The sequence below is a fragment of the Flavobacterium ginsenosidimutans genome (assembly GCF_037478105.1).
GTDB lineage: Bacteria > Bacteroidota > Bacteroidia > Flavobacteriales > Flavobacteriaceae > Flavobacterium > Flavobacterium ginsenosidimutans.
This window is the reverse complement of sequence record NZ_CP147988.1, coordinates 2,595,215-2,652,885: the sequence shown is the minus strand read 5'-3', so window position 1 is coordinate 2,652,885 and position 57,671 is coordinate 2,595,215. Positions and strand designations below refer to the sequence as shown.

Genomic DNA, 57,671 nt, shown 5'->3' with positions numbered 1-57,671 from the left:
TATTCACCTTTTTTTGTTTATAACTGTTTTTCTTTTATTTTAAGAGGTTTTTGGCTAATCTCCTCATACTGATTACGCGAGCGAAAAATATCAATCGCAAGATATACTGCTTCTTTAAAAGAATTGTAATCTGCCATGTCTTTCCCAGCAATATCATAGGCTGTACCATGATCTGGAGAAGTTCTAACTCTGTTTAAACCTGCTGAATAATTAACTCCTTTTCCAAAAGACAATGTCTTGAACGGAATTAATCCTTGATCGTGATACATTGCTACAATAGCATCATATTTTTCATAATGACCGCTTCCAAAAAAACCATCTGCTGGAAATGGACCAAAAACCATTGTTCCAGAATCAAATATTTTCTTTAAAGTTGGCTTTAAAACCAAATCGTCTTCTTTTCCAATTACACCACCATCACCAGCGTGCGGATTTAATCCTAAAACTGCAATTTTCGGCTTTACAATACTAAAATCTTGAACTAGAGATTTTCTAATAGTTTCAATTTTTTTAGTAATTAATTCTTCTGTTAAATGAGAAGCGACTTCATTTAAAGGCACATGATCTGTAATTAAACCTACTCGAAGATTATCTTGAACCATCATCATAAGCGCATTGCCTTCTAATTCTTGATCTAGATAATCCGTATGTCCTGGAAATTTAAAATCTTCAGACTGTATATTGTATTTATTAATTGGTGCTGTAACCAGAACATCAATTTCACCCTCTTTCAAAGCTTTAGTTGCCGCTGTAAATGATTTTATTGCGTATTCACCTATCTTAGGATCGTTTACACCAAAGTTTATATCAACACCTTCTCTCCAAAGATTTAAAACATTTACTTTTCCTGGTATAACTTGATCTAATTTATCAACTCCGTGAAATTGAATCGTAGATGTAAAACTTTTTCTAACGAAAGAAAGAATTTTAGCATTTGCAAAAATAACCGGCGTACACAATTCCAACATACGAGAATCCTCGAATGTTTTCAGTATAACTTCGCTTCCAATACCGTTTAAATCTCCAACAGAAATTCCAACAATTATATTTTCTGCTTTTTTATTCATGAGCTCAGTTTATTTATTACTAATTTTGATGTGCAAATTTAGTAAAATAAAACCACAATGTTCACAGGAATTATAGAAACACTCGGCAGGATTCATGAAATTCAAAAAGACCAAAACAATCTTCACATAACAGTTGACTCATCCATAACTCACGAATTGAAAATAGACCAAAGTGTTTCGCACAACGGAATATGCCTTACTGTTGTTGCCATTAAAGATTCTCTTTATACGGTTACTGCAATTGATGAAACCATTTTAAAGACCAATATTGGCGACTGGAAAACAGGCGATATTGTAAATTTAGAAAGAGGAATGAAGCTTGGAGACCGTTTGGACGGACATATTGTTCAAGGTCACGTAGATCAAACTGGAACTTGCATCAAAATTGAAGAAGCCAACGGAAGCTGGAATTATACTTTTGAGTATGATAAAACCCTAAACAACATCACAATCGAAAAAGGTTCGATTACTGTAAACGGAGTAAGTCTTACGGTTGTAAACTCTAAAACAAATGAATTTAGCGTTTCAATTATTCCGTATACTTATGAGCATACTAACTTTAAAGATTTCAAAGTTGGAACAAAAATCAACCTTGAGTTTGATGTAGTAGGAAAATACATTTCTAGACTTTATTCGATCAACAAATAAAATCTAACACTTTTCCATAAAAAAAGCTTCAATTTATATTGAAGCTTTTTTTGTTTGATTTTTATATATCACGGTTGCACCTAATGCTAAACCGCCAATTACTAGAAAAACAATATTTTGGTCTATTGGAAACGTAGGATTACAACCAAAATCTTCACATTCATCGTCAAGTGTACCTGCGGTACCATTCGTAGTGGCCACTTTTGCTGTAGGAGCAGGTGGATTTGACGATCCGGCCAACATGAATGAGACATTTAATAATATTAAAGTAACTGCTAAAAAAGGGGCTTTTAGATTTTTCATAAATTCAAGCTGTTAAAAACAGCAAGTCTGTAATTATTAACAAATATTCTTTAATAGAAATTTCGCACAAGACATTTCTGCCTGCAAAATCTTGGACAAAAGTATAAGTTTTTTGCACAAAAGCAACTTTTAAAACGAAAAACATGGAAACAAATTTTAACAGTTTCCGTTTTTAAAGACCTAATACCTTTTCTGAAAACGTTATAGAACATAAAAACCTCATTTTCATCATCCTTTGCAAAATTCTCAAGCTTATAAGAATTTCCTGATTTTAACAAAAGTACATAAATGTCCGTTTTTCAAAAAATTTAATTTATCAGAATTTACGTAAAATTAAAACGATTGGTTTTTCACTTTTATTATTTACTGTTAAAACTTTTTTTCGAAATAAATATCTTTGCAAAATAATACCTTTAAAAAGGAGTCTTTTTCTATTTTTACTTTTAAAGAGACCCATTTCAAAAACTGAAACTTATTTTAATCCAAAACAAATGAAAAACAAATATACCGTAGGAAGTCTATATGCTGGTGTTGGCGGTATTTGTTTAGGTTTTGAAAATGCGGGATTCAAATTAGAATGGGCAAACGAATTTGACAAAAAAGCCTGTGTTACGTACAGAAACAATTTTGAACATACTCTCATCGAAGGTGATGTAATGCAAATTGACGTAAAAGAACTTAACAAAATAGATATTCTTACTGCTGGATTTCCGTGTCAACCTTTTTCTTTGGCTGGACATAGAAAAGGCTTTAAAGACAGTCGCGGAAATCATTTCTTTAAAATTTTAGATTTTATTGACGAAATGAGACCAAAAGTCGTATTTCTTGAAAATGTCAAAAACCTAAAAGGACACGACAAAGGAAATACGATGAAAGTTATTCAGCGTGAGATTAAAAAACGCAATTACACTTTTGACAGCGCAATTTTAAACACCAAAGATTTTGGAAATATTCCGCATAATCGAGAGCGAATTTTTATGATTGCTTTTGATAAAGACTTCGTTAAAAAAGGCTTCAAATTCAGTTTTCCTGAAAAAGAAGAATTAACAAAAAAGGTAACCGATTTAATTACCAAAGAACAAGTCGAAAAGAAATTCTATTATACTGAAGACAAATATATGTACAATATGCTAAAAGAGGCTGTTGTACGCGAAGACCGAATTTATCAGTTTAGAAGACAATATGTACGAGAAAACAAAAAAGAAGTTTGCCCGACTCTTACAGCAAACATGGGAACTGGCGGCCACAATGTTCCAATTATTACAACAGAATTTGGTTTTAGAAAATTAACTCCGAGAGAATGTTTTCGTTTTCAGGGATTTCCAGACAGTTATAAATTACCAAAAATTTCAAATTCTAATCTTTACAAACAAGCTGGAAATTCAGTAAGTATGCCGGTTATTGAAAGATTGGCTTCTGAAATTTTCAAATGCATTGAAAAAATCGAAACTAAAAAAGCAAAAGCAGAAAAAGTTTAAATACTCAAAAGCATTATTGTTCCTTCAATTCTGGCTAAACAAACTTCAAGATTTTTTTCAATTTCTTTACTCCAAAATCGCAGAACCGTCCAGTTTTCAGAAATTAAAAACGCATTTACTTCTTCGTCTCGCTGTATGTTTCTTTCAATTTTTGGAATCCAATATTCCCGATTCGATTTGATTCTAAGTTGTTGCGTTTCCCAATCTTTTCCATGAAAAAACTCGCTATCGACAAAAATGGCAATTTTATATTTGGCAAAAGTAAGATCAGGTCTTCCAAATATCTTTTTATTATTTTTTCGATATCTGTGACCCAATTTCCATAATGCTTTAGCAAGCCTTACTTCGCCTTTTGTTGCAGTACTTTTTATCGCCTGCATCGTTTTACTCCTCTGTTCGGGAGTTAATCTATCCATCTGAAGATTAAATTTGTTTCGGATGGATAAAGTTAAGGGATTTTAGGAAAAGAAACTTTTAATTTTTGTTTTGAAAAATTTCAATTTTCACATTTATAAAAACGTCTAAAACAAAAAAGCCTCTACATTTCTGTAAAGGCATTGTGAATAAGAAATATTCCTAAATTATTTATCGATTAGCTTTTCAAGCCTTTGCATCATTTCATCTTTCTCTTTCAGCATACGCTCGTACAAAGCAATTTTTTCTTCATGTATTTGTACAATTTTATCAATCGGATTAAAAGTACAATTGATATATCCAGAATTGTTAGCAACTGCTCCTTCATGAAATGTGTTAGCAATAATGTTCACAGCGTGCTCTTCATCAAAATTCTGAAAAGCTTCAACAGGAATTTTTAATACAGCAGAGATTTGTTTCAGCAAATTATCTTCGATTACATCTTTCTGCTCCAACATAGAAATCTTCTTTTGATTCCAGTCTTCTCCTAAATCATAAGCCAATGCCTCCTGCTTTATATTAAGCATTTCTCTGAAACGTTTTACGTTTCTTCCCTGATGTATTTTTTGTTCCATAATGAGTATTAATTTTTCTAAAGCCCTAAATATAAAGCCTCACGAATTAAAAATCTGATTTTCAAAGATAGAAAAATATCCTTTAAAACATTCTTTTGTCAGATATTATCGATGTTTTGAGAAGACCTTTCTTTTAAAGAATTGAGGTAGATGCACATAAATCTTTTGCCGTAAGAAAACAAAAAAGCCTCTACATTTCTGTAAAGGCTTTCCGTTTCTAAAGAAGTGGTCCCACCTGGGCTCGAACCAGGGACCACCTGATTATGAGTCAGGTGCTCTAACCAGCTGAGCTATAGGACCGGTTTAGAGGATGCAATATTACTACTATTTTTCATTCACTCCAAATATTTTAAGACATCATTTGAATTTAATTTTAAATCTTTCTTCGAATCTCAAAAACGAAATTGATTTTCAATACCTTATTCAAAAATAAAAATGATATTTTTTTATTTAATTTCCTGACAAAGCTCTACTAAAACGCCATTTGTGTTCTTTGGATGCAGGAAAACAACCAATTTATTGTCGGCTCCTTTCTTCGGAACTTCATTAATAAGAACAAAACCTTCATTTTTTAAACGGGCAATTTCAGCTTCGATATCATCAACGTCAAAAGCAATGTGATGAATTCCTTCTCCTTTTTTCTCCAAGAATTTAGCAATCGGACTTTCTGGATTTGTTGCCACCAAAAGTTCAATTTTATTATTTCCTGTTTGAAAAAATGAAGTTAAAACGCCTTCACTTTCTACCGCTTCCATTTTATAAGACGGAACGCCAAGCATTTTTTCGAACAAAACATTTGCGTCGTCCATATTTTTTACTGCAATTCCAATATGTTCTATTTTGTTTACCATAGTTTTAATTTTATTGGTTCACATAAGTACTAAAATAACCGCATTCTGCAATTACATCCTGATAATATTTCGTATCCGAATAATCTTTTCTTAAAGTCTTGAATGCGTTCCAAGCAATAAAATTAACTTTATCCTCGCGAATTTCCCAATAGTTATTTACGTCGCTGTATTTTTTATTGTAATAATCGTTTCGTTCGCATTTCGAAATCAAATACAAGCATTTTGCTTTTTGATCTTTAGTAGAAGCCGCTTCAAAAGCTTTTTGGTAATACATTTTCGAAACCGAATTGTCTGTAATCATATCTTTCATCGAATTTCTAAATGAATACGGACTTGAACCGTAACCTATAATGGTGATTTCATAGAAAGTTCTTCCGTTTCCAAAATGAGAAATATTATAAAATGCATTTCCTAACAAAAGACTATTCGTGTAAACATCTTCTTTTTGAGCCAATTTCTCTTGCATAGATTTTATCGTAGTCAAGAAATCCATATAAGTATATTTTCTTTTCTGATACGCCGCGTGTTCGCAATCATGACAATCTTTGATATTTCCGTTAAACGGATTTCCTAAGAATTTATAATATTGAACAGAATCCGTTTGTTGCATAAACGCAATTGCTTCTGGAATTTTGTTTTTGAAAGTCGCCTGAACTGCTTGGAAATTATTGATATCTTTCAGTTTCAAACTATAAATTCCTGCACCAATTTTCTCGATTTCTGACTTATTGGATTTTTCCAAAAAGCTTTTAATTGCCAACAAATCCTTTTCATTATCGTAATATGAATTTCCGTCGTTCCAATAACTGTAACGTGATTCGCCAAAAATCTCAGCCATAACTTGATTTCCTTTTTCTTTGTAAAGGTGAGACAAATAGCTTCTGCTCCATGAAGAAGCATTTTGATAACGAAACTCCTGCCCTTTATAAGTTTTAGGAAGTTCATAATACAGCCAATTCAAATCGGCTAGAATTGTTTTTTCGTTTTTATCGGTCAGTTTATCAATCTTATTTAAATTATTTACAAAACGCAATAAACGAAGCTGCATTCCAGCCAGTTCTGTTTTCGGAAGCGTTTTTTCAGCTTTGCTGTAATTTTTATCTGCATTAGCATAATCTCCTTTTAAAGTCTGAAGATATCCAATCGCAATATCCCACAAATAGGGTTTCTCGGTATTTCCAGCAGCAGAAATTTTCGAAATCAAATCAACTGCGCTGTTGTCTACTTTTGCTTTGTTTTCTGTTTTATTTTCTGCAACGGTTTGTTGTTTCGGTGGCTGATTTTCTCCTTGTCCAGTTAGTTGAAACGAGTTATTTATAGATTGTTCTAATCTATTTACCAATCGCGTTGCCAGATAATTCAAATGTTCGCTTTTCGGATTTAGCTCATAAATTTTCTCAATCGCCTGTTTTTCATCTTTATAATATCCGTGAATTGCCCAAAGTGCGGCTTTCTCATCATTATTTTTTGCCATCGCCAAAGCCTTTGTCCAATCTGATTCATTTTTTGGACGGAAACTATACGCCGTTACAACTCTTAATTCTGGACATTTATCAAAAACCTGCGCGTACAAATAATTGGAAACAGCATATTTTTTCTGTTTGAAATTGATTCCAGCAACATAAGCCAAGGCACGATAATACAAAGTATTTTTTGGAACAGAACTTTCTGTTTTATTAAAAAAGTCGATTGCTTTTTGTTTGTCATTACTATAAAAACGCGCTTTCATGGTCAAAAACCAATATCTGTTTTTCAAAAACGGATCTGATAAAGTATTGTAAACGTTCTCTATCGACTGAATCATTTTGGCATCATTAAAAGTCTTTGCCACAACTGGATCGTAACTCCAATAATCTTCGCCAATCGAAACGGTTTCTATTTTTTGAGCCAAATACAAAAATTCGACAAAGTTTTTGACTTTATCATCTTTTAAATTAAGCTTTTTGCCCCATTTCTGAGAACCTTTATTTTCCTTTTTTGTTTTATAAAAAACATGTAAGTCTTCTATTTCTTCTTTGTTTTTGATGGCGTTTTTTTCATCAGAATAGTATCTTGGCTTTTCATCTCCAATCAAAAAATAATTTACTGTTGTTGTATCTACTTTTCCTTTTAAATAAGTAGCCCAATCTGATTTGATATTAGAATTGAAACGAGAATTGTGCTGCGTATCAAAACCAATTCCGTAGAAAATTCCGCCAGACAAAAACAAAGGCGAATACGATTTGTCGGCAAAAGTTTCAGGAGTAAAATTTGAATTATAGCCAAAGAAATCCCAATCGTCTCCTCCGGCGCAGGCATATATAATTCCGTATGCAGAAAGCAAAACGGCACTAGAAACAAGAAATAATCTGCTCAAAAGTGTTTTTTTCATAATTGTTTAAATTGAATTCGTCTAAATCGTAAAATATAATTTCGTTTGGCTTTTCGATAAGATTACCCTGCAAATCTTCTGCCATTTCTTTTAAATCGTCTTTTGTAATTTCTTCTATTTTCAAAAGATCATTTTCTTCATAAAAAACCCCATTTTTATAATTGGATTGTTTCGCTCTGAAAAAAATCGGGCTTGTTTTTTCAAAATTTGAATCTTCTTCCAATTCTTTCCTATTCATTTTCGAACGAAGTCCGATTACTTTATTATTTCTAATATGAACTCCCCAAGAATAAATTGGAAATGCAAAATCCAGATGAAGCGGATATTTCTTTAAACTCTTAAGATATCGTTCGGCCACTTTCTGATCGTAAATCGAATTGAGAGAATCGGGCGCGATTGATCCCATGTTGTAATACATTAAAACTCCAGAATCGACGCTTGGAATTTTTGTTTTCTTGAAATATTTCACTTGATGCAATCGAATTGTTGCCGAAAGTTTTTTCCTCGAAAGCTTCTTAAAACTCTTTATAAACTTGAGATAATTTTCTTTGCTTTCTAAAGACCAATCGCAATCAATCTGAATTTCTTGAGAAACGATTTTATTTTTAGAATTGATCTGTTCGATAAAATCAAAAGTTTTTTGAGCCAAATCTTCAACATCAAGATTCTTTTGCAGCATTACTTTGTTCTGAATAAAAACAACTGGAACAATCGTATATCCGCTCGGATTTATTTCAAAACGAATTGGACTTATCGGAATTGGGAATTTAGATTCAGGATGAAGCCCTATATCAAAATATCGAACATAAAGCTTGCTGACGTTGTTTTCTTCTAAAACTTCTTTTTCAATTTTAGAAAATTTGAAGATCGTTTTCCAGTAATAAAAAGAGATAACTGGTTTTTCGTTTTTAGTGCATGAGAACATTAAAAAGAGAAACAAAACTGAAAAAATTCGCTTTAACAAAACTTAGAAAATTACATTTTTATCCAAAAGTAAGAAATTATGTCTTTTTAAAATATTCAAACAATAAAAAACTGAAGAATCGCAAAAGTTTGAAATCCTAATAAATGGCCAAAAAATTTCAATTAAAGCAAATATAATTGTTATTTTGTGCAATCAAATTGAAAAACCGTTATGTTGAAAGACACCTTAAAATACATTGCATTTATAATTCTAATCTCAATGATAAGCTGCGCGAAAAGAGGCAGCATTACCGGCGGTTTAAAAGATACGTTACCTCCTGTTTTAACATCTAGTTTTCCTAAAAATTTCAGCACTGATTTTAAAGGAAATACGATCACTTTAAATTTTGACGAATATGTCAAACTTAAAAACACAAACAAACAGCTGATTATTTCTCCTCCATTAAAGTACGAACCTTTAATTACGCCATCTACAGCCAGCAAATTTATAAAGATCGAAATTCGTGATACTTTACAGCCAAACACAACTTATAGTTTCAATTTTGGACAAGCTATTACGGACAATAATGAAGGAAATGCTTTAAACCAATTCAAATATATTTTTTCGACAGGACCTTATATTGATTCTTTAAAATTGAGTGGAAGAATTAAAGACGCACGCGAGAAATATGTAGATAATTTTGTTTCTGTAATGTTATACGAAGTGAATGACAAATTCAAAGATTCTACTATTTACAAAGAATTTCCTCGTTACATTACAAATACTTTAGATAGTATGAGAACTTTCCAGTTTGAAAATTTGAAAGCAGGAAAATATCTTTTGATTGCACTAAAAGACAAAGGTTCAAACAATAAATTCAATCCGAAAGACGATAAAATCGGATTTTTGAAAAACTACATTACAATTCCAACAGATACGGTTTACGAGTTAGAATTGTTTAAGGAAGTTTTGCCTTTAAAGACTTTCAAACCTATTCAAGCTTCTGGAAACAGATTATTGCTTCCGTATGAAGGAAAACAGAATTTCAAGAATTCGAAACCAAAAATTGCACTTAAAAATGGCAATGAAGTTCTAGAAACTATCATTACACAATTCCCGAAAAAAGATTCGCTTCAAGTTTGGTATAAACCCCTAAAAGTCGATTCTTTATCAATGGAAGTATCAAAAGGAGATTATAACAAAAAGTTTACTTTTAAGATTAAAGCCCTTAAAAAAGACACTTTAGCGATCAAACCCGTACAAAATGGGCAAATTAATTTTAGAGAACGTTTTACTTTAGAAACCGAAACTCCTTTGGTCAAATTTGATGAAACTAAAATCAAATTGATAAACAAAGATTCTGTTGCTGTTCCTTACACAACCGAATATGACGAATTTGACCAAAAACTATATATTGATTTTAAGAAAGAGCCTTTAGAAAAGTATCAAATGACATTTTTCCCTGGCGCTTTGACTGATTTTTACGAAAAAAGCAACGATACTTTATCGTATAAGCTCGCAACAAAAGAATTAGAAGATTACGGTAATCTGGTATTGAACTTAAAAAATGTAAAACGTTTTCCAATTATTGTAGAAATTACCAACAAAAAGGGAGATAATGTGCTCGCCAGCGAATATTCTGAAGGAGCAACCAAAATCTCATTTAATTTAATGGTTCCAGAGGAATTTACGATTCGAGTTATTTATGATGACAACAAAAATAAAGTTTACGATACTGGAAATTTCTTAAATAAAACCTATTCTGAGGAAGTATTTTATTATCAAAAAGGTGTCGATGTCCGCTCTAACTGGGACGTAGATGAAACAATCGATTTAAGCGTTCCTTTTAATCCTGAAGTCGAGAAAAAACAAGACGATAAAAAGAAAAAAGAAGCAGAAAAGAAACGGAAAGCGTTCTAGATTTTAATTTCGAAAGTATCCTGGTCACCTAGGAAATTTAGTTTTCTTCGGGTTTCCAACATTATATCTTTATCCAATTCAGCCACAAAAACACCTTCTGTTTCTTGTGGCTTTATTATATAATTTCCCCAATAATCAATTAATTGAGTATGTCCATTATGCTCAAAATTATTATCGTCAAAACCAATTCTGTTTACGCCGGCAACATAACTCAAGTTTTCTATCGCGCGAGCATTTAGTAAAGTATCCCAAGCGCTTGTTCGAACTTTTGGCCAATTGGCAACATACAAAAGAAGGTCGTAGTTTTCGACATTTCGCGCAAAAACAGGAAAACGTAAATCGTAACAAATCTGAAGGCAGATTTTCCAGCCTAAATATTCTACAATTACTTTTTGAGTTCCTGGAATATAAAATTCATTTTCTCCCGCAAGCGAAAACAAATGTCTCTTGTCATAATATTGAAAATCTCCTGACGGAAAAACAAACAGCATTCGGTTATAATATTCGCCGTTTTCAGTAATTACAAGACTTCCTGTAATTGCTGCATTTTTTTCTCTTGCTTTTAATTTCATCCATTCGATAGTTTCACCTTGCATCGTTTCTGCAACTTCAGAAGCATTCATGGTAAACCCAGTCGAAAACATTTCAGGAAGTACAATTAAGTTTATTTCTGAATCCAATTCATTTATCTGGTCATCAAATTTTTCTCGGTTTGCAGCAGCATTTTCCCAAATAAGATCGGTTTGAATTAAAGCAATTTTCATCTCGTTTATTTTTTATATAAAGGTAGAAAATAATGATTGATTAGATCACAACCAAACTTGGAACGGCACTTTTGTACTTCTGTAATTTTTCGTGATTCGGTTCTTCTTCGGTAATAACATAATTCACTTCAGACAAACTAGCAATTTTCATTTTAAGAACTGTATTTAGTTTCTCTGTAATAGTTAAAACCGCTGTTTTCTTAGAAGCCTGAATCATTGCTTTTTTTACCTGAACAGTTTCCCAATCAGAATCAGAATAACCGCCGTCTACGTCTAAAGCATTTGTTCCTAAAACCAAAAGATCTGCTTTTATATTGGCTAATTGATGAAAAGCTTCTCCGCTCACACACATTTGACTATAAGAAGAAATGCTTCCGCCAATCATAATCGTTTTGATATTTGGTTTATCCAAAAGCTGAACCGCTGTTAAAGCTGTAATTGTAAAAACAGTCAAATTAAGATCGTTTGGAATTAATCTGATGAACTCTCGAATGGTAGTTCCACCATCAACAATTAAAACCATACCGTCATGAAGAAGACCAACGGCTTTTTGCGCAATAACTTGTTTGGCTTCGACAGCATAAGTCTGGTTCGATGAAGAATAGTGATATCCTTTTGTCATGGCGCCACCTTTCACTTTAATTAAAAGTGCGTCAGCGTCAAGTTCATTAATATCCCGACGAACAGTATCTTCGGAAACACCAAGTTTAGCCGAAAGAGTTTCAAAACTCACACGCGTGTGCAGGTTGATCTCTTTTAGAATATGATTTTTACGTTCTTCTTTACTGTAATTTAAAACTTCATTTTCAGTGCTCATGCCGATCGATTTTTTGTAATTACAAAAATAAACATTTCATTAAATAATTCATCGAAACCAAAAGCCGTATTGGCAATAAAAATTTTCAATAAATTAGTTTTTAAAAGCATTTCGATATCTTTAAAACTGTTTTTAATAAAAATCTAAAGTTTTTCTCCCATGAAAAAATTCCTTTTTTTATTTTTTGTTCTTTCTTTTTTAAACGGAAAAGCACAAAACTCTCAACAAAACATTTCTATTATTCCCGCTCCAAATTTTTATAAATTGACTGGAGACAGTATTCGGATAAATGGAAAAGTTCAGGTTATTTTTAAAAACAAAAATTATAGCGAAAAGGAATTAAAATCGGCTAAAATTTTAGAATCAGCTTTTAATGCGAAAGCCAATTCGAAAAAATCTAATCTTAAAATTGAATTTGATTCAAGCAAAAATCTTTCATCAAAAGAAGAATATAAAATTGAAATTACTTCAAATAAAATTACAATTATTGCTCAAGAAGAAGGCCTTTTTTATGCAGTTCAATCTTTAATGCAACTTCTTCCGAACAAAATTTCTAGCGAAATAAAATTGCCGTGCGTAATTATCGAAGATTCACCTCGATATTCTTACCGAGGCTTGCATTTAGACGTCTGCCGTCATTTCTTCTCTGTTGCTGTTATAAAAGATTTTATTGCACAAATGGCCAGTTATAAATTAAATAATTTTCATTGGCATTTAACCGACGATCAAGGTTGGAGAATTGAGATTAAAAAATATCCAAAACTAACTGAAATTGGATCGAAAAGAAATCAGACTTTAGTTGGAAATAAATTCGAAAGAACTCCATTCTTTTTTGACGGAAATCCATACGGTGGATTTTATACTCAGGAAGAAATCAAAGAAGTTGTAAAATTTGCTGAAGAAAATTATGTGAATGTAATTCCAGAAATCGAAATGCCTGGACATGCTTCTGCGGCTGTAACAGCTTATCCAAATTTGGCTTGTTTTCCAGATCGAAATTATAAAGTGGTAGAATCTTGGGGAGTTTTTGAAGATGTTTTTTGTGCAGGAAAAGACGAAACTTTTACTTTTTTAGAAGATGTTTTAACAGAAGTTATGGCATTATTTCCAAGTAAAAACATTCATGTTGGCGGAGACGAATGTCCAAAAACAAGATGGAAAGTTTGTCCAAATTGTCAAAAACGAATCAAAGATCTAGGTTTGAAAGACGAACATGAATTGCAGAGTTATTTCATTAAAAGAATTGAAAAATTCTTGAATGCAAATGGAAGACAGATTTTTGGTTGGGATGAAATTTTAGAAGGCGGGATCGCACCAAACGCAGCCGTTATGTCTTGGCGCGGAGAATCGGGCGGAATTCACGCAGCAAAACTGAAACATCCAGTCGTAATGACGCCAGAAGGAACGGTTTATTTTGATTACAATCAAGGTTATTCACCAAATGAACCGCTTACGGTTGGTAGATTGAGCACTTTGGATAAAGTGTATCATTACAATCCAACTCCAGTTGACAGTTTATCAGTTGAAGAACAAAAATATATTATTGGAGTTCAAGCCAATCTTTGGTCGGAATATTTGACAAGTCATGCAAAATTAAATTATATGCTTTATCCACGTGTTTTTGCTTTAGCAGAAATCGCTTGGACAGAACCTCAAAACAAAAATTACGATCATTTTCTTCAAAATCAACTGCCTTATCATTTAGAAAAACTGGAACTGCAAAATCGATTGTATAAAGTTCCAACGCCTTTTGGTGCTGATGAAACGGCTTTAATTGCATCAAAATATATTTTAGATTTAAAACCAACCATCAAAAACGGGAAGATATTTTATACGATTGATGGTTACAATCCTGATGAAACAGCAAACCTTTATCAAAATCCTGTTACGATAAATATCCCAAAAGGAGAATATAGAATCATTAAAACAATTCAAATCAGCGAAAGCGGTAAAAGAAGCTCTATTAATAAAATCATTGTTCGAAATCCTGATTTAAAATCTGCTTTGGCAATTCAACCCAAAAAGAGTGGTTTGAAGTATGAATATTTTACTGGAAATTTTTCACAGGTTCAAGATTTAGAACTTTCAAAACCTGTTTCTTCAGGAATTTTAGAGGGCAAAATTAGTGCTGAAAAATGGAAAACGAAATTAGAGCGCTATATCGGTTTAAAATTCGACGGATATATCTTTATTCCAGAAACTGGAAATTATACTTTTTCGACACTTTCAGACGACGGATCGAAGCTTTTTATAGATAATGAACTCATTGTAAATAATGACAACATTCATTGGGCAAATGAAGCTGATGGCGCTGTTAAACTGGAGAAAGGTTTTCACAAACTCAACATCAGTTATTTTGACTTAACTGGCGGCACAATTTTAAACTGTTTTATAAAACAGGAAGGAAAAGAAAAACAAGAAATAAGCGCTTCGCAATTGTATTATGAATAAAAACAAAAAACGCATCAAACTAAATTGATGCGTTTTTTTATTATTTCAAAAACTATTTACTAATTGCTTTACTCAAATCTTTAAAGTCATTGTCTTTTAAATTATAAGCAAAACCTGCTCCGTAAAAATAGTAAACACCGTCTCCTGTTTTAGCATTTACAACTTGCAAATATTTGTTTCCGTTCATACTTACATATCGTAAATAGTAGATTTCTTCATTGTTAAGAATCTTTCTTTTAAGATCCTCATCTCTAATAAACTGATATTTGTATTTATAATCTTCTACAAGTTTTTTAAGATCTTTTTCGTCTCTTAATTTTTCAGTCCCTTTCCACGGGTTATATTCCATCAAGTAAGCTTCAGGAATATATAGTGTATTATCTTTAAGTTTTTTCACCTCAGGTTTTACAAAATCATCATAAAGTCCAATATGTTCTCCAGCATTGATCAACTGATTGATAAGCTGAAAATAGTTTTTTAGCATTCCAAGGTTTGTATTGGTAAAACTATTTTCTGTATACATTTTATCATAAAGAACTGAGATTTTCTCATCTGACGTAGCTGCCATTGCTTCTCCTAAGAATGCATTATTAACGCAAAGTGGAACCCTTGCAACATACTTCATATTCTCATTCAAAAGATTATTCAATTTTCTATTATATTTTTTATCATCTGGTTTAAGCTTAGCTAAACCCTTATCAAATTTTTCTTTATCCAAAACTCGTATTGCAAAATTGGTATGAATATAAACAGTTCCTTTGCTTGTTTCCACTCTATCTCCAATGAATTTTGCAATAGAATATGTTCCATCAATATAATCCAAGATATTAAAATCTTTATATTCTACTACTTTAAATGGAGTAACAGTCCATGTTTCTTTTAAAATTTTCTCATAATCTTCTTTAGAGTTTACTTGAGGAAGCACAAAAACTGTAGTCGTAGATTTAAATTTCTCTAATTCCCCTTTTTCAAATTCATCGTTTGCTCCACGATCAGAAGAGGTAATGGCAACCTGAGCAAAATTTTGAATGCTTAGGGCAAGCATTGCAAATAGTAAAATTCTTTTCATTAATTTAATTTGTTTTTGGTTATTATTTATGGAATAAAAGTAGTACAAAAAAAACGCATTCAAACTAATGAATGCGTTTTTTTAAATATACTAAATTGTATTCTTTATCCTTTCAAGCTTGCAGCTAAATACTCACGGTTCATACGTGCGATATTTTCAAGCGAAATTCCTTTTGGACATTCGATTTCGCAAGCTCCTGTATTTGTACAGTTACCAAAACCTTCTAAATCCATTTGGTGAACCATGTTCAATACACGGTCAGTTGCTTCAACTTTACCTTGTGGCAATAATGCATATTGAGAAACTTTTGCAGAAACGAATAACATTGCTGAAGAGTTTTTACAAGTTGCAACACAAGCTCCACAACCAATACAAGCAGCAGCATCAAATGATTTGTCTGCATCGTCTTTTGGAACTGGAATAGTATTCGCATCAATTGTGTTTCCTGAAGTATTAACAGAAATAAATCCTCCAGCGTGTTGAATTCTGTCAAAAGAACTTCTGTCAACAACTAAGTCTTTAATTACTGGGAAAGCTTTTGCTCTAAATGGCTCGATAAAAATTGTATCGCCATCTTTAAACATACGCATGTGCAACTGACAAGTTGTAACACCTCTGTCTGGTCCGTGCGCTTCACCGTTAATGAATAAAGAACACATTCCGCAGATTCCTTCACGACAATCGTGATCGAATGCTACAGGCTCTTCTCCTTTGTTGATTAAACCTTCGTTAAGAACGTCTAACATTTCAAGGAAAGACATATCTGGTTCGATTCCATCGATAGGATATTCTACAATCCCTCCTTTATCTTGAGCGTTTTTTTGACGCCATATTTTTAATGTAAGTTTCATTTTGTATCAGTATTAAGTATTAAGAAAAAAGTATTAAGACTTTTCTAAATACTATTTATAGCTTCTTTGAACTAATTTAATGTTTTCGTAATTAAGAGGTTCTTTGTGTAATACTGCATCACTTGGTTTTCCTTTGTATTCCCAAGCTGCAACGTATGCAAAGTTATCATCATCACGAAGTGCTTCTCCTTCTTCTGTTTGGTATTCCTCACGGAAGTGACCACCACAAGATTCGTTACGGTGTAAAGCATCTTTCGCGAACAATTCTCCTAATTCTAAGAAATCGGCAACACGAGTCGCTTTTTCTAATTCCTGATTAAATTCGTAAGCGCTTCCTGGTACTTTTACATCTTTATAAAACTCTTCACGTAAAGCAGCAATTTCTTCAATAGCTTCAGTTAAACCTTTAGCATTACGAGCCATACCTACTTTATCCCACATGATTTTTCCTAATTTCTTGTGGAAATAATCTACAGAATGTTTACCGTTGTTATTGATGAATTTATTGATTTGATCAACAACCGCTTTCTCAGCTTCAACGAATTCTGGTAAGTCTGTAGAAATTTCTCCCATCTTAATATCTGGAGCTAAATAATCTCCGATAGTATAAGGAAGTACGAAATATCCATCAGCTAAACCTTGCATTAAAGCAGAAGCTCCTAGTCTGTTTGCACCGTGATCAGAGAAGTTAGACTCTCCAATTGAGAAACATCCAGGAATTGTAGTCATTAAGTTATAATCAACCCAAGTTCCACCCATTGTGTAGTGAACTGCTGGGTAAATCATCATTGGCGTTACATAAGGATCTTCGTCAACAATTTTCAAGTACATTTGGAATAAGTTTCCGTATTTACTTTTCACGATTGCTGTTCCTAATTTAGTCACTAATGCAGAATCGTTAGCATCTAAACCTTTTACATAAGCTTCTTCAGTTCCGTAACGTTTGATAGCAGCTGCGAAATCTAAGTAAACTGCTTCACCCGTTTTGTTAACTCCAAAACCAGCGTCACATCTTTCTTTAGCTGCACGAGACGCAACGTCACGAGGAACTAAGTTACCAAATGCAGGGTATCTTCTTTCTAAGAAATAATCTCTTTCTTCTTCAGATAAATCTGTTGCTTTTTTCTTTCCTTCACGGATTGCTTTTGCATCCTCAAGGTTTTTTGGAACCCAAATACGACCGTCATTACGTAAAGATTCAGACATCAAAGTCAATTTAGACTGGTGATCTCCTGAAACCGGAATACATGTTGGGTGAATTTGTGTATAACAAGGATTTGCGAAAAACGCTCCTTTTTTATGAATTTTCCAAGCTGCTGTTGCGTTACTTCCCATAGCATTTGTTGAAAGGAAAAATACGTTTCCATATCCTCCAGAACCAATTACTACCGCGTGAGCAGAATGTCTTTCTATTTCTCCTGTAATTAAGTTACGAGCGATAATACCTCTCGCTTTTCCGTTCACGATTACAATGTCAAGCATTTCGTGACGGTTGTACATTTTGATTTTTCCACGACCAATTTGACGGTTCATTGCAGAATAAGCTCCTAACAATAATTGTTGTCCAGTTTGTCCTTGTGCGTAGAATGTACGAGAAACCAAAGTTCCTCCAAAAGAACGGTTATCTAAAAGTCCGCCATATTCACGAGCCAATGGTACACCTTGAGCCACACATTGGTCAATAATATTTGCAGAAACTTCAGCCAAACGGTGAACGTTTGCCTCACGTGCACGGTAGTCACCACCTTTTACAGTATCGTAGAACAATCTGTAAACTGAGTCACCATCACCTTTATAATTTTTTGCTGCATTGATACCTCCTTGTGCCGCGATTGAGTGCGCACGACGTGGAGAATCTTGGAAGCAGAATGCTTTTACGTTATATCCTAACTCAGCCAAAGTAGCAGCAGCCGAACCTCCAGCTAAACCTGTACCAACTACAATAATATCTAAATTACGTTTGTTAGCAGGGTTTACTAAATTAATATGATCTTTATAATTTGTCCATTTGTCCGCTATAGGACCATTTGGAATTTTTGAATCTAATGCCATTATAATTGATATTAATTATTGAAATGATGAAATAATGCGATAATTACGAAAAGTGCTGGAACTACAACTGCAAAACCATAACCTACTTTACTTAAAAATCTTGAGTATTTGTTGTGCATTCCCATTGATTGAAGAGAAGATGCAAACCCGTGCCATAAGTGGAATCCTAAAAGGATAAATGACACACAGTATAATCCTGTACGGATTGGGTCATGAAATTTGTGAACTAACTCACCATAATATCTTGTAGCATCTGGTGCTGTACCCGCTATGTATTTGTAGCTAACTTCAGGAAACCAGAAATCATAAAAATGCAATCCTAAGAAAGCTAAAATAACCAATCCAGAAATAATCATATTTCTAGAACTCCAAGAAGCGTTTGCAGCTCCGTTGTATTTAGCGTAAGCAATTGGTCTTGCCGCGCTGTTTTGTGCCGTAAGTACAAATCCCATTACAAAGTGGAAAATTACTCCAAATGCCAAAACTGGCTGCATTACATACTGAATCAGCGGATTGTATCCCATAAAGTGAGAAGCTTCATTGAAAACGTCTTCACTAAGAATAGAAATAAAATTTAAGGAAACATGCAGCGCTAAAAACGTGATTAAGAATATTCCCGAAAGAGCCATAGCGACTTTCTTTAAGATGGAAGCATTCAACTGTGCAGATTGTGCCATAAGTGTTAAGTAGTTTGTTTTAAAAAATTACACAAAAATAATTCAATTACAAAAGAACTACAACCATTTCGCTGTTATTTATAATGATTTTAAAATAGCCTATATCTACGTATTTTTACGTACAAAAATTAAGCTGCTAAAAAATAATTCACTATAGGAAACTTCAAAACACTGCTTTTTAAGCTTTAAAGAAAAATTTGAGCTCTAAGTAGATTACTAAAAATTTATCATATTGTTATTTTATTCAAACTTTTGATTTATTTTCTTCAAAAGTGCTCTTCGGCAGAAATTTTGTCTAAGTAAAAAATTGTCATTCCACAACATAGTTTTACCTTTAGCGGCTCAAAAAATTAAGAATGAAAACAGGAATTGATGCTATCTCATTTGATGTAGCAAACATACATTTACCCATAAAAACTTTGGCAATTGCCAGAAACATTGAACCAGAAAAATTAGAAAAAGGTCTTGGATTACTAAAAATGACCTTTCCAGATGTTCATCAGGACGCTGTAGTTTTTGGAGCAAATGCTTTGACTAAACTTATCATTGATAATAAAATCAACCTAAACGAAATTAGCAGAATCTATGTTGGTACTGAAAGCGGTATCGACAGTTCTAAACCAATTGCTTCTTATTTAATTAGTTTAATGGAGCAGAAATTTGGCGAAGATTCTTTAGCAGAATGTGATGTTGTAGATTTCACTTTCGCTTGTATTGGCGGAGTTGACGCTTTACAAAACTGCCTTGATTTTGTAAAATTAAATCCAACTAAAAAAGCAATTGTAGTTACTTCTGATTTTGCCAAATATGATTTAAATTCTGGAGGAGAATACACTCAAGGTGCTGGAGCTGTGGCAATGTTGATCACAGCAAACCCAAAAATCATTGCTTTTGATGAAAATTGGGCAACGAGCACAAAAGGTGTTTTCGATTTCTTTAAACCATACAGAACGATTTCTAAAGAAGAAATTACTCAAAACACTAACAACGATTCTTGGTTTGATAATTTAGAAGCTGAAATTGAAATCCACAAAGATCAACCGGTTTTTGACGGACAATATTCGAACCAATGTTATATGGATCGTACGCGAAACGCTTACTTTTCATTTAAAAAACTAAAAAACGCAACCGAAACTTTATACAATACTTGGCATAGTATCGTGATGCATTTACCATATTCTTTCCAAGGAAGAAGAATGTTATCTGAAATCTACGCTTTAGACAGTGCCGAAAAAATTATTGCTGATGATATCGCACCAGCTGATTATCAGACAAAAATTAAAGAAGTAGCAAAATCTGAAGATTACAAAACATTTGTAACGGAGAAATTACAGCCTGCAGAATTAGCGTCTTCTTTAATTGGAAACCTTTATACAGGTTCTATTTTCATGGGATTATTATCGACTTTGGCTCATTTTTATGACACGAACAAAGAAGTTGCAGGAACTAAATTCGGTTTCTTAGCTTACGGAAGCGGATCGAAATCAAAAGTTTTTGAAGGAACAATTCAACCAGAATGGAAATCGGCTTTAGAAAATGTGAAGCTTTTTGAAAATTTAGCGGAAAGTGTAGAAATTGATTTCAGCACTTATGAAAGTCTTCATAAAAAAGAACAAAAACAAAGCGTAAGAACTCCGAAAAACGAATGGGTTTTAGACAGAATTGAAAAAGAAATTCCTGTTTTGATTGGGGCGCGTTATTATAAATGGATTGATTAAATTTCAATAAAGAAATTCCAATAAAAAACCGAAGCAAATTGCTTCGGTTTTTTTGTTTTACACGCAGTTTGTCATTTCGACTGAAAGGAGAAATCACACTCGAAACTCTACAAAGATTAGCGATTTTGCATGTCGAATTACTAGTGTGATTTCTCCTTTCAGTCGAAATGACAAGATTGCGCAAAAACCTTTGTCAAAGTTCAAAACTTTGACAAAGGTCGCATCAAATAGAAAGCATTCTCTAATTATCGCATTGACATATTCTCTAATTAAAAAATCAATCCTTTTTATGCTGTTCAGTATAATTTTGATTTCCTTTAATTCGGATATCTTCACTCTGCATTCCGTTTGCCATTCCTAGCATAAAGGCTGTAATTACGATTATAAATTTTCTTTTTATCCAATGAAGAAGCGGTCGTTTAGATTGCTCCAAACGAGAATTTTTATTTTGTTTATACATTTTGAAAATGATAAATGATTAGACATTATTAAATCATCTATGCTCAGAAATAATTTCTTAAGCGCTGTATAAACTTTTATCGAAGTGTTTTGAAGTGATTATTTCATTTATAAAAACAGATTGATTTATAAATGAAGTTAGTTTTTGATGAAGCAGATTTTGCAGTTTCAACAATTTCTTGATTTGAAAAGTAAAGATGTTTTCGGTTTTAAGAAAATTCAAAACAATCGAAAATCCTATTTTTTCAGAAGAAACAGCTTGTCCGAATTTATATAAACGAGAACCTTTAAGATTTAATTCTCTTCTTAAAACTACAAACGAAGATTGGTAATATTCTGCCGATTTAGATTGAGAATATAAAGTACCATCGCCCGCAATCACGACAAAAGCCAGAAAGAGTGCAATTAGGTATTTTATATGTTTTTTCAATCTTTATGTTTTAGATTATGAAACGAAAATACAACTTTTATTTGTTCAGCATTGTTTCGGCTTCATTTTTATAAAGAAGCAATCCCAATCCTAAAACAAAAACCGCACAACTCAAAACCATCAAAATTCCATTTTTCAAAGCAAAAAAGGAAAATCCCACACCAACCGAACCAACAATTACCATCAAAGACTTTAAGGTTTCTGTTTTCATAAAAGCAAGTGCATGCAATGCCAAACCCAGAAAAAGCAAAGACGGACCAACAGCCACAAATGGATAAAAAATCAATGGCGAATTGCCGATGTGCTGGCTTAGCTGTTCTTTTGCAATTTCATTATTTCCATAACTCGACATGATAAAATCGATTGTACAAAGTCCGATATGCGCAATAACGCCTAAAGTTGTCAAAACTGAAGCTACTTTATTTGTCTTTGTTTTAGGAAATGCATCATTAAAAGACAACAAAAAACAGGCGCCAATTAAATTGAACCAATGCGCAAAATCTACTGAATCGCTTAAACTTGGCAAAAGTTTAGAAAAAAATAAATAACTGACTAGAAAAAAGACTAACCCGATCAAGCAACGTTGTTTTGTATTCATAGTTTGTTTTCTCAACTTTTATAATTTATAAATCGTAAACTTATTATGACTCAAAGTAAAACCGAGATTTTCATAAATAGCTACGTTTTCTATTCGTTTTTTGTTTGTAGTTACTTCTATGCTTTTTAGATTATTTTGTTCTGAATATTTTAAAATTTCATCAACCAATTTCCTCCCAACGCCTTGACCACGGTATTTTTGATGAATAAAAAACTCCTGAATTTCACCAACCAATCCGCAATGATGGAGAAGATTTTGGGTATGAAAGCTAATAAAACCTAAACCTTCATTTTCGTTTTCAGCAATCAGATAAAGATTTTTTGGGTTTGAAATGTTTTCATTGAATATTATTTCGAACATTTTAAAATCTAAAACTTCATTTTCAAGTTCGCAGATTGCTTTGTAGACGAAGTCTAAATCGTAATTTTCTACTTTTCTGATGTTTACTTTTAGATTCATAACTCTAACTAATATCAGTCAGTTTTACAATTTTATCGTCCAAGAATTGAAAAATCGATTTTCCTTTCATATTTAATTCTTGACCAGCTTTTAATCCGTTTGGGAAATCTATTGCTAGAACAGCATAATAATCAATGTCAATTATTGCTGTAATTTCATCTTGCTTAATTGATGTAATAGTTTGTTTTCGTGCTGAGAAATATTCTTTTCCTTTTTCGGCTTGGGCAGAAAATTCTTTTATTCCATTCAAAGTCAGGTTGATTTCGCCATTTTGAATGTTTTCAAAAATAACCGATTCGTCAAAATCAGCAATCATTTTGTCAATATCAAATTGATTGTATCCTTCAATATAATTTTGGATTATTTTTTCCTTCTCAATCATAATATATTGTTTTATAAATGTTCATTCAACCCAAGTCGTTCAAATTTCTGTTTATACTTTTGAACATAATTATTCCATGTTTCTTTAAAAGCTTCATTATCATAAACTAAAGCAGCATAACCTACTGTTTCTTGGCTAAAATGATTTCCAAAAATATTGTCCAAATATTCAATTCCTGAATCGATTACTTTTTTTAGAATTTGTAATTTATCAATTCCACTTCCTTTGCAGGCTTTATCCAGCCATAATCCTTTTCCAATTTTCACATATTCTACAAGAAGGTTTTCTGTTATAAATTGAGAAGGAACATCGTTTATATCAGGTTCATGTTTTCCATTTTTAAAAACTAATAATATTAGTTCTTCTGAATAATATGCTGACGGAATTAATCTCAGCATTGTACCGCTTTCAGCCGCTTTGAAACAAAGGTCTTTTGTGATAAACTCATCAGGAATTACCTGAATTGCAAAACCATCTTTTTTCACCAGTTTTTCGCAAAGTTCTGGCGTAATAAATTCTTCGTTTACATAGGGCAAAGCATGAAATGTATTTTCTAATGCCATTTCGCACAATTCTTTGGTTTTATACTGAGACGGAACCAATTTCAAATCTCTATAATTCGCTTTTACTCTTAATTCCCAATAAGCATAGGTTTTTGGAGCTGGATTGCTTTGCTTTAAAACAAATTCGCCTCTTGCCAAATCCCGTTCCAATTCTTCAAAAGTTTCAATTAACGGATTATCTAACAACTTCCTGAGTTCGTTCGAAATAATTTCATCGCCCGTTTCATCGTCATATTCGCATTCATTTTTAGGATCAATTTCATCTCTATCGTTATAATAAAACAGCTCATTTTTCCTTTCTGCAAATGTTGTATTGTGATCTGTTACAATAAAAACAGGAGCTTCAATTAAACCTGTGCAATTAAAATTACCATGATTATAATACGTCATTACAACTTCTTTTGCTGTAACATTCCCGTTTATTTCCACATACGAACCGCCTAAAAGTAAACTTTTGCAGAAAACATTTCCGTTTATAAAAACATACGGACCATAATCTCCTTCAGCATTAATAATAGAACCGCTAATGAAAGCATTTCCGTCAATTAAAATTCCTTCAATTCTAAATTCATCAATGCTTTTAAAGGGAAGATTAAAAATATTGAGATACCATTTCTTTATTTTATCCTCATAAATATCCAAATGAAAATTAGAATCAAAAAGCACATCTTTATCTGCTACAAGAAAAAAATCTTCATCGTCCCATTCATCGAAATAATCAAATCCTTCTCGATCAAGTAAAAAGGGATATTTAGATTTTACTTCTTTTATAGTAACTAATTTAAAAGCTGAATTGTGCATTTTTTATTCTTATTAAACCAAATTTGTCTGGCATTTATTTTATATCAAGATTACACAATTCTAAATTCAAAACCAATTCGATAGTCAGAAAAATTGTATTTTTACCCACGAAAAGATTTACAATTTGTATCTCACAAATAAAATCTTGTTTCCTACATAGACCAAAAAAGGTAAAAGAATTTTAAATATCTTTGAATCATGAGCACAGTAAAACCAAAACATATAGGCAGAAACATAAGCCGAATTAGAGAACTGAGAGATATGAAGCAGGAAGCGCTTGCTATTGCAATTGGCACAAACCAGCAATCTATCTCGATTATTGAAGGAAGTGAAAGTGTTGATGAAGAAAAACTAAAGAAAATTGCTCAAGCCTTAGGAGTTCCTGTTGAAGTAATTAGAAACTTTTCTGAAGAAGCTGTTTTTAACATTATGGGGAATACATATGATAATGGTTCTTCTTCTGTAAATCATGGTTGCACATTTAATCCCTTAGATAAACTTATTGAATCGTATGAAGAGAATAAAAAACTTTACCAACAGTTAATTCAAGCTGAAAAAGAGAAAGTGGCTCTTTTGGAAAAGTTACTTGATAAGAAATAGAAAATTATTTTTATAAAAGAAAAAACCGAAGTTTTGAAATTTCAAAGCTTCGGTTTTTTTTATGCTCATGTTTTTTTGTCATTCTGAGGAACGAAGACACGAGCGATAGCAAACTGGCGAAGTAATCACACTAGAAATTCTACAATCAAAATCGCCAATCTTTATCGAGTTCCGAGTGTGATTCTTCGTTCCTCAGAATGACAAACTTTGTGTTTATCAATCTTTGTAGAGTTACTTGCGGAGATTTCTCCTTCGTCGAAATGACAAGATTGTGGTTAATTACAAATTTGAAAAGAAAAAATCTACAGAATCTGCTAAATCCGCGTGAAACAAAACCGCTAATTTTTGTGGAATTTCGAGTGTGATCTCTCTTCGTCGAGATGACAAAACTGTGTGTATACAAATCTTTGTAGAGTTACTTATGGAGATTTCTCGTTCCTCGAAATGACAAGATTGGGTAAATACTTTGCGCTTAGCTACTTTGTAAGATTATTTCGTTACTGTTTAAAGAAATACTTTGTGCAGATCCTTCGACTTCGCTCAGGAAGACAAAACAGAACTTAAACTTTGTGTTCTTTGCAACAAAAAAAATTTGCAACTTCGCGTCTTTGCGAGCAAAAATCTCCTGTGCACTTTGCGTAAACCTTAGCGTTATTTGCGGTTAAAAAAACTTCGCGCCTTAGCGCCTTCGTGGCAAAAACAATAAATAAGAAAACTTTAATAAATCTGCTATACGCCACTAATTCAAAAATTAGTAATTTTGAAAATCGAAGTTCAAAAACGAAATAATTATGAAATATCATCAAATAAACAGCGCTCTTTTTGTAAAAAACCGCAGAAAGTTCATGGCTGAAATGAAACCTAATTCTGTTGCAGTATTCAACTCAAATGACATTTATCCAGTTAGTGCTGATAGTACTTTGCCGTTTGCACAGCATAGAGATATTTTTTATCTAAGCGGTGTAGATCAGGAAGAAAGTATTTTGCTTTTGTTTCCAGATGCGCCTTATGAAAGCCAAAGAGAAATTCTTTTTTTGAGAGAAACCAACGATCATATCGCAGTTTGGGAAGGTGAAAAATTGACTAAAGAACGTGCTTTTCAGGTTTCAGGGATTAGAACGGTTTATTGGTTACAGGATTTTCATAAAGTTTTGAACGAAATGATGACGTATGCCGATACGATGTACATCAACACAAACGAACATTACCGTGCGACTGTTGAAACAGAAACACGTGAGGCTCGTTTTGTAAAATGGTGGAAAGAGCGTTATCCAGCGCACAATGTTGCAAAAAGCAACCCAATTTTACAAAGACTTCGTTCTGTAAAAGAAAGCGAAGAAATCGATTTGATTCAGCATGCTTGTGATATTACAGAAAAAGGTTTCCGCAGATTATTAGGATTCGTAAAACCAAATGTTACAGAATATGAAATCGAAGCTGAGTTAGCGCACGAATTTATCCGTAACCGTTCTAAAGGTTTTGCTTATACGCCAATTATTGCTTCTGGAAACAATGCAAATGTTTTACATTACATCGAAAACAATCAGCAATGTAAAGACGGAGATTTGATTTTGTTAGATGTTGCAGCTGAATATGCAAATTATTCAAGCGACATGACGAGAACAATTCCAGTTTCTGGACGTTTTACAGATCGTCAGAAAGCGGTTTATAATGCTGTTTTAAGAGTGAAAAACGAAGCGGCAAAAATGCTTACGCCTGGAACGCTTTGGAAACAATATCATATTGAAGTGGGTAAAATCATGACTTCTGAATTACTTGGTTTAGGTTTAATAGACAAAGCCGATGTTCAGAACGAAAATCCAGAATGGCCTGCTTACAAAAAATATTTCATGCATGGAACTTCTCACCACTTAGGACTTGACACGCACGATTACGGATTGCTTCACGAACCAATGAAAGCGAATATGGTTTTCACGGTTGAGCCAGGAATTTACATTCCAGCAGAAAAATTCGGAATCCGTTTAGAAGACAACGTTGTGATTCAAGAAAAAGGAGAACCTTTCAACTTAATGCGCAACATTCCTGTTGAAGTCGATGAGATTGAGACTTTGATGAATGAATAGATAAACAAGAGGCTGTCCAATATTTTTCGGACAGCCTCTTCTCTTTTAATTTTATTAAGCCCCAGCGGGGCAAAATATTTATAGACATTCAATCATATTGATATAAAAAAGCTCCAGCGGATCAAAATATAATAACATGGAAAAAAATCATATGTCGCTCCGCTGGAGCTTTTATGTCGGCAATACATAAAATTTCTATAGATATTTCGCTTCTCCGAAGCTGATCTTCCGAAACAAAAGAAACTGAAATTCTATGAACTTTGGAAAGTGATATCTTAAACCAATAAAAAAGCCCTTAATATAAAATATTAAGGGCTTTTTAAATTATAATAAATCGGTTAATTATCCGATTTTTGAGATTTGTACATCCAATTGGAATTTACCGTCAGCTTCATTTCCGTTGATTAGATCAAAAAGTTCTAAAGCTCTTCTCGCGTTTTTCTCTTCTTCTCTTTGCTCAGCTACATACCACATCATAAAATCTTCTGTAGCGTAGTCATTTTCAGCTCTACATTTTGCAATTACTTTATTAATTGCTTGAGTAACTGCAATTTCATTTTGCAAAGCAATTTCAAATACTTCTTTAAAAGAAGCAAATTCTTGCTGCACTTCTGGAACAGATGGCGTAATTGCAATCCCTCCCATATCTGTAATGAATTTGAAAATTTTCAGAAAATGCTCTCTTTCTTCTTCAGCTTGCTTATACAAATACGATGCTGTATTAGCATAACCATTTCTATCCAACCATGCAGCCATAGCTAAATATTTGTTAGAAGCGTCACTTTCTAATTTTGCTTGTAAATTCAATATATTTTCTACACCTTCAACTAATGAAGTACGTGTTCTTAGTAAATCTTTCATGGCCTTTAATTTTTATACGTGTAAAATTACAAAAATTAAAGAAGCCGATCGTAACCCCTTGAAAATTTGGATTTAATCTAAGTAAGAATCTAAATAAGCTCTACGTTTACCATATTGCAAAGCATAGAATGCAAGTTGAGGGTAAATTTTGTTCCGTTTAATAAATCTCTTAACTGAACGATTTCGCAGATCGTAAGATTTCTGGAAAAATTTCTTTTGGTAGTTTCAATCAGCTGTGCATCTGATTGGTCAGATAAGTCATAAAGCATATCAAGAATATCAACGCTATTAACCTTTCTTTGAAAAATCAAAAAATCATGAATTTTATAACTTGACACAGTATCAATAAAATTGATAATTATACTATTGGTCAAATCACATTGGTAACTATATCCTTTTTCGGTTTCAAATAATACTTTGGTGGTCAAATCGCTAACTAATGCCATTCTGATAAAAATTATTACGGTGCAAAAATATATAATTTGAAACAATTAAACACATAATTAAGACTAATTTAAAATAACAAAATGATATAATGTTCTTAAAAACAGCTCAAGTCTATCAAAACTGTAACATTCTACAACATTATTAGTCTAATTTTAAAAACAAATAACTAAGAAATCATGCAAGCACACGAAATAGATTATCAGATTTTTGGAGAAGAAATGCAGTATGTGGAAATAGAATTGGATCCACAGGAAATTGTAATTGCCGAAGCTGGCAGCTTTATGATGATGGAAAACAATATCCAGATGGAAACTATATTTGGAGACGGTTCGCAACAACAAGGTTCAGGTTTGTTTGGCAAACTTTTAAATGCAGGTAAAAGAGTTCTTACTGGCGAAAGCTTGTTTATGACTGCATTTTTAAACCAAGGCAATACTAAAAGCAAAGTTTCATTTGCATCACCTTATCCTGGAAAAATTCTTCCAATTGATTTAACTCAATTTCAAGGTAAATTTATCTGTCAAAAAAGTTCTTTTTTATGCGCTGCCAAAGGTGTTTCTGTTGGAATTGAATTTTCTCAGAAACTAGGTCGCGGTTTATTTGGCGGTGAAGGTTTTATCATGCAGAAAATTGAAGGAGATGGAATGGCATTTGTACATTCTGGAGGAACAATGGCTAAAAAAGAGTTAGCTCCTGGCGAAGTCCTAAAAGTAGATACTGGATGCATTATTGGTTTTACCAAAGATGTCGATTATGATATTGAATTTATTGGCGGTATTAAGAATTCCATTTTTGGTGGCGAAGGTTTATTTTATGCCACTTTAAAAGGTCCGGGAACAGTTTTTATACAATCGTTACCTTTTTCTAGATTAGCAGATCGCATTATTGCATCGGCACCAAGGTCTGGCGGAAACAGTCGTGACGAAGGAAGTCTGCTTGGCGGATTAGGAAATCTTTTAGATGGCGATAATCGATTTTAATTTATAGAAATGGCTTTCAGAAATGGAAGCCATTTTTTATTATTTCACAAAGCAAACAATGTTATAAATAATTTTATGACTGTTTTAAAGATTTCCCAATTAAATCAAGACATCGCGATATTTTACTTCAGCTTTCTTAACTTTGCATTTCAAAACAAAAATCTTTCATTTTGAAAACGCTTTTATATAAAAATACCAAAATATCATACTCCGATTCGGGAACTGGAAACGCAATTGTTTTGCTTCACGGCTTTTTGGAAAACAAAAAAATGTGGAAAGAATATGTTGATTTTTTTGCAGAAAAATATCGTGTCATAACAATCGATTTATTAGGTCACGGCGAAACAGATTGTTTGGGTTATGTTCATAAAATGGAAGATAATGCCGATGTAGTGAACGAGGTTTTGGAACATTTAAAAATTGGAAAAGCCATAATTCTTGGACATTCAATGGGCGGTTATGTTGGTTTGGCTTTCGCTGAATTATACCCAGAAAAAATTCAAAAGTTAGTTTTACTGAATTCAACTTCTAAAGAAGACAGCGAAGAGAAAAAATTAAATAGAACTCGTGCAATTAAAGCGGTAAAACAAAACTATGTAAGCTTTGTAAGTTTAGCAATTGCAAATTTGTTTAGCGAAAACAACAGAACTCGATTGGCAGAAGAAATCGAAAAAGTAAAAGCCGAAGCTTTAAAAACACCTTTACAAGGAATCGTCGCTTCTTTGGAAGGAATGAAAATCAGAAAAGACAGAGAAGAATTGGTGCGCAAGAATTTATTTCCAATTCTTTTGATTCTAGGAAAAAAAGATCCTGTTTTAAACTACGAAGAAAGTCTTTCGCAAATCGAAGACACAACCGCAGAACTGGTTTCTTTTGAGGACGGCCATATGAGCCAAATCGAAAACAAAGAAGCTTTAAAAACAATTTTACTAGACTTCTTCGAATAAAATCCAAATACTATAAGATCAAAAAAGGCCATTTCTAACCGAGGTTGAAATAGCCTTTTTCTCATTCTTGGGGGCAAAATATCATTATAACTTTGAAGTAATATCTTTTTTGTATTTAGATAAAGTCGCTCTTGTTAAACCAAGATTTGCCTTTGTAGAGTCTACAGCTAAGTAGATAAAGTATCTTCCATCTTCAGAAACATCAATAATATGAATCTGATCTGTAAGAGTAATTAAAATATCATTAATTTTTTGATTTAATCCTAAAGCTCTAAGTGCGTTTAATTTAGCTTTTACAACTTCTAAATTATAAGCCGAAGCCAATTCTGGATCAAAATCAGATTTTACTGTTAGAGAGCAGTAAGACATTCCTGTTTCAACTTCTGTAACCGAAACAGCGATAAATCCGTTAACATTCTCTTTTAAATCGTTTTGAAAATTTTGTAAAAAATCTGACATGTGTATTAAATTTTTGGTTTTAAATTAGTTGTTAAAAATAGAATCCATCTTTCTCAGCAATAGACCCATTTTGCTTAAATCTTTAGAAAGCAACGCGATGCAATTATCATCTTGATTTTTGCTTGCCACAACAATTCCGTCATTGTTCTTAATCATTACTTGTTTAAGATCTCCGTTGTTAACGTCTTCCGACATTTCAAGGCACATCTTTAAGATCATTCCGATCATTGCTGCAACATTCCCGTCGTATTCTAAATTAACAGACTCGTTTAAGATTCCATCAATATTAAAACTAAGTCCAGACTCTGCGCCAGTCTCTTCTACTAGTGTTTGTAAATCAATCATATACTTTTCTTTGTCATGTTTTTGGAAGCGTCAAAGATATTTCAATATTGGCAATTGTGCGATAAACACTTGTTAAAAAAAAGTGTAGTATAACGTACTGACTCACTTTTGTTTATCACTTAATTAATCCTATTTTTTTGCGTAAAATGTTTAAAAAAAAATAACATAAAAAACATATTATATTAAAATCATAACATTTCGATTGATAAAATTCATTTCTAAGGCTAACGTTTACAAATTGTTGTATTAGGCAAAAGTTTTTCTATAGATTTGCAAAAAATTTATTCAAATGAAAACTGTTGACGAATTACGCTTTGACTTAAATGTAAAACTGGAAAAGTTTAGAAGATTTCGTATTGAAAACGGACACATTAATAATACGGCTTCTGGAGAAAAATCTAAAAAAGGTTTCTTCAAAAAAATATTCAGCTAAAAGCACCTTAAAAAATAGCCGAACTTCTTCAAAAAAGTTCGGCTATATTATTATAGATCTCTAGCGTTTTTCGCAACTAAAAAGCACATTTTGTTTATCAATAGAGAATTAAAACTATCTCAAAATTCAAAAAGAAATCCAGAAGAAATTCGTTTTAAAAGAGATACTGAATTGATTTAAAATCGTGATTATACTTTTTCCTCAAAGGGAATGTTTACATCAAAAATTTCGCCCAGCAAATTGGCGATTTCTTCTAAATAAGAATTCAAAATTTGAGATGTTACAATTACATCTAAATCTTTTTCTTCTTTAAAACCAAAAGGTAAAAATCCTGATTTTAAATTTTTGAATGAAATAATGCCAACTTCCATAGGAAGTCCTCCTGCTTCTTTTTCAAACATGAAAGCATACGCCAAAACCTGAATGATTTTATCATTTTTAAGCTCTTGCGTTAACCCATTCCATGTTTTCAATACCACATTCGCCTTTTCTACTTTTCCTGTCTTATAATCAATAATTCGGATTTTACCATCTCGTCGTTCAATACGATCGACATTTCCTTTAATTAAAACAGGAAATGGCAATTTTGGATGAACAAATTCTCGCTCAAAAGTTTGCTCCAAAGCAATAATCTGAATCGCTTCATTATTTCGAACCGACTCCAATTCCATTTTCAGAAAATTCGAGACATTTCTTTTTGCAACTTCAAAAGCCAAAAGGTTTCGTCCTTTTTTGATTTCACCTTCTTTATAAACCAATTTAAATTGCTTCAGAACTTCATCGTCCAGCAATTTAAAACAATTTAAAAGATCGTTTTCTGAAATAAATTTCCCGATAAAAGGATCATAAAGCGCTTTAAGCGTTTCGTGAATAATAGTTCCCAAAGTATTCAAAGCAATATTTTCTTCTACTTCTTCCACTTCACGAATTCTCAATATTTTCTGAAAATAAAATTCAATCGGATTCCGAATATAACTCGTCAAAGCAGAAGGCGAAAAACCAACTGTCGCGATTTCCTTTAAACGTTCCATCACCAATTCAGATTTAGGGACAGAAATTGGTTCGTATGCTGTATTAGGAAGCTCTGGATTGTAAATATCGAAAGTAATATTATGTCTTATTTTTTTCTCAACTTCCAACTGAGTTATAAAACGGCTTCTTTCGCCTGCATCGAGTCCGTCATTTTCAGTATTGTAAATTAAGTATATGTTTTTTGCTCTTTGAAGCAGATGATAAAAGTGATAAGTATAAATCGCATCTTTTTCCTTGAAAGTTGGAAGCCCTAACTCGCGTTTTACATCATAAGGAATAAATGAATTCTGAGATTTTCCAGCAGGAAATTTCCCTTCATTCATAGAAGTTATTATAACTGTTTCGAAATCCAAAACACGGCTTTCCAAAACTCCCATAATCTGCAAACCTCTTAAAGGCTCTCCTTCAAAAGAAACTTCAGCTAAATCTATAATTTGCTTATAAATCGCATGAAGCGTATCAATATTATCGATGTGATGATGTTTGGAATAGTAATTTATAAGTTTATTGATTACTTTAAAAACACCATAAACAAAAGCTTTTGCAATTTTTTCTTCTTCATTATCATTACTAAAATGCTCTTTAATAGTGATTAATAAAGTAGAAATATTTTTTAAAACCGCAACCGAACCGTTTTCCCACTTCTCAAATAACAGATTAAAAAACGGAGAAGGTTCTGGATGAAGTTCCAAAATTTTATTGTGAGTGATAAACGTATAATTATTCTCTTTAATAATTTTTACAAGTTTTTGCGCATTCGCGTAAGGCTCAACTAATGGATGCGTTAAAATATCAAGCACATCTTTATAATAAAAAACATAGCTTCCGCCTTTTCGAGAAAGTGCATTCGTATGCATTTTGAACAACTTAGCAACAAAAATTTGCGACGGATTATTCTTTCCTGAATATCCCATCGTAATATTTAAAGCTCCAACCGAGGAAGGAAGCGAATATAAAACCGGAACCAATAAATTCTCCTCACCAAGAACTACCGCAACTTTATCTAGAGAAGCATTAGGGTTTTGATCAATTAAATCTTCAATAATGCTTCCTGCTAGTTTTGCTTGTCCGATTGTTTTTGGGGTTCCAATAATTTGAATATTCTTTGACTGCGAAAAATCATCAACAATCCACTCAAAAGTATTTGCTTTATAATGTTTCCAACTTTCTTTAAAACGTCTTAAAAAAAGTCCCGCATCATGATACGGATCATTTAAAAAAGCCTGGTCAGCATCCCAATAAATTTTAGCCTGATCAAGAGCAAGCAAATGCTGAACGATTTTTTCTTCTGCTGCATTCAAAGCATTGAATCCTGCAAAAATGAAAGTGCGTTTTTTAATCGTATTTGAAAAATGATTCAAGTTGTTTACTGCCTCTCTATAAATTAAACCTTGGTAACCAATTGATTTAAACAACAAATGATTATATAATGATTCATAATACAGAGGAAGTAATTTCCAGAAATCAATATAATTTTCCAGAAGTTTTGTTTTCTGATCAACTTCAAGTCCCCATCTTTTTATGTCTTCTATATCTTTCAAATAAGATAAAACATGTGATGGATCTAAAAGATACCTGTCAATTTCATTAAAGTCCTGTAAAAGAGTTTTAGCCCAATTTGCAAATAGTTCAAAAGACTGCTGATTCTTTTTTTCTGTAATCGATAAATAAACTTCATAGAATTCGAACAAAAGTTCGATAGAATCTATTGAACGAATTGAAGCAACATCCTGAACAAAATCTTCAATACTTGTAATCTCAGGCGCAATAATAGTTTTTGAAGTCTCTTTTTTAAGAGCTTCAATTAAAAAGACTTTTGCCCTTTTATTAGGAAGTATTATTGTTATTTCAGAAAGTTTATCTGCAAAATCCTGAATTACAACAGAAGCAATTTTTTGAAGAAAAGAAGTATTTACCATATGATAAAAATAAAAAAAGCCATTCAATTAAGAATGGCTTTTCATATTTATTTAAAAACTGAATTATAGTTTTCCTTGGTATTTAGAACCAATGTGTCTAATTTCAGTTCTTCTGTTTTGAGCTTTACCTGCAGCAGTTTTGTTACTTGCAACTGGTTGGCTAGAACCAAATCCTTTAGACTCTAAGTTCTCTGGGTTTACACCTCTTTGAACTAATGCATCCAATACAGCTTTAGCTCTATCTTCAGAAAGTTTTTGGTTTACTTTAGCAGAACCTGTACTATCTGTGTGTCCTTCGATAGAGAATTTCGCGTTTGGATAGTTTTTAAGGATTTCTTTAATAGCATCTAATCTAGCTTGAGTTTCTTTATCTCCTGTTTTGAAAGTAGCTTTTCCTGAGTTAAAGTATACCGCTCTAGCTTGAACTTTAAGATCTTCTAACGCCTCAGAAGTTACTTCTGGACATCCTCTGTTACTAGCAGGACCAGCAACTGTAGGACAGTCGTCATCTTTGTCAGCAACACCGTCTTTATCAGCATCTAAGAATGGGCAACCACCGTTTTCTTTAGGACCAGCAACTGTAGGACATTTATCGTCTTTATCAGCAATTCCGTCTCCGTCAGTATCAGGACAACCTTTTAAAGCAGCTAAACCAGCAACATCTGGACAAGCATCATCTTTATCAGCAATTCCGTCTCCATCAGTATCAGGACATCCGTTTAATGCAGCTAAACCAAATACATCTGGACAAGCGTCAGAAGCATCAACGATTCCGTCACCGTCAGTATCAGGACATCCGTTGAATTGTTTTAAACCAGCAACATCTGGACAAGCATCATCTTTGTCATAGATTCCGTCTCCGTCAGTATCTTTACCTCCGAATTTGAAAACTAAACCTGCAGTGTGTTGGAAGTGAGATGGAGCATCTGGAGCACCATTTGCATCTTCTCTATCTCCACTAACTGACCATTTGTATCTTGTAGCAAGCTCAAGACCAATAGCATCTGTAAACCAGAAAGTAACACCAGCACCTGGGTTAACAGTTCCGTAGCTGCTATCTCCGAAGAAAGTGTAACCTCCACCAACAGATAACGAAGGATCAACTACTTTAGATTTGATCAATTCTTGGAAGCTATATTTTACCGTAGCATCAATTCCGTAGTACATTAAGTCCCCAGGATTTGTTACGATCATACCTCTTCCATCATGACCTGCTGCATTTGGTGCAAAAACAACATATTTGTCGATTTTGTTTACAGATCCTTGTAAACCTACAGAGAAACCATGCCCTACATATCTAGATACTCCAATGTAAGATAAAGAAGGAAGAATATTCCAGTTATCCTTTACAGCGAATGGCTGAGAAAAGTGTGCAGGAAAAAAGTCAACATGTTCTGGACTTGCACTAGTCCTTGTATCCACAGCATTAACCCCGAAAGAGATCGCCCATGGATTGTTACTGTCTTGCGCGTGAGAACTTAAACCCATCGCCATCAATACAGCAACTAAAAGTTTGTTAAGATGTTTCATACTTAATTTTTTTAATTACAATTTAGTTAATTACAAGCAAAAGTAACACCAAATTTTTTAAATACAAAATGAAATGTTAAAAAAAACCTACAAAAATTTAACCAAAGTGGTAATTATATAACTTTTAACATTTTACCGACAACTGAGAAGGCATTTATTGCCTTGTCAAGGTGCTCTTTTTCATGCGCTGCAGACAGCTGGACACGAATTCTTGCCTTTTCTTTTGGAACTACTGGGAAGAAAAAGCCAATAACATAAATTCCTTGCTTCAAAAGTTCGTTTGCCATAGTTTGAGATAATTTGGCATCATATAACATAACAGGAACAATTGCAGAATCTCCATCAATAATATCAAAACCTGCTTTTTTCATTCCTTCTTTAAAGTAATTAGTATTCCATTCTAATTTATCTCGAAGTGTTGTATCTTTTTCTAATAGCTCAAAAACCTTTATTGAAGCTCCAACAATTGCAGGTGCTAATGAATTTGAAAACAAATAAGGTCTAGATCTTTGGCGTAATAATTCAATTATTTCTTTTTTTGCAGTAGTATATCCTCCCATTGCGCCACCTAAAGCTTTACCAAGGGTCCCTGTAATAATATCTACTCTTCCCATAACTTTTTTCGCTTCAAGAGTTCCTTTTCCTGTTGCGCCAATAAAACCAGCAGCATGGCATTCGTCTACCATAACCATTGCATCATATTTATCAGCTAAGTCACAAATTTTGTCTAATGGCGCTACAAGTCCATCCATTGAAAAAACACCATCGGTTACAATCAATTTAAAACGTGCCCCAGCTTCATTTGCTTTAATCAACTGCTGTTCAAGGTCTTCCATATTATTGTTCTCATAACGATAACGAGCCGCTTTACACAAACGAACTCCATCAATAATAGAAGCGTGATTTAAACTATCTGAAATAATTGCATCATTCTCACCAAGCAAAGGTTCAAAAACACCTCCGTTAGCATCAAAAGCTGCAGCATATAATATAGTGTCTTCTGTACCATAAAAATCTGCAATCTTTTTTTCTAATGTTTTATGAATATCTTGTGTTCCACAGATGAAACGAACTGATGACATTCCGAAACCATGTGTATCCATTGCGTCTTTAGCCGCCTGCACCACTTCTGGATGTGACGAAAGTCCTAAATAATTATTAGCACAAAAATTCAAAACTGTTTCTCCAGTTGAAATTGTAATTTCTGCACCTTGAGGAGAAGTAATGATACGCTCCTTTTTAAAAATTCCATTTTCTTCGATTGTCTGCAGCTCACTTTGCAGATACTCCTTAATTTTACCGTACATTTTTTTATTTATTTAAAACGTTAAAAATTAACAACTTAACAAAAATAAAGCTTCGTTATTTCTTTAACATCTGATTAATTTTTTCACAAATTTACCACTTCAATTTCTGCTCCAATATACACCAATGCTTTTTTTAACACTTTGTATCCTAAATCTTCAATTGCATCTTGATATTCCTGAATTTGCTGTTGGTATTTAGCATTTACAGCTCCTGTTTTATAATCCAGCAAATAAGCTTGTTTATTTTCTAAAAACACAACTCGGTCTGGTTTTAAAATTCTTCCTTCCTTCTGAACAATTGTTTGCTCATTTAGAACAGTATCTTTCCCATTAAAACAGACATCCAATTCTGGATGATTTACTATTTCCCTTAAAGTCTGAAGCACCTGCTCTACTTGATCAAAAGTTATTAATCCATTTTCAAGTGATTTTGTTACTGCTAAATCGATATCCGATTTATCTTTAACAAAAGCCAAAATCTCATGCACAATATTTCCGTACGAAATTGCTTCCTGCTGATGAGTTCCCCACATTAAAGCTTCGCGCTGTGCTATTTTAATATTCTTTGGATTCAAAACTTCTCTCACAATCGGAATTGATTTGACTAAATTGACTGTTTCAGAAAGTTTCGAAAGTCTCATTTTATTTCCAAATTCGTAGTTTAATTTTTCTTCTTCATAAACCCCTTCATTAATTAAAAATTTAATAAAAAAGGAAGCCATATTATTTGGATATTCTCCATCATTTTTTGCTTTTAATGATTGAGAAATCACATAAAGTTGCTCTTCTGCACGAGTCAAAGCCACATATAACACATTTATATTATCTAAAAGCTCTTCTTGCTTTTTCAAATTAAAAACTGCCGAGGCATTTTCGCCAAATCCTTCAACTGCGCTACTATTATCTACCAGTGCTTTTGGAATTCCTAAATCAATTTCTTCTGTATCGAGCCAAAGTTTATCTTTTGGCTTCCTATTATAATCTTCGTCAGCAAAAGGCATAATTACAACTGGAAATTCTAATCCTTTTGATTTATGAATAGTCATAATTCGAACTGCATTGTTTCCTTCTGGTGACGGAATACTAAATTTCTCTGCATTTTTATCCCAGAAAACTAGAAAGTCTGCAACTCCAGATTGATTTCGGATATCTCTTTCTAAAACAATATCTAGAAAAAACTGAACATAAGCATTTCCTTCAGACGGAAGAATAAACTTAGAAATGACAACTTCTACCGCTTCATACAATGATTTTTTTCTAACATCTTCAAAAGAAAAAGAAACATCAAAAGTCAGAAGCCATTCTTCAAAATCTTTTTCAAATCTATGATTCATTCCCATTGCAATGAAATCATGAATAGGCATTGCCAAATCTTTGCTCGATGCTAGGAAATGTAAAAAATGTGCTTTCGATTCTAAATCTGCACTATTATTTAAGTATCTAAGAAGATGAACGATCAAACGAACTTCTGATGCATTTTGAATCATTAATGTTTCCGAAGACAAAAGAGGGATTCCTTGCTCGGTCAAATAATTAGCAATTGCAATTCCCTGATCTCTTTTTCTGGTAAGAATTACAATATCTTTATATTCAAAACCTTGTTTCACAACTTCCTGAATTGTGTTTAAAGTTGCTAAAACATACAAATCAGATTTTTCAACAACTTCTTCTTCATCTACAAATTCATTTTTATCTACGATTGGAAGAAATGATATATTTACATAACCACCTTTCTTCGAATTTGTGTTCTGAAAACTATGATTCTCATATAAGTCTTTATAATCTTCATTTGAAAATTCAGCCGAAATCAGTTTAAAAAAAGCATTATTAAACTCAATAACTTCGCTATAACTTCGATAATTAGTGTTTAAATGTTTGATTTGTTTGTCCGGATTATTAAACGGATTCACATCTTTACTCAATTCAATAAATTGTTCCGCTTTACCTCCGCGCCAGCGATAAATAGATTGTTTAGGATCGCCAACAATCATTAAAGTTCCTTTATTTCCTAAATCATCTAAACCCGAAAGTGAGTTATCTATTAAAGGAATCAAATTTTGCCATTGCATTTCTGAAGTATCCTGAAATTCATCAATGAAAAAATTACGATAACGCTCGCCCAAACGTTCATAAATAAAAGGCGCTGGCTGATTCTGAATTTCGCGATGAATAATCGCGTTGAATTCTGAGATGGATAAAATATTTTGTTCCGATTGAATTTTTGCAAGTTCATTACTTACTGTATTCAACAAAGAAAGTGGTGTAATATTTTTCAAAAAGGCTTTATAAAAATCTCTTTTTTCAAAGTTTTGATAAACCTCTTTTAATATTTGAAGTAATTCTGGAATAATATTTTCAATTAACGCGCGGTCTTTTACCGTTTTGTTAATCGCAATATCATCGAATTCATGAAATGTTTTATTTTTCGGATTGAATTTTCCGCTTCGAATACTTTCTAAATGATTTGGAAAAGTTCCTCTTGAAAATGATTTTGGATCAATTCCGTTTTTATCAATCAATTCAATCGCTTTGGATGCAAAACCCTCATTGGTTTCTTCAAGCCCTTTACAAAGCGCTTGCATTTTTGTTTTAATTTCCACAAACTCTCCGATAGTTTTGTCTTGAAAATGTAGAATTTCGTTTCGATTATTTTCATTAAAAACCAATCTTCCCGTGTCTAGAATTTCACGCGAAATATCCCAACTTTTGTCATCATCGGTTTTTTCCATAGTAAAATCGATGAGCAGTTTGGTCAATGTTTCATCTTCTCCAGCTTGCGCAATAATTGCATCAACAGCTTCGACCAATAAATTTTCGGTATCCAGAGTGACTTCAAAAGTCATTGGAAGATTTAAATCGTGTGCAAAAGCACGAATAACTTTGTGGGTAAATTTATCAATTGTCGAAATATCAAAAGCAGCGTAATTATGAATTAAGTGCTTAATAATCTGCTGTGATTTGGTTTTGATTTTAATAATAGAAAGCCCAGTATCTCGCGAAAGGCCTTCCATTAAATCAGCCGCTTTTGGAGACGGATCATCTTTTGCGAATTCAGACAAATTTCCAACAATACGGCTTTTCATTTCATGAACTGCTTTGTTGGTAAAAGTGATTGCTAAGATATTTCGATATGCATCGTTTTTTGGAGAAGAAAGAATAATTTTTAAATATTCTTTTACCAATGTATATGTCTTTCCTGATCCTGCAGAAGCATCATAAATGGAGAAAGACGGACTTTGCATAGTTTGATTTTTTGTATCGTAAAAATAACACAAAATATTCAACCCTCAATAATGAAAAATTCCAAATTCCAATATCTGTCTGTTGCGAATGCCTTAAATATTGGAATTTGGAATTTTGAAAATTTTGGATTTTTTAAATTTATCCGTGTTTTGGAAAAGCTCTTTTATTAAAAACCAAAAGTATTCCTACTCCTGTAGAGATTGCTACATCGGCAACATTAAAGATAGCATTGAAAAAAGCAAAATGTTTTCCGCCAACCATTGGAAGCCATTCCGGAAGATTTCCTTCCCATATTGGAAAATAAAACATATCTACCACCAAACCATGAAACCAAGTTCCATAAGGCGCAGGTGAAAAAAGAGTTGCTAAGTTATGTGTGCTGTCATCAAAAATAACTCCGTAAAAAACAGAGTCAATAATATTTCCTGCCGCTCCTGCAAAGATTAATGCAATTGCTACAACTAAATAAGTCGAGTGACGCTTTTTTATAGAATCAGAAAGCCACCAGCCAATTCCGAAAACAGCAAAAATTCTAAATACAGTCAAAATTAATTTTCCGTATTCGCCTGGTATTTTTGTTCCCCAAGCCATTCCTTCATTTTCAATAAAATGAATTCTAAACCAATCAAAAATTACCACTTCTTCACCTAGAATGAAATTTGTTTTGACATAGATTTTAGAAAGTTGATCAACAATTAAAACTAAGAATATAAGGAAATACGCTTTTCGTAATGACATTTTATGATTTTTTGATGGGCAAAAATAACAATTTAATCAAAAAAAACGCTCCTTAAGGAGCGTTAATTGTTTTCTAATAAACTAAAGAAGGTCGAAATGCTAATCTAAACCCGATAAAGTTTATTTTTTTACAGGAGCATTCGCTGGTGTTTTTGGACTGTCGGAGAAAAAATCTGAAAGAGACTTAAATATTCCTTTGCTCTCTTTTCCGGCAGCCAATTTCTTTGCTTCGCCCTTCTTTACATCTGCTTTAAACTTAACACGCAGTTTTTCAAATTCTTTCATTCTGCGCTCTACGTCAGAGTTTATTTCTTTGAATTTCAGTACTTTAGCCATAATGTAAGTTTTTTATAGTAAATAATTTAAATTATTAATGATTTGGTACTACAATGATACATAATTTAATTTATATTTGTTAATAAAAATTAACACTTGTTTAGGATCATTGTCGTTAATTTTTATTTAAACCAAACACCAAAAACTAAATTTAATATTCCTCCCTAAATCCTACAAATCATGAATGAAATTACAACTACCTTAAACGACTTTCTTGTCAGCACCAAATCTACAGCTGCATTAATCTTGAACGGAAAAGGAAAACTTATAACTTCCTTAAACCTAGACTATGGCGATAGTATCGCCGCAATGAGCGCAGCTATTTTATCTATGAGCGAAAAATTTTTAATTGATTTAGAAAAAGGCTCATTAAAACAATTATACCTTAAAAGTGCCGAAGGCGTTATTGTTGGAAACAAAATTAGCGGTTCTAATTTTATCGTTGCTTTTTCTAAAGAAGGCAGCAATCTAGCACTACTGATGCGTTCAACAGAAGAAGTTTCTGCTGAACTAAGCAAGAATTCCCTATTAAAATAACATAAATCTATCTATTAACAACAAACCGAACGTACTATGAGCAATGATTTTTTAAACGTGTTTTTAAACGAAATGAAAACTAACGTAAACGGCTTTATCGCTGTGGCTGTAACAGAAATTGAATCTGGATTAAGTTTTGGAAATTTAACTATTGATCCAAGTTTTGACCCAGAACTTGCCGCAGCTTATAACTTAGAAGTTGTAAAAGCTAAATTGAGTGCTGTAAAAGCATTAAACTTAAACCAGGACATCGAAGATATTTTGATTACACTTTCTAATCAAATTCACATTATCGATATTTCTCCAAACAAAAAATTTATGATCTACCTAGCTGCAGATGCTTCAAAAGCTAATTTAGGTATGACCAGAGCCATTTTGAGAAAACATAAAGCTGAAGTTGAAAAAAATCTAGCTTAATCATTTCTTTTGATTTCAAAATAAAAACCGTCTTTCTCAAGACGGTTTTTTTATTGTATTTAATTATTAACCTGCAATTTATCTATCGAATAAGTTCTTACAAAAACAAGCATCCATTAACTATGTTTATTTTGATCAATTATAAATAATTTCTTTCAAACCATAAATCCAACAATAGCGCTAGATAAAGTTAAACATTAAACAAAAAAAGCGCCCCTTAAAGGAGCGCTTTTTTTACATTTCTGTAGTTTATCGTTGCAAGTTTTTAGCTTCGATACTCATTGTTGCATGAGGAACGATTTTAAGCCTTTCTTTGCTAATTAATTTACCTGTTACTTTGCAGATACCGTAAGTTTTGTTTTCTACACGGAATAAAGCATTTTTTAAATCGCGAATGAATTTCTCTTGTCTGATAGCCAACTGAGAGTTTGCTTCTTTAGACATAGTCTCACTTCCTTCTTCAAAAGCTTTAAAAGTTGGAGAAGTATCGTCAGTACCATTATTCAAATCGTTCATATAGGCACTTTTGATCAAATCAAGATCTTCTTGTGCTTTTTTAATTTTTGCTTGGATTATTTCTTTGAACTCTGCTAAATCTGCGTCAGAGTATCTTGTAATTTCATCTATCATTTTCTAACTATTTTGAAATTAATATAATGGTTCTAATATCATCAAACTCAATTTCTGTGCCGTTTTCTAACGTGTCAGCAAAAACCAGTTCGTCTGTTAATGTTTCAGACTTAATATAGTCTTCGTTTTTTGAAACTGCATCTTCTAAAATGCCGTTTCTTTTTATTTGAACTTTAATCTTATCCGTAACCTCAAATCCTGAATCTTTACGAATGTTTTGTATTCTATTTACTAATTCTCTAGCGATACCTTCACTTTTTAATTCTTCGGTAAGAGTAATATCAAGCGCAACTGTTATTCCGTTTGAATTAGCAACTAACCATCCTTCGATATCTTGTGATGTAATTTCCACATCTTCTAGTGATAAAGTTACACTATTTCCTGCAATAACAATATCTAGCGTTCCTTGCTTGTCTAATTGATTAATCTGATCTGCAGAAAAACCTTGTATCTCCTTAGAAATCAAGCCCATATCTTTCCCGAAACGTGGTCCAAGAGCCTTAAAATTAGGCTTAATTTGTTTTACCAAAATACCTGAAGCATCGTCTAAAAGCTCAATTTCTTTAACGTTCACCTCAGCTTTTACAAGGTCAGAAATCGCTTCGATTTCAGCACGCTGATTGTCGTCAAGTACTGGAATCATTACCTTTTGCAGAGGTTGACGAACTTTAATCATCTCTTTTTTACGTAGTGATAAAACCAAAGATGAGATGGTTTGCGCCTTCTGCATTTTGCTCTCTAACGTTTTATTAACAAAGTTTTCGACAAATTTTGGAAACTCAGCCAAGTGAACACTAGCAAAATCCTCGGTTCCCGTAGAAGCTGTCAAATCTCTGTATAATTTATCCATAAAAAATGGAGCTACCGGAGCGCTTAGTTTACTAATTGTAAGCAAACAAGTATAAAGCGTTTGGTAAGCTGCAATTTTATCTTTTGCATATTCTCCTTTCCAGAAACGACGACGGCATAAACGAACGTACCAGTTACTTAAATTCTCCTGAACGAAGTCAGAAATGGCTCTTGTCGCTTTTGTTGGTTCATAATCTTCGTAGCATTCGTCAACAAATTTGATTAACGAATGTAATTCAGAAATAATCCATTGATCGATTTCAGGTCTTTCGTTTAACGGAATTTCAGCTTCGGCATATTTAAATCCGTCGATGTTAGCATATAACGAGAAGAATGAATAGGTATTGTAAAGTGTTCCGAAGAATTTACGTTTAACCTCAGCAATTCCCTCAAGGTCAAACTTCAAGTTATCCCACGGATTTGCATTCATAATCATATACCAACGTGTAGCATCTGGACCGTTTTCTGCAATGGTTTTAAATGGGTCTATAGTATTTCCTTTACTCTTAGACATTTTAATTCCATTTTTATCCAAAACCAAACCGTTAGAAACTACGTTTTTATACGCTACTTTATCAAAAACCAAAGTTCCAATAGCGTGTAAAGTATAGAACCATCCACGAGTCTGGTCTACTCCTTCAGCAATGAAATTCGCTGGAAAATCTTTGTTTCCGTCAATTTTATCTTTGTTCTCAAAAGGATAATGCCATTGTGCATAAGGCATTGCTCCAGAATCGAACCAAACGTCGATTAGATCACTTTCGCGCTTCATTGGTTTTCCGGAAGCGGAAACTAAAGTAATGGCATCAACAACATTTTTGTGCAAGTCAATTAAATCATAATTTGACTCAGACATATTTCCGATTTCAAATCCTTTAAATGGATTTTCTTTTTGGAAACCTGCTTCGATCGATTTTTCGATTGCATTGTACAATTCTTCAACAGAACCGATAATAACTTCTTCCGTTTTATCTTCTGTTCTCCAAATTGGCAAAGGAATACCCCAATATCTAGAACGAGATAAGTTCCAGTCGTTAGCATTTTTAAGCCAATTTCCAAAACGTCCTTCACCAGTAGATTTAGGTTTCCAATTGATAGTTTCGTTCAGGTCGAACATTCTATCTTTTACGTCGGTTACTTTAATAAACCACGAATCTAACGGATAGTATAATAACGGCTCATCTGTTCTCCAGCTATGCGGATAACTGTGCACGTATTTTTCAACTTTAAAAGCTTTATTTTCTTCTTTAAGACGAATAGCGATTTCAACATCAACAGATTTCTCTGGAGCTTGTCCTGCATCGTAATATTCGTTTTTAACATATTTACCGGCCAAATCACCTACATGAGAAGTGAATCTTCCTTGTAAATCAACTAAAGGAACTGCTGTTCCGTTTTCGTCAAGAACCAACATTGGCGGAACTTCTGGTTTTGCTTCTTTAGCGACTTTAGCATCATCTGCACCAAAAGTCGGAGCTGTATGCACAATTCCTGTTCCATCTTCTGTTGTAACGAAATCTCCAGAAATTACTCTAAATGCATTTTCAGCATTTTGATATGGCAATACGTAAGGCAATAATTGCTCATAACGGATTTCTACTAAATCTGCTCCTTTTGCTTCAGTTAAGATTTTGTACGGAAGTTTTTTATCTCCGTTTTTAACGTTATCAAAATCAGCATCGTCTTCACTTAAGAAAAATCCTTTTCCGAATTGTTTTCCAACTAAGTTTTTAGCCAAAATCACATTGATTGGCTCAAAAGTATATTGATTGAAAGTTTTAACTAAAACATAATCGATTTTTGGACCAACTGTCAAAGCTGTATTTGACGGAAGTGTCCAAGGAGTTGTCGTCCAAGCTAAAATGTGAACATCTCCAAAACCTTGTAAAAAGCTTGGAAGCGTTTCTGGCAAAGTTTTGAACTGCGCTACAATTGTAGTATCGGTAACATCACGGTAAGCTCCAGGCTGATTTACTTCATGAGAAGACAATCCAGTTCCTGCTTTTGGAGAATATGGCTGAATAGTATAACCTTTGTACAACAAACCTTTATCGTAGATTTGTTTCAAAAGCCACCAAACAGACTCCATATATTTTGGTTTATAAGTCACATATGGATCTTCCATATCTACCCAATACCCCATTTTTTCGGTCAAATCATTCCATACGTCAGTATAACGCATAACGGTTTTTTTACACGCTTCGTTATATTCTTCGATTGAAATTGTTTTACCAATATCTTCTTTTGTAATTCCTAATTCTTTTTCGGTACCCAATTCTACAGGCAAACCGTGAGTATCCCATCCGGCTTTTCTTTTAACCTGAAAACCTTTTTGAGTTTTATATCTGCAAAAAATATCTTTAATCGCACGTGCCATTACGTGGTGAATTCCAGGTAATCCGTTTGCTGAAGGCGGACCTTCAAAAAATACGAAAGGCTCAGCACCTTCGCGAGTTGTTACACTCTTTTCAAATATATTTTCTTTCTTCCAAAAATCAAGAACTTCAGACGCTACGGTTGGTAAGTCAAGTCCTTTGTATTCAGTAAATTTTGTACTCATTTTATCCTTTTCTTAAACGAGGTGCGAAAGTAAGGAATTTTGAGGAAAATAGATAAAAGATAACGGAAAAAAGACCGATTTCAGGAAATTTCGAGTAGATTCCGCAACAAATATTGCCGTTTTAACTGATTTAAGAGAAAACTTCTTTTAAAATCTCCAAAGATTTAGGTTTTTTGAATCCTTCAAGATGAAGACTGTAATAATCAATTATAATTTTTAGAAGGATTTGTCTTTCCAAAACATGAAAGATTTTTTGATCGTTATCGAATTTTAAATCAAGTAATTTTTTAAATAGATTGGTTTCGTGTTCAGACAAAACATTTCCATTTTGAAAAAGCGTAAAAACACCTTCATTCATTTCAAAAAAAGGAAGATTATTTTCTGAAAGATCCGGGTAAAAGCCAAGATATTTTGTGATTTCTAAAAGCAGGATTAAATGAAAATTAGAAATTTCATCGTGATGATCGAGCCAAGTCAGTGCAGTTTCTAAAAACAAGAAAAGCTGTTCGTTTTTTTCCTCTTCTTGAATCGAATGATGAAGCATTTCTGAAAGAAACATTACCATCGTACTTTTCACAATATCAGTATGAATACTTTGAAACGGGACAGCACTTTTTATTTCTTTAAAATTTTCTAAAGTGCCTTTATTTTTGTGAACCGCTTCAATTTCTAAAATCGAAAATGGCTGAAAATAAGCAATCTTCTGACTTGCTTTCCGACTTGAAAAAGCGTCACGCACAAAATAAGATTTCAGTCCGCTTGAAAGTGTAAAGCATTTTACAATCAAGCTTTTTTCCTGAAATTTTAAAGAGGAGATTACTATGGCTTTGGTTTTGACAAGCAAAATTTTTGTTTTTTTGTTTCAAGTTTAAGGTTTCAGGTTTTGAACTGAAAACTGAGACTGCGATTGGATACTATCGAATAATCATCACTTTTTTCACTTTAGTTTCTCCTCCGTCTTGCGCGGAAATAAAAACCATATAAACCCCAGAAGCGACTTTATATTTTCCAAAAGCTGTTGTGTCCCATTCGATTGTCCCGCCTGAAGATGTTATTTCGAAGACTAAATTCCCTTCAATATCAGTGATTTTGACATTTGCTTTATCAATTAATCCAGCAACTTTAACGGTTCCTGTATAAGTTGGACGAACTGGATTTGGATACACATATACATTACTCAAATCATCGTTTGCATCTGTTGAAATTCCATTAAAAGAAACTAAACCTTTATTGGTTGCAATAAAAACCTCTCCAGTTTTACCATTTATTTTAATATCATTAATATAATTGCTTGGCAACGGAGAATTATTTATGGTAAAATGATATTTCGTTTCCTGTCCATTTGATGAAACCATAAAAACACCCGAATCTGCTGTTCCAATCCATTTATTGTTTGCCCCATCGACTGCAATAGAAGTTACAAATTGTTCATACATTAATTCTTGCGCCAAATTATCCTCAGTAATAATAATTGCATTTGCTTTTAATTGGCTTTCCGATTGAAAATTGCTAACATTCGATAAAACTCTCAATCCTTTTGTTGTTCCTATCCAAAGCTGATTTTTTGTATCTATTGCCAACGTTCTAACATCTTCTACTGGTAAGTTTCCTTCATCGGTACCAGAAGTCATTTTCTTATATGTATTGGTACTTTCATTAAAACCAACTACTCCATCTCTATTGGTTCCAATCCATTTTACATTGTTCTTATCTACAACTATACTAGAATAACTGCTAGATTCTGGATTGATCAAAATAGAAGTCATTGCATAACTGCCCCATTGTCCATTTGTTTTTAAAACTTTTAGACCATTTTTAATTCGGCTATTAGTGACCCAAAGATTTCCTGTTTTATCAAAAGCAGTTGCATTAATACGAACATCAATATAATCTGGACCTTCTGTTGTAATAGATTCCAATCCGCTGTTTGTCGCATTATATAAAAAGTTCGGAACATCATCTTCAACTTTCAGCAAACCAGAAAAGAACGAACTTGCATAAACTTGCTTTTCGTTGTTTGGGTTTACAAGAATTCTTGTAATTGATTTTGCATCATAAACTTCAGAATAAGGAATATTCAACCAACCCGAAGTATTGTATTTACTAATTCCATAACTATCCAAACTATAAGGATTATAAGAAGCATCGTAATCACCATAAACTGCCCACAAAACATTGGCAGTTGCATCTAATGAAAAGATATTATTGCGATCAGGTCCTGCTGGCGTTGTGCTTGCAAATGTCGAAGCTGTACTTAATGTAGAAACAAACAGTCCGTTTTCTTTTGTTCCAATAAAAAGCTGATCTCCAATTGCCGTTGCACACGAAAAACTCAGCGTATTATTTAAAACTTGTGTATTTGTAATTTGTCTATTCAAAACCATCTGATTATTATAGACATAAACAGTGCTGGCCGTTGTAATGAATAAATTATGATTTTTAGCTCTCATGTCAACAGAAGCCTGAGGCAATTGAGAAAAACCCACAAATGTACTTGAGTTAAATCGATGAATATAGCCAGAATCGTTTACAGCAATAAGTTCTGTATCTAAAGCTTCTACACTAGACCAACTTCCTGTATTTACTACCGACCATTGATTATAATCTATTAGATTAGGATTGGTGCTATCTGCTTTTCTTATGCCACTTGTAGTTGCTGCGAAAATAAATCCGTTAAAAAAAGTAGTTTGTTTTACACTGATTTCAGCTCCATTGTCGCCAATAAAATAAGTATCGCCAAATTGAGAAGTAGTTAAATTGAATTGTACAATTCCAAAATCGCAAGAAACATAAATCAAACCATTATATTCCATAAAATGATTGATCTTTTTTGTATTTGCTGGGAGCTGTTTATTAATTATATCTACAACTTTTAATATGCTTCCATCAGTTTCATTAATTAAAATCATCAAACCATTCTCATAACCGATAATTGTTTTTTTGAAAGCTTCACTATAATAAACCGCTGAAATAGTTTGTCCTGATAATCCATCAACTGTAGTTATTGTTTTTAGAACGTTAGTTGAAATATTTTTAGAAAACAAAGCATTCTCTGATGCTGCAAAAACGCTAGTAGAAGATTCTGAAACATCTTTTATTTCATTAAACGAAAAATATCCCTGCCAAGACAATTTACCCTGAGCTTGGCAAAATTGAATTAGAACTAAAAATAAACCGCAGAAGAATGTTTTTTTCATTATTAATGTATTCGGATAGACAAATATACTACAAACGAGAATTATTTAATTTTTGATATAAATAAAAAATGCCTTCGAGATATCTTAATAAAGATAGCTGAAGGCATTTTTATAATTACAACTAAGTTTTAAACTACACCTTGTGCAAGCATAGCATCGGCAACTTTTACAAATCCAGCGATGTTTGCTCCTTTTACGTAGTTTACATATCCGTCTTCTTCTGCACCGTATTTTTTACATTGGTTATGAATTCCGATCATGATTTCTTTCAATCTTAAATCTACTTCTTCACTAGTCCAGTTTAAACGAATAGAGTTTTGAGTCATTTCTAATCCAGAGGCAGCAACACCACCAGCGTTAGCCGCTTTTCCTGGAGCAAATAATACTTTATTATCTAAGAAAAGTTTAATCGCATCTAAAGTAGAAGGCATATTAGCCGCTTCAGTAACGCAAAGAACTCCATTGTCAATTAATTTCTTAGCATCATCTCCATTCAATTCATTTTGAGTTGCACATGGAATTGCGATATCTACTTTTACTTCCCAAGGACTTTTTCCTTTATGGAATATTGCGTTTGGATATTTCTCAAGATATCTTTCTGCTCTATTATCTCCTGTTGCTCTCATTTCAAGCATGTGGTCTATTTTTTCTCCAAAAATTCCTTCTTCATCATAAATATAACCATCAGGTCCAGAAATTGTAACTACTTTACCTCCAAGTTCATTTACTTTCAAGGCAACTCCCCAAGCTACATTTCCAAATCCAGAAATAGCAACTCTTTTTCCTTTAATTTCATGACCAATAGTGCGAAGCATTTGATCAGTGAAATAAACTACTCCATATCCTGTAGCTTCTGGTCTGATTAATGAACCACCGTAAGCCAAACCTTTTCCAGTTAAAACTCCAGTAAATTCATTTCTAATTCTTTTATATTGTCCGAATAAATATCCAATTTCACGAGCACCAACACCAATATCTCCAGCAGGAACGTCAAGGTCTGGACCAATGTGACGGCATAATTCTGTCATAAATGATTGGCAGAAACGCATAATTTCTCCATCTGATTTTCCTTCTGGATCAAAATCAGAACCACCTTTACCTCCACCCATTGGAAGAGTTGTTAAACTATTTTTAAATACTTGTTCGAAAGCAAGGAATTTTAAAACTGATAAATTTACTGTATGGTGAAATCTAATTCCTCCCTTATAAGGTCCAATTGCAGAGTTCATCTGGATTCTAAAACCTCTATTTACAATAATTTCTCCCTTATCGTCTACCCACGGAACTCTAAATATAATTGATCTCTCTGGTTCAGCGATTCTTAGAAGTATATTCTTTCCATCGTATTTTTTACGCTCAGATATAAAAGGAATTACAGTTTCTGCAAATTCTCTAACAGCTTGAAGAAATTCTGGTTCATTTGGGTTTTTTGACTCAATTAGAGCCATAAATTCATTTATTTTTTGTTCCATTTTGAAATAAATTTTTCAGATAATTTGATTTAATTCCTATTCTTATAAATAAGAAATCATGTTTAAGAAAACGTTTTCGTTTTAACACACAAAGATATATCAAATAATGATTCGATGTTATATTTTTCACTTTTTTGGAGCGATTTGTGTTTTTTTCAAATATTACAAAAAAACACATTTTACATGTAGGTGTTTACATATAAATCACCTTTTAAAAGTTAGGAAATTAAGTATTTTGATACTTATTTTTCAATACAGCAATTTAATATTTTGAATCGATTAGGTTTTTTATATATTTGCCGAGATTTGTAAGCCCCTAGAAAATGCCTAAACACCTATTTATCACATTATTTGCCATCTTTGGTATATCAACCGTAGCATCAGCGCAGTCGGACCTAGCTCAAGAGATAGGAATATTTGCAGGACCAGTTACATTACAGTCAGATTTTGGTGAAAGACATAACGTTGACACCAATGTTGGGAATACTGGTTTTGGAGTTGGAATTATGCATTTCATCAACTTTTCTGCAGCCAACAATAGAGAGAGCTTCTTTACAGAGCACTTTAAAGTTAGGTCAGAATTGTCTTTTAGTAAAACAACTTTGAAGCACTTTGGACAATGGGTTGAAAGAAAGCCTGACGGAGTATTTGCTCAACAATTAAAGAACATGCATGCAAGTTCTTCTGTAGTAAATCTTGGTGCTCAATTGGAGTTTTCGCCTTTCATGAAAATTCATGATTTCGAAAACACAATTGGTAGCTTCAGTCCGTACGGAAGTTTAGGATTTCAAATAAGTTATTATTCAACTAAAGTTGGATCTAATTTAGGAGATATCACTCTTCCAAATGTTACTCCAGGAAAATACTTAACTCCATCTGACGGACGTGCGCATGGATTTTCTACAGAAACTGGTGTAGCTTTATCTGCAACAGCTGCTGTCGGGGTTCATTATAAATTAACTGAAATGAGCGATTTAATGTTTGAAACTCGTTTCCAAATGTACAACTCAGATTGGATTGACGGTTTAAATCCTAATAAAGATATTTATAAAGAAAACAAATCTAACGACTGGCAGGTTTGGTTTAACTTTGGATACATCTACTATTTAGAATTTTAATTTTAAATAAGTTACAAAATAAAAAATCCCAAATTCCAAAAAGTAAAATTGGAATTTAGGATTTTTTTATTGCTTATTTTTAAGATAAAGCTTGTTCTAAATCTGCAATTAAATCTTCTGCATCTTCAATACCAACACTTAATCGAACCAAATCATCAGTAATACCAACCTCAGCTCTTTTATCTGCAGGAATTGATGCGTGTGTCATTAAAGCAGGATGATTTGCTAATGATTCAACTCCGCCAAGAGATTCTGCCAATGTAAATACTTTCAGTTTTTCTAAAAATGCGATTGAATCTTCTTTTTTGCCTGATTTAAAATCAAAAGAAACCATTCCTCCAAAAGCTTTCATTTGTTTTTTTGCAATTTCATGAAATGGATGATTTTTTAAACCTGGATAATAAACCGTTTTAATTTTAGGATGATTACTTAAGTATTCTACCACTTTCTCTCCATTCTCACAATGCCTTTGAACTCTTAAAGCCAAAGTTTTGATTCCTCTTAAAACCAAGAAACTATCCATTGGTCCAAGAGTTGCTCCTGTTGCAAATTGCTGAAAATGCAATTGTTCGCCAAGTGCTGTATCTTTTACAATTAATGCTCCCGCGATAACATCAGAGTGTCCTCCTAAATATTTTGTTGCTGAGTGCATTACTATATCTGCTCCTAAATCTAAAGGTTTCTGTAAATAAGGAGTTGCGAAAGTATTATCTACAGCAAGAAGAATTTTTTTCTCTCGCGTAATTTTTGCTATTTCCTGAATGTCCGCTAATTTCATCAACGGATTTGTTGGTGTTTCTACCCAGATTAACTTCGTGTTTTCGTTGATTAAACTTTTCAATTTTTCGATATTCGTCATATCAACAAAATGAAATTTAATGCCTGAATCTTTATAAACACGAGAAAACATTCTATACGTTCCGCCGTACAAATCATCCATCGCAATGATTTCGTCTCCAGCTTTAAAAGATCTCAAAACGCAGTCTGTCGCTGCAAGACCAGATGAAAATGCTAGTCCGCGAGTTCCATTTTCTATACTTGCCAGCGCCTCTTCTAAAGCAGTACGCGTAGGATTTGAAGCCCTGCTGTATTCATAATCTGCCAAAGGTTTACCTGGGCTTGTTTGCACAAATGTTGAAGTTTGATATACTGGTGGCATAACTGCCCCTGTACTTGGATCATGATGCTGTCCTCCGTGTATTACTTTTGTATTGAATTTCATATAGTTATAAATTTTAATTCCTTATTTCTTGTACAAATTTACCGCTTAATTTATTTTATCCTGATACAACTTCTTACCTTTGTAGATAATTAACACTTTTTGATATGAAAAATTACATATTTACAATCTTATTGTGTTTGATTTTTACAAGTTGCAAAAAAGAGCTTTCGTTTGAAAATGAAACCTTTGAAGAAAAATCTACTATTCCGTGCAAAAATGACTGCCCGAAAATCACAATAGAAGTTCCAATTGCTAAAAATATTAAAGTAACATCAGACAGCATCAATAAAAAAGTATTTGCTGTTATTAAAGAAATTGTATTTTTTGGCGAAGATTCGACAAAAGTCAATGATTACAAATCATTGGCAAAATCGTTTATTGCTTCATACGAAGAAATGCACCAAAAATTTCCAAATGATACTTTTGGCTGGGAAGCGAAAATAACAGGAAATGTCGAATTTGAATCTGATCAAGTTTTAAATCTTAAAATTGATCATTACACTTTTACTGGCGGTGCCCACGGATATCAAGGTTATCGTTCCTTATTATTTAATAAAAAGACAGGAAAAACGATTTTCAATAATCAGTTATTTAAAAACGAAAATGAGTTTAAGGCTTTCGCCGAAAAAAACTTTAGAGCAAAGTACAAAATCCCAGAAAAAGCTAATATAAATGCTACAGGATTAATGTTTGAAAACGACAAATTTCAACTGTCTCAAAACATTTTTTATACTTCTTCGGGTTTACTTTTATATTATAATTCTTATGAAGCTGCTTCTTACGCAGACGGCCCAAAAGAACTTTTATTTTCTTATGATGAAGTGAAAAAGTATTTGAATTTTCAATAAAACTAAACTGAATCTTTACCAATATACTGGATGTAGACGCACTGCAGTGAGCCTCTACAGAAAAAACTTAGAACCTTAGTATCTCAGCAACTCAAAACCTTAGATTACTGAACATCATACTTCATCTTGCGCAAAACCCTCAAAGCTTCTTTAAAAGAAGAATAGACATTTTTATAAGGTTTGAGAAGCATTTTTGCGTCAATTAATTTTTGTCGGGCATCTTCAAAACCATTCAAATAGCAAATCATGAAAGTAGAAGGCAGATTTTCTAAATCTTTCATTTCTCGCTCAGACAAATTGATTTCTTTTTGAAGTTTGGCCAATAAAGCCATATTTGCATTATAAATATGGTACAGCATTTTTCGGTTAAACTCAGGCGGCTGAAAAAGCATTTGACGGTCAATTTTATAATAACCGTTATCAAAGAAATGGATAGTTTGTTCTTCTAACGGATAATAACTTGTTTTGTCATTTAATCCCAACGGAACATATTCTGTAATAGTAAAAGTATCATCGTTAAATTCGATAGTCACAACATCTTGTGCCGAATAAAAAAGCTTGATTTGTTCGTTGATCAATTCAATATCTACGCGAGACAAATAAGTTTTATCACGCATTTTTTTGGGAACTCCAGCCCAGCAAATCACAAATAATTCTTTAAAAACGCGATATTTTGGAGACATATCTTTATGCCTGAAATTCATAAAATCGATAACACCGTCTAAAGTATACTGAATGCTATTTCGAGAACTATTTTCGATTCCGATTACCGTTTCGGTATTTTGATTGTTTTTTTCGATTACTTCATGTTCTTCTAGAGGAATCGAATTACTGCCACGTCTCACAAAAACGCTGTTGGCAAGAATGGTATGAATTCCTTTTTTAAAGTACGAGATTTTGTTTTTTGGTTTTATGGTAACCAAACCGATTACTTTGTCTTTTGGAAGATTTGGAAATGGGACGTTTTCGTATTGAATTTTTGGCGGATTTTCTAAAAAAGCATTTACCAGATTCTGAATTCGGCTGTCGTCGAAGAAATCATCGCCTACAATTTCGTTATCTTGATCTTCTACCCCAACAACGATATAAGAATTATTATTCGGATTGGAATTGGACAAAGCGCAAATGTGTTTTAAGAACTTTCCTTTTCCTTCCCGCGAATGAAGATTCAACTGCCTTTTCTTATCATAAAAACTGCTCTCGTCATTATGAGCGAGAAGATTTTTTATTAAAAGGCGCTTATTAATCATTATTCTAGATTATTAGACTGACTTAGATTTTTAGACTTCTTAGAGTTATGATTTTCAGATTCCTAAGATAATCTAAAGATCTAACTTTCTAAGAAGTCTAATCATCTATTTTTAAATATTTTTCTTGACAATTGTCGAAGACGCCTGCGCCGTACTCATAACAACCAAATCTGCAATATTTACATGATAAGGTCTAGAAACGACAAAGTGAATGATATCGGCAATATCTTCTGCTTGTAATGGATCAAATCCTTTATAAACATTGGCAGCTCTTTCGACATCGCCTTTAAAACGAACTTCGCTAAATTCTGTCGCCACCATTCCTGGATGAATTCCACCAACTCTAATTCCAAACGGATTTAAATCGATTCGCATTCCTGCGGTAATTGCATCAACTGCATGTTTAGAGCCGCAGTATACATTCCCGTTCGGATAAACTTCTTTTGCAGCAGTTGAACCAATATTAATAATATGTCCAGATTGTCTTTCAACCATTTGAGGAATTATTGCTTTTGAAACATATAAAAGTCCTTTCACATTAATATCGATCATGGCATCCCAATCGTCTAAATCTCCATTCTGAATTGGATCTAAACCGTGAGCGTTTCCTGCGTTATTTATTAAAACGTCAATTGTAGCAAAATCATTGGGTAAAGAACCTATTTTTTTCAAAACATCTTCTTTATCGCGAACATCAAATGCTAAAGAATGTACTTCTGTAAAAGCAGAAAGTTCTTTTTGAAGTTCTTCTAAACGGTCTGTACGTCTTCCACAGAGAACAACCTTATAATTGTTTTTCGCTAAAATCTGAGCGGTTGCTTTTCCAATTCCGCTCGTAGCACCAGTAATTAAAACTGTTTTTTTCATTGTTTTTTCTTTAAAAAAGATTTTTTGCCACAGATTAAAGAATTAAAATGATTTTTTTGAAATCTGTGAAAATCTTTTAATCTATGGCAAATATTTAGCATCGTAAACTGAAAACTGTCACTGCGACTGAAAACTTAAAAATTAAGGCACATCATCGCCCATACTTTCTGTCCAGATTGCGAACCAGTCTTCTTTATCCATTTGCAATTCGATTGCTTTTGATAAAGATTGAATTCTGGCAATATTTACAGTTCCAGCGATCGGAATTACTTTTGCTGGATGTTTTAAAATCCATGCTAATAAAAGTGTATCTGCACCTAAATGATATTTCTCCAATAAAGTGGAGAACAGTTTTTTCAAACGGCGAGTCTGTTTGGTGTCTTCTCTAAAAACAGTTCCAAGAGGGTTCCATGATAACGGACGAATTCCGTGTGTCTGCATATAATCAAGACTTCCATCTAACATTGCGTCATAATGGGTTGCAGAAAATTGCACTTGATTATAACTAACTTCTGTTTTCTGACGAATTAATTCGGTTTGAGAACTTGTAAAGTTTGAAAGTCCAAAATCAATGATTTTTCCTTCTCCTTTTAATTTTTCAACTGCTTCTGCAATTTCATCGGCTTGCATTAACGGACTTGGTCTGTGCAATAAAAAAACATCAACATAATCTGTTTTCAAATTTTTCAAAGATCCTTCCACAGACTTAATGATATAATCTTTAGAGTAATCGTAATGTTTAATTTTGTTTTCAGGGCGTTTATCAGCAATCATCTGAATGCCGCACTTTGTAATTAATTGTAATTTTTCACGATTAATTT

The 57,671-nt window shown here is 32.9% G+C and carries 52 protein-coding genes, 1 tRNA gene and 1 pseudogene (1 of these 54 cut by a window edge); 15 read left to right on the top strand and 39 right to left on the bottom strand.

Annotation, left to right across the window (positions count from 1 at the left end; all coding sequences use genetic code 11):
• Positions 1–17 precede the first annotated feature (17 nt).
• Positions 18–1,067: a 4-hydroxythreonine-4-phosphate dehydrogenase PdxA gene (gene pdxA, locus V6624_RS11680; protein WP_111287162.1), complete on the bottom strand. Its 1,050-nt coding sequence runs from the start codon at positions 1,065–1,067 to the stop codon at positions 18–20.
• A 57-nt stretch (positions 1,068–1,124) separates the two neighbouring features.
• Here pdxA and V6624_RS11675 point away from each other — a divergent pair, with 57 nt between their 5' ends.
• Positions 1,125–1,715 carry a riboflavin synthase gene (locus tag V6624_RS11675; protein WP_111287164.1) on the top strand — a complete coding sequence of 197 codons (591 nt, stop codon included), beginning with the start codon at positions 1,125–1,127 and terminating at the stop codon, positions 1,713–1,715.
• A 33-nt stretch (positions 1,716–1,748) separates the two neighbouring features.
• Here V6624_RS11675 and V6624_RS11670 read toward each other — a convergent pair whose 3' ends face one another.
• On the bottom strand, positions 1,749–2,018 hold the full coding sequence (locus V6624_RS11670) for a hypothetical protein (protein ID WP_111287166.1): 270 nt from the start codon (positions 2,016–2,018) through the stop codon (positions 1,749–1,751).
• A 491-nt stretch (positions 2,019–2,509) separates the two neighbouring features.
• Here V6624_RS11670 and V6624_RS11665 point away from each other — a divergent pair, with 491 nt between their 5' ends.
• The gene (locus V6624_RS11665) at positions 2,510–3,496 is read left to right on the top strand and encodes a DNA cytosine methyltransferase (protein WP_111287168.1); all 987 of its coding nucleotides are present in this window, start codon (positions 2,510–2,512) and stop codon (positions 3,494–3,496) included.
• Here V6624_RS11665 and V6624_RS11660 read toward each other — a convergent pair.
• The 6 genes from V6624_RS11660 to V6624_RS11635 form a co-directional block, all read right to left on the bottom strand.
• The gene (locus V6624_RS11660; RefSeq protein WP_111287170.1) at positions 3,493–3,912 is read right to left on the bottom strand and encodes a very short patch repair endonuclease; all 420 of its coding nucleotides are present in this window, start codon (positions 3,910–3,912) and stop codon (positions 3,493–3,495) included. The two genes, V6624_RS11665 and V6624_RS11660, sit on opposite strands and share 4 nt — an antisense overlap.
• A 165-nt stretch (positions 3,913–4,077) precedes the next feature.
• Positions 4,078–4,485, bottom strand: coding sequence for a helix-turn-helix transcriptional regulator (locus V6624_RS11655; RefSeq protein ID WP_338841831.1), 408 nt, complete (start codon positions 4,483–4,485; stop codon positions 4,078–4,080).
• A 226-nt stretch (positions 4,486–4,711) separates the two neighbouring features.
• Positions 4,712–4,785 (bottom strand) — tRNA-Ile (locus V6624_RS11650).
• A 146-nt stretch (positions 4,786–4,931) separates the two neighbouring features.
• Complete coding sequence (gene mce / locus V6624_RS11645; protein WP_095928359.1) at positions 4,932–5,336, bottom strand: methylmalonyl-CoA epimerase; 405 nt, start codon at positions 5,334–5,336, stop codon at positions 4,932–4,934.
• A gap of 10 nt (positions 5,337–5,346) precedes the next feature.
• Complete coding sequence (locus V6624_RS11640) at positions 5,347–7,707, bottom strand: hypothetical protein (RefSeq protein WP_338841828.1); 2,361 nt, start codon at positions 7,705–7,707, stop codon at positions 5,347–5,349.
• Positions 7,667–8,632 carry a hypothetical protein gene (locus V6624_RS11635; RefSeq protein ID WP_204251684.1) on the bottom strand — a complete coding sequence of 322 codons (966 nt, stop codon included), beginning with the start codon at positions 8,630–8,632 and terminating at the stop codon, positions 7,667–7,669. The genes V6624_RS11640 and V6624_RS11635 overlap by 41 nt, the downstream gene beginning before the upstream one ends.
• 210 nt (positions 8,633–8,842) lie before the next feature.
• Between V6624_RS11635 and V6624_RS11630 the strand changes: the two genes are divergently transcribed.
• Positions 8,843–10,531, top strand: a complete 1,689-nt coding sequence (locus V6624_RS11630; protein ID WP_338841827.1) for an Ig-like domain-containing protein — start codon at positions 8,843–8,845, stop codon at positions 10,529–10,531.
• On the opposite strand, the gene V6624_RS11625 is transcribed toward V6624_RS11630, so the two are convergent.
• Together V6624_RS11625 and V6624_RS11620 are read right to left on the bottom strand one after the other, a co-directional pair.
• Positions 10,528–11,295, bottom strand: a complete 768-nt coding sequence (locus V6624_RS11625) for an amidohydrolase (protein WP_111287184.1) — start codon at positions 11,293–11,295, stop codon at positions 10,528–10,530. The two genes, V6624_RS11630 and V6624_RS11625, sit on opposite strands and share 4 nt — an antisense overlap.
• Before the next feature lie 40 nt (positions 11,296–11,335).
• Complete coding sequence (locus tag V6624_RS11620; RefSeq protein ID WP_111287186.1) at positions 11,336–12,112, bottom strand: DeoR/GlpR family DNA-binding transcription regulator; 777 nt, start codon at positions 12,110–12,112, stop codon at positions 11,336–11,338.
• 159 nt (positions 12,113–12,271) lie between these two features.
• Here V6624_RS11620 and V6624_RS11615 point away from each other — a divergent pair, with 159 nt between their 5' ends.
• Positions 12,272–14,563, top strand: coding sequence for a family 20 glycosylhydrolase (locus V6624_RS11615; RefSeq protein ID WP_338841825.1), 2,292 nt, complete (start codon positions 12,272–12,274; stop codon positions 14,561–14,563).
• A 52-nt stretch (positions 14,564–14,615) separates the two neighbouring features.
• Here V6624_RS11615 and V6624_RS11610 read toward each other — a convergent pair whose 3' ends face one another.
• The 4 genes from V6624_RS11610 to V6624_RS11595 all read right to left on the bottom strand — a co-directional run bounded on the left by V6624_RS11610 (position 14,616) and on the right by V6624_RS11595 (position 19,212).
• The gene (locus V6624_RS11610) at positions 14,616–15,632 is read right to left on the bottom strand and encodes a hypothetical protein (RefSeq protein ID WP_338841823.1); all 1,017 of its coding nucleotides are present in this window, start codon (positions 15,630–15,632) and stop codon (positions 14,616–14,618) included.
• Between the two features lie 104 nt (positions 15,633–15,736).
• Positions 15,737–16,483: a succinate dehydrogenase/fumarate reductase iron-sulfur subunit gene (locus V6624_RS11605; protein WP_111287192.1), complete on the bottom strand. Its 747-nt coding sequence runs from the start codon at positions 16,481–16,483 to the stop codon at positions 15,737–15,739.
• 51 nt (positions 16,484–16,534) lie between these two features.
• Positions 16,535–18,535, bottom strand: a complete 2,001-nt coding sequence (locus V6624_RS11600; RefSeq protein ID WP_338841820.1) for a fumarate reductase/succinate dehydrogenase flavoprotein subunit — start codon at positions 18,533–18,535, stop codon at positions 16,535–16,537.
• Positions 18,536–18,546: 11 nt separating this feature from the next.
• Positions 18,547–19,212, bottom strand: a complete 666-nt coding sequence (locus V6624_RS11595) for a succinate dehydrogenase cytochrome b subunit (RefSeq protein WP_111287196.1) — start codon at positions 19,210–19,212, stop codon at positions 18,547–18,549.
• Positions 19,213–19,568: 356 nt separating this feature from the next.
• Here V6624_RS11595 and V6624_RS11590 point away from each other — a divergent pair, with 356 nt between their 5' ends.
• Complete coding sequence (locus V6624_RS11590) at positions 19,569–20,930, top strand: hydroxymethylglutaryl-CoA synthase family protein (protein WP_111287198.1); 1,362 nt, start codon at positions 19,569–19,571, stop codon at positions 20,928–20,930.
• 277 nt (positions 20,931–21,207) lie between these two features.
• Here V6624_RS11590 and V6624_RS11585 read toward each other — a convergent pair whose 3' ends face one another.
• From V6624_RS11585 to V6624_RS11560, 6 genes are all read right to left on the bottom strand, one after another.
• On the bottom strand, positions 21,208–21,390 hold the full coding sequence (locus tag V6624_RS11585; RefSeq protein ID WP_111287200.1) for a hypothetical protein: 183 nt from the start codon (positions 21,388–21,390) through the stop codon (positions 21,208–21,210).
• A gap of 57 nt (positions 21,391–21,447) precedes the next feature.
• Positions 21,448–21,819 (bottom strand): hypothetical protein, encoded by a 372-nt coding sequence (locus V6624_RS11580; RefSeq protein ID WP_162614962.1) that lies wholly within the window; start codon positions 21,817–21,819, stop codon positions 21,448–21,450.
• 37 nt (positions 21,820–21,856) lie between these two features.
• Positions 21,857–22,345, bottom strand: a complete 489-nt coding sequence (locus V6624_RS11575) for a hypothetical protein (RefSeq protein ID WP_239455675.1) — start codon at positions 22,343–22,345, stop codon at positions 21,857–21,859.
• A gap of 90 nt (positions 22,346–22,435) precedes the next feature.
• Positions 22,436–22,876, bottom strand: a complete 441-nt coding sequence (locus V6624_RS11570; protein ID WP_111287206.1) for a GNAT family N-acetyltransferase — start codon at positions 22,874–22,876, stop codon at positions 22,436–22,438.
• A 4-nt stretch (positions 22,877–22,880) separates the two neighbouring features.
• Entirely contained in the window at positions 22,881–23,258 is a 378-nt protein-coding gene (locus V6624_RS11565) for a nuclear transport factor 2 family protein (RefSeq protein ID WP_111287208.1), read from the bottom strand.
• A gap of 11 nt (positions 23,259–23,269) precedes the next feature.
• Entirely contained in the window at positions 23,270–24,622 is a 1,353-nt protein-coding gene (locus V6624_RS11560; RefSeq protein ID WP_111287210.1) for a polymer-forming cytoskeletal protein, read from the bottom strand.
• Positions 24,623–24,820: 198 nt separating this feature from the next.
• On the opposite strand from V6624_RS11560, the gene V6624_RS11555 reads away from it, so the two are divergent.
• Together V6624_RS11555 and V6624_RS11550 are read left to right on the top strand one after the other, a co-directional pair.
• A complete protein-coding gene (locus V6624_RS11555; RefSeq protein WP_111287212.1) occupies positions 24,821–25,222 on the top strand; it encodes a helix-turn-helix domain-containing protein in 402 nt (133 codons plus the stop codon).
• 791 nt (positions 25,223–26,013) lie between these two features.
• Positions 26,014–27,306 carry an aminopeptidase P family protein gene (locus V6624_RS11550; RefSeq protein WP_338841815.1) on the top strand — a complete coding sequence of 431 codons (1,293 nt, stop codon included), beginning with the start codon at positions 26,014–26,016 and terminating at the stop codon, positions 27,304–27,306.
• A gap of 342 nt (positions 27,307–27,648) precedes the next feature.
• Here V6624_RS11550 and V6624_RS11545 read toward each other — a convergent pair whose 3' ends face one another.
• Both V6624_RS11545 and V6624_RS11540 read right to left on the bottom strand, forming a co-directional pair.
• Entirely contained in the window at positions 27,649–28,167 is a 519-nt protein-coding gene (locus V6624_RS11545; protein WP_095928386.1) for a ferritin, read from the bottom strand.
• 89 nt (positions 28,168–28,256) lie between these two features.
• Entirely contained in the window at positions 28,257–28,613 is a 357-nt protein-coding gene (locus V6624_RS11540) for a hypothetical protein (RefSeq protein ID WP_111287218.1), read from the bottom strand.
• 177 nt (positions 28,614–28,790) lie between these two features.
• On the opposite strand from V6624_RS11540, the gene V6624_RS11535 reads away from it, so the two are divergent.
• The 3 genes and pseudogenes from V6624_RS11535 to V6624_RS23725 form a co-directional block, all read left to right on the top strand.
• Positions 28,791–29,594: a TIGR00266 family protein gene (locus V6624_RS11535; RefSeq protein WP_095928388.1), complete on the top strand. Its 804-nt coding sequence runs from the start codon at positions 28,791–28,793 to the stop codon at positions 29,592–29,594.
• 170 nt (positions 29,595–29,764) lie between these two features.
• Positions 29,765–30,541 (top strand): alpha/beta fold hydrolase, encoded by a 777-nt coding sequence (locus V6624_RS11530; RefSeq protein ID WP_111287220.1) that lies wholly within the window; start codon positions 29,765–29,767, stop codon positions 30,539–30,541.
• Positions 30,514–30,579: pseudogene (locus V6624_RS23725) on the top strand (hypothetical protein); the annotation flags it as partial. The gene V6624_RS11530 and the pseudogene V6624_RS23725, both read left to right, overlap by 28 nt.
• Before the next feature lie 46 nt (positions 30,580–30,625).
• Here V6624_RS23725 and V6624_RS11525 read toward each other — a convergent pair.
• Together V6624_RS11525 and V6624_RS11520 are read right to left on the bottom strand one after the other, a co-directional pair.
• A complete protein-coding gene (locus V6624_RS11525) occupies positions 30,626–31,000 on the bottom strand; it encodes a hypothetical protein (RefSeq protein WP_095928390.1) in 375 nt (124 codons plus the stop codon).
• Positions 31,001–31,024: 24 nt separating this feature from the next.
• On the bottom strand, positions 31,025–31,345 hold the full coding sequence (locus V6624_RS11520; protein WP_095928511.1) for a hypothetical protein: 321 nt from the start codon (positions 31,343–31,345) through the stop codon (positions 31,025–31,027).
• Positions 31,346–31,634: 289 nt separating this feature from the next.
• On the opposite strand from V6624_RS11520, the gene V6624_RS11515 reads away from it, so the two are divergent.
• Positions 31,635–31,778 (top strand): hypothetical protein, encoded by a 144-nt coding sequence (locus V6624_RS11515; RefSeq protein WP_263524681.1) that lies wholly within the window; start codon positions 31,635–31,637, stop codon positions 31,776–31,778.
• Between the two features lie 188 nt (positions 31,779–31,966).
• Here the strand turns inward: V6624_RS11515 and V6624_RS11510 are convergent, their stop codons facing one another.
• The 6 genes from V6624_RS11510 to V6624_RS11485 form a co-directional block, all read right to left on the bottom strand.
• Positions 31,967–34,729, bottom strand: a complete 2,763-nt coding sequence (locus V6624_RS11510; RefSeq protein WP_111287222.1) for a PD-(D/E)XK nuclease family protein — start codon at positions 34,727–34,729, stop codon at positions 31,967–31,969.
• Between the two features lie 63 nt (positions 34,730–34,792).
• A complete protein-coding gene (locus V6624_RS11505; RefSeq protein ID WP_111287224.1) occupies positions 34,793–36,259 on the bottom strand; it encodes an OmpA family protein in 1,467 nt (488 codons plus the stop codon).
• Positions 36,260–36,372: 113 nt separating this feature from the next.
• Positions 36,373–37,566, bottom strand: coding sequence for a glycine C-acetyltransferase (gene kbl / locus V6624_RS11500; RefSeq protein WP_338841809.1), 1,194 nt, complete (start codon positions 37,564–37,566; stop codon positions 36,373–36,375).
• An 83-nt stretch (positions 37,567–37,649) separates the two neighbouring features.
• Positions 37,650–40,808, bottom strand: a complete 3,159-nt coding sequence (locus V6624_RS11495) for a UvrD-helicase domain-containing protein (RefSeq protein ID WP_338841808.1) — start codon at positions 40,806–40,808, stop codon at positions 37,650–37,652.
• 139 nt (positions 40,809–40,947) lie between these two features.
• A complete protein-coding gene (locus V6624_RS11490) occupies positions 40,948–41,547 on the bottom strand; it encodes a lipoprotein signal peptidase (RefSeq protein ID WP_338841807.1) in 600 nt (199 codons plus the stop codon).
• Between the two features lie 120 nt (positions 41,548–41,667).
• On the bottom strand, positions 41,668–41,883 hold the full coding sequence (locus V6624_RS11485) for a hypothetical protein (protein WP_111287233.1): 216 nt from the start codon (positions 41,881–41,883) through the stop codon (positions 41,668–41,670).
• A 180-nt stretch (positions 41,884–42,063) separates the two neighbouring features.
• Here V6624_RS11485 and V6624_RS11480 point away from each other — a divergent pair, with 180 nt between their 5' ends.
• Positions 42,064–42,420: a roadblock/LC7 domain-containing protein gene (locus V6624_RS11480; protein WP_091494460.1), complete on the top strand. Its 357-nt coding sequence runs from the start codon at positions 42,064–42,066 to the stop codon at positions 42,418–42,420.
• A 36-nt stretch (positions 42,421–42,456) separates the two neighbouring features.
• Positions 42,457–42,837 (top strand): hypothetical protein, encoded by a 381-nt coding sequence (locus tag V6624_RS11475; protein WP_057115205.1) that lies wholly within the window; start codon positions 42,457–42,459, stop codon positions 42,835–42,837.
• 249 nt (positions 42,838–43,086) lie between these two features.
• Here V6624_RS11475 and V6624_RS11470 read toward each other — a convergent pair whose 3' ends face one another.
• From V6624_RS11470 to gdhA, 5 genes are all read right to left on the bottom strand, one after another.
• Positions 43,087–43,467, bottom strand: coding sequence for a TraR/DksA family transcriptional regulator (locus V6624_RS11470; protein WP_012022792.1), 381 nt, complete (start codon positions 43,465–43,467; stop codon positions 43,087–43,089).
• 7 nt (positions 43,468–43,474) lie between these two features.
• Entirely contained in the window at positions 43,475–46,876 is a 3,402-nt protein-coding gene (ileS, locus tag V6624_RS11465) for an isoleucine--tRNA ligase (protein WP_338841806.1), read from the bottom strand.
• Positions 46,877–47,006: 130 nt separating this feature from the next.
• A complete protein-coding gene (gene recO, locus V6624_RS11460; protein WP_111287237.1) occupies positions 47,007–47,720 on the bottom strand; it encodes a DNA repair protein RecO in 714 nt (237 codons plus the stop codon).
• A 70-nt stretch (positions 47,721–47,790) separates the two neighbouring features.
• Entirely contained in the window at positions 47,791–50,073 is a 2,283-nt protein-coding gene (locus tag V6624_RS11455; RefSeq protein WP_338841805.1) for a T9SS type A sorting domain-containing protein, read from the bottom strand.
• 128 nt (positions 50,074–50,201) lie between these two features.
• A complete protein-coding gene (gdhA, locus tag V6624_RS11450) occupies positions 50,202–51,545 on the bottom strand; it encodes an NADP-specific glutamate dehydrogenase (RefSeq protein ID WP_111287241.1) in 1,344 nt (447 codons plus the stop codon).
• Positions 51,546–51,868: 323 nt separating this feature from the next.
• Here gdhA and V6624_RS11445 point away from each other — a divergent pair, with 323 nt between their 5' ends.
• On the top strand, positions 51,869–52,663 hold the full coding sequence (locus tag V6624_RS11445) for a THC0290_0291 family protein (RefSeq protein ID WP_111287245.1): 795 nt from the start codon (positions 51,869–51,871) through the stop codon (positions 52,661–52,663).
• 79 nt (positions 52,664–52,742) lie between these two features.
• Here V6624_RS11445 and V6624_RS11440 read toward each other — a convergent pair whose 3' ends face one another.
• Positions 52,743–53,885, bottom strand: a complete 1,143-nt coding sequence (locus tag V6624_RS11440) for a cystathionine gamma-synthase (RefSeq protein ID WP_338841804.1) — start codon at positions 53,883–53,885, stop codon at positions 52,743–52,745.
• A 104-nt stretch (positions 53,886–53,989) separates the two neighbouring features.
• On the opposite strand from V6624_RS11440, the gene V6624_RS11435 reads away from it, so the two are divergent.
• Positions 53,990–54,733, top strand: coding sequence for a DUF3298 and DUF4163 domain-containing protein (locus tag V6624_RS11435; RefSeq protein ID WP_338841803.1), 744 nt, complete (start codon positions 53,990–53,992; stop codon positions 54,731–54,733).
• Positions 54,734–54,837: 104 nt separating this feature from the next.
• On the opposite strand, the gene V6624_RS11430 is transcribed toward V6624_RS11435, so the two are convergent.
• From V6624_RS11430 to V6624_RS11420, 3 genes are all read right to left on the bottom strand, one after another.
• Positions 54,838–55,983: an ATP-binding protein gene (locus V6624_RS11430; RefSeq protein ID WP_338841802.1), complete on the bottom strand. Its 1,146-nt coding sequence runs from the start codon at positions 55,981–55,983 to the stop codon at positions 54,838–54,840.
• A 111-nt stretch (positions 55,984–56,094) separates the two neighbouring features.
• Positions 56,095–56,850, bottom strand: a complete 756-nt coding sequence (locus V6624_RS11425) for an SDR family NAD(P)-dependent oxidoreductase (RefSeq protein WP_338841801.1) — start codon at positions 56,848–56,850, stop codon at positions 56,095–56,097.
• 141 nt (positions 56,851–56,991) lie between these two features.
• A protein-coding gene (locus V6624_RS11420) for an aldo/keto reductase (protein WP_111287255.1) crosses the window boundary here: on the bottom strand, positions 56,992–57,671 show its 3' portion. The gene runs 196 nt beyond the window's last position; 680 of the gene's 876 nt are visible here — the last part of the coding sequence; its start codon lies off the right edge, out of view — the gene reads right to left on this strand; it ends in the stop codon at positions 56,992–56,994.

Coding starts and splice junctions, on each gene's coding strand:
- V6624_RS11470 (WP_012022792.1), bottom strand. CDS start 43,467: ATGATAGATGAAATTACAAGATACTCTGACGCAGATTTAGCAGAGTTC.
- V6624_RS11550 (WP_338841815.1), top strand. CDS start 26,014: ATGAAATATCATCAAATAAACAGCGCTCTTTTTGTAAAAAACCGCAGA.
- V6624_RS11535 (WP_095928388.1), top strand. CDS start 28,791: ATGCAAGCACACGAAATAGATTATCAGATTTTTGGAGAAGAAATGCAG.
- V6624_RS11610 (WP_338841823.1), bottom strand. CDS start 15,632: ATGAAAAGAATTTTACTATTTGCAATGCTTGCCCTAAGCATTCAAAAT.
- V6624_RS11655 (WP_338841831.1), bottom strand. CDS start 4,485: ATGGAACAAAAAATACATCAGGGAAGAAACGTAAAACGTTTCAGAGAA.
- V6624_RS11485 (WP_111287233.1), bottom strand. CDS start 41,883: ATGGCTAAAGTACTGAAATTCAAAGAAATAAACTCTGACGTAGAGCGC.
- V6624_RS11490 (WP_338841807.1), bottom strand. CDS start 41,547: ATGTCATTACGAAAAGCGTATTTCCTTATATTCTTAGTTTTAATTGTT.
- V6624_RS11590 (WP_111287198.1), top strand. CDS start 19,569: ATGAAAACAGGAATTGATGCTATCTCATTTGATGTAGCAAACATACAT.
- gdhA (WP_111287241.1), bottom strand. CDS start 51,545: ATGGAACAAAAAATAAATGAATTTATGGCTCTAATTGAGTCAAAAAAC.
- V6624_RS11425 (WP_338841801.1), bottom strand. CDS start 56,850: ATGAAAAAAACAGTTTTAATTACTGGTGCTACGAGCGGAATTGGAAAA.
- V6624_RS11495 (WP_338841808.1), bottom strand. CDS start 40,808: ATGCAAAGTCCGTCTTTCTCCATTTATGATGCTTCTGCAGGATCAGGA.
- V6624_RS11635 (WP_204251684.1), bottom strand. CDS start 8,632: ATGTTCTCATGCACTAAAAACGAAAAACCAGTTATCTCTTTTTATTAC.
- V6624_RS11510 (WP_111287222.1), bottom strand. CDS start 34,729: ATGGTAAATACTTCTTTTCTTCAAAAAATTGCTTCTGTTGTAATTCAG.
- V6624_RS11615 (WP_338841825.1), top strand. CDS start 12,272: ATGAAAAAATTCCTTTTTTTATTTTTTGTTCTTTCTTTTTTAAACGGA.
- V6624_RS11480 (WP_091494460.1), top strand. CDS start 42,064: ATGAATGAAATTACAACTACCTTAAACGACTTTCTTGTCAGCACCAAA.
- V6624_RS11620 (WP_111287186.1), bottom strand. CDS start 12,112: ATGAGCACTGAAAATGAAGTTTTAAATTACAGTAAAGAAGAACGTAAA.
- V6624_RS11565 (WP_111287208.1), bottom strand. CDS start 23,258: ATGATTGAGAAGGAAAAAATAATCCAAAATTATATTGAAGGATACAAT.
- kbl (WP_338841809.1), bottom strand. CDS start 37,566: ATGTACGGTAAAATTAAGGAGTATCTGCAAAGTGAGCTGCAGACAATC.
- V6624_RS11630 (WP_338841827.1), top strand. CDS start 8,843: ATGTTGAAAGACACCTTAAAATACATTGCATTTATAATTCTAATCTCA.
- V6624_RS11640 (WP_338841828.1), bottom strand. CDS start 7,707: ATGAAAAAAACACTTTTGAGCAGATTATTTCTTGTTTCTAGTGCCGTT.
- V6624_RS11445 (WP_111287245.1), top strand. CDS start 51,869: ATGCCTAAACACCTATTTATCACATTATTTGCCATCTTTGGTATATCA.
- V6624_RS11435 (WP_338841803.1), top strand. CDS start 53,990: ATGAAAAATTACATATTTACAATCTTATTGTGTTTGATTTTTACAAGT.
- V6624_RS11675 (WP_111287164.1), top strand. CDS start 1,125: ATGTTCACAGGAATTATAGAAACACTCGGCAGGATTCATGAAATTCAA.
- V6624_RS11670 (WP_111287166.1), bottom strand. CDS start 2,018: ATGAAAAATCTAAAAGCCCCTTTTTTAGCAGTTACTTTAATATTATTA.
- V6624_RS11660 (WP_111287170.1), bottom strand. CDS start 3,912: ATGGATAGATTAACTCCCGAACAGAGGAGTAAAACGATGCAGGCGATA.
- V6624_RS11455 (WP_338841805.1), bottom strand. CDS start 50,073: ATGAAAAAAACATTCTTCTGCGGTTTATTTTTAGTTCTAATTCAATTT.
- V6624_RS11625 (WP_111287184.1), bottom strand. CDS start 11,295: ATGAAAATTGCTTTAATTCAAACCGATCTTATTTGGGAAAATGCTGCT.
- V6624_RS11440 (WP_338841804.1), bottom strand. CDS start 53,885: ATGAAATTCAATACAAAAGTAATACACGGAGGACAGCATCATGATCCA.
- V6624_RS11545 (WP_095928386.1), bottom strand. CDS start 28,167: ATGAAAGATTTACTAAGAACACGTACTTCATTAGTTGAAGGTGTAGAA.
- V6624_RS11560 (WP_111287210.1), bottom strand. CDS start 24,622: ATGCACAATTCAGCTTTTAAATTAGTTACTATAAAAGAAGTAAAATCT.
- V6624_RS11585 (WP_111287200.1), bottom strand. CDS start 21,390: ATGTATAAACAAAATAAAAATTCTCGTTTGGAGCAATCTAAACGACCG.
- ileS (WP_338841806.1), bottom strand. CDS start 46,876: ATGAGTACAAAATTTACTGAATACAAAGGACTTGACTTACCAACCGTA.
- V6624_RS11570 (WP_111287206.1), bottom strand. CDS start 22,876: ATGAATCTAAAAGTAAACATCAGAAAAGTAGAAAATTACGATTTAGAC.
- V6624_RS11540 (WP_111287218.1), bottom strand. CDS start 28,613: ATGGCATTAGTTAGCGATTTGACCACCAAAGTATTATTTGAAACCGAA.
- V6624_RS11600 (WP_338841820.1), bottom strand. CDS start 18,535: ATGGCATTAGATTCAAAAATTCCAAATGGTCCTATAGCGGACAAATGG.
- mce (WP_095928359.1), bottom strand. CDS start 5,336: ATGGTAAACAAAATAGAACATATTGGAATTGCAGTAAAAAATATGGAC.
- V6624_RS11595 (WP_111287196.1), bottom strand. CDS start 19,212: ATGGCACAATCTGCACAGTTGAATGCTTCCATCTTAAAGAAAGTCGCT.
- V6624_RS11555 (WP_111287212.1), top strand. CDS start 24,821: ATGAGCACAGTAAAACCAAAACATATAGGCAGAAACATAAGCCGAATT.
- V6624_RS11515 (WP_263524681.1), top strand. CDS start 31,635: ATGAAAACTGTTGACGAATTACGCTTTGACTTAAATGTAAAACTGGAA.
- V6624_RS11475 (WP_057115205.1), top strand. CDS start 42,457: ATGAGCAATGATTTTTTAAACGTGTTTTTAAACGAAATGAAAACTAAC.
- V6624_RS11605 (WP_111287192.1), bottom strand. CDS start 16,483: ATGAAACTTACATTAAAAATATGGCGTCAAAAAAACGCTCAAGATAAA.
- V6624_RS11665 (WP_111287168.1), top strand. CDS start 2,510: ATGAAAAACAAATATACCGTAGGAAGTCTATATGCTGGTGTTGGCGGT.
- V6624_RS11505 (WP_111287224.1), bottom strand. CDS start 36,259: ATGAAACATCTTAACAAACTTTTAGTTGCTGTATTGATGGCGATGGGT.
- pdxA (WP_111287162.1), bottom strand. CDS start 1,067: ATGAATAAAAAAGCAGAAAATATAATTGTTGGAATTTCTGTTGGAGAT.
- V6624_RS11430 (WP_338841802.1), bottom strand. CDS start 55,983: ATGATTAATAAGCGCCTTTTAATAAAAAATCTTCTCGCTCATAATGAC.
- V6624_RS11520 (WP_095928511.1), bottom strand. CDS start 31,345: ATGATTGATTTACAAACACTAGTAGAAGAGACTGGCGCAGAGTCTGGA.
- V6624_RS11525 (WP_095928390.1), bottom strand. CDS start 31,000: ATGTCAGATTTTTTACAAAATTTTCAAAACGATTTAAAAGAGAATGTT.